The sequence below is a fragment of the Symplocastrum torsivum genome (assembly GCF_059505465.1).
On sequence record NZ_JCACKQ010000113.1, the window covers coordinates 32813 to 90483 of the forward strand.

47 protein-coding genes and 1 CRISPR repeat array (1 of these 48 cut by a window edge) are annotated in these 57671 nt (G+C 45.7%); of the genes, 26 read left to right on the forward strand and 21 right to left on the reverse strand.

From position 1 onward, the window contains the following. On the forward strand, positions 1 to 2208 hold a 2208-nt coding region (locus AC5JL3_RS26540; RefSeq protein ID WP_496077329.1), incomplete at its 5' end, for a tandem-95 repeat protein. 105 nt (positions 2209 to 2313) lie between these two features. Here AC5JL3_RS26540 and AC5JL3_RS26545 read toward each other — a convergent pair. Then, a complete protein-coding gene (locus AC5JL3_RS26545) occupies positions 2314 to 3033 on the reverse strand; it encodes a ThuA domain-containing protein (protein WP_496077330.1) in 720 nt (239 codons plus the stop codon). Between the two features lie 264 nt (positions 3034 to 3297). On the opposite strand from AC5JL3_RS26545, the gene AC5JL3_RS26550 reads away from it, so the two are divergent. The 3 genes from AC5JL3_RS26550 (at position 3298) to AC5JL3_RS26560 (ending at position 6270) form a co-directional block, all read left to right on the forward strand. Beyond that, positions 3298 to 3969 (forward strand): TVP38/TMEM64 family protein, encoded by a 672-nt coding sequence (locus tag AC5JL3_RS26550; protein WP_496077487.1) that lies wholly within the window; start codon positions 3298 to 3300, stop codon positions 3967 to 3969. Between the two features lie 41 nt (positions 3970 to 4010). Next, positions 4011 to 5561, forward strand: a complete 1551-nt coding sequence (locus tag AC5JL3_RS26555) for a mercuric reductase (RefSeq protein WP_496077331.1) — start codon at positions 4011 to 4013, stop codon at positions 5559 to 5561. A gap of 190 nt (positions 5562 to 5751) precedes the next feature. Continuing rightward, positions 5752 to 6270: a hypothetical protein gene (locus tag AC5JL3_RS26560; RefSeq protein ID WP_496077332.1), complete on the forward strand. Its 519-nt coding sequence runs from the start codon at positions 5752 to 5754 to the stop codon at positions 6268 to 6270. A gap of 37 nt (positions 6271 to 6307) precedes the next feature. On the opposite strand, the gene tsaB is transcribed toward AC5JL3_RS26560, so the two are convergent. Together tsaB and AC5JL3_RS26570 are read right to left on the reverse strand one after the other, a co-directional pair. Next, complete coding sequence (tsaB, locus tag AC5JL3_RS26565; RefSeq protein WP_496077333.1) at positions 6308 to 6973, reverse strand: tRNA (adenosine(37)-N6)-threonylcarbamoyltransferase complex dimerization subunit type 1 TsaB; 666 nt, start codon at positions 6971 to 6973, stop codon at positions 6308 to 6310. Continuing rightward, positions 6973 to 9003: a protein kinase domain-containing protein gene (locus AC5JL3_RS26570; protein WP_496077334.1), complete on the reverse strand. Its 2031-nt coding sequence runs from the start codon at positions 9001 to 9003 to the stop codon at positions 6973 to 6975. The genes tsaB and AC5JL3_RS26570 overlap by 1 nt, the downstream gene beginning before the upstream one ends. 44 nt (positions 9004 to 9047) lie before the next feature. Between AC5JL3_RS26570 and AC5JL3_RS26575 the strand changes: the two genes are divergently transcribed. Beyond that, a complete protein-coding gene (locus tag AC5JL3_RS26575; RefSeq protein WP_496077335.1) occupies positions 9048 to 10358 on the forward strand; it encodes a tetratricopeptide repeat protein in 1311 nt (436 codons plus the stop codon). A gap of 164 nt (positions 10359 to 10522) precedes the next feature. Here AC5JL3_RS26575 and AC5JL3_RS26580 read toward each other — a convergent pair whose 3' ends face one another. Continuing rightward, positions 10523 to 11323, reverse strand: a complete 801-nt coding sequence (locus tag AC5JL3_RS26580) for a DUF928 domain-containing protein (protein ID WP_496077336.1) — start codon at positions 11321 to 11323, stop codon at positions 10523 to 10525. Between the two features lie 271 nt (positions 11324 to 11594). Continuing rightward, entirely contained in the window at positions 11595 to 12392 is a 798-nt protein-coding gene (locus AC5JL3_RS26585; protein WP_496077337.1) for a DUF928 domain-containing protein, read from the reverse strand. Positions 12393 to 12829: 437 nt separating this feature from the next. On the opposite strand from AC5JL3_RS26585, the gene AC5JL3_RS26590 reads away from it, so the two are divergent. Next, positions 12830 to 14515: a transglutaminase domain-containing protein gene (locus AC5JL3_RS26590; RefSeq protein WP_496077338.1), complete on the forward strand. Its 1686-nt coding sequence runs from the start codon at positions 12830 to 12832 to the stop codon at positions 14513 to 14515. 122 nt (positions 14516 to 14637) lie between these two features. Here the strand turns inward: AC5JL3_RS26590 and AC5JL3_RS26595 are convergent, their stop codons facing one another. Next, entirely contained in the window at positions 14638 to 16668 is a 2031-nt protein-coding gene (locus AC5JL3_RS26595; RefSeq protein ID WP_496077339.1) for an alpha/beta hydrolase, read from the reverse strand. Between the two features lie 133 nt (positions 16669 to 16801). On the opposite strand from AC5JL3_RS26595, the gene hisA reads away from it, so the two are divergent. Together hisA and AC5JL3_RS26605 are read left to right on the forward strand one after the other, a co-directional pair. Continuing rightward, on the forward strand, positions 16802 to 17575 hold the full coding sequence (hisA, locus tag AC5JL3_RS26600; RefSeq protein WP_496077340.1) for a 1-(5-phosphoribosyl)-5-[(5-phosphoribosylamino)methylideneamino]imidazole-4-carboxamide isomerase: 774 nt from the start codon (positions 16802 to 16804) through the stop codon (positions 17573 to 17575). 364 nt (positions 17576 to 17939) lie between these two features. Next, positions 17940 to 18152 (forward strand): hypothetical protein, encoded by a 213-nt coding sequence (locus AC5JL3_RS26605; RefSeq protein ID WP_496077341.1) that lies wholly within the window; start codon positions 17940 to 17942, stop codon positions 18150 to 18152. Between the two features lie 240 nt (positions 18153 to 18392). After that, positions 18393 to 18718: direct repeats of the CRISPR family, unit length 37 nt; unit sequence CTTTCAGCGCTATGTAATCCCTATCAGGGATTGAAAC. 174 nt (positions 18719 to 18892) lie between these two features. Here the strand turns inward: AC5JL3_RS26605 and AC5JL3_RS26610 are convergent. Together AC5JL3_RS26610 and infC are read right to left on the reverse strand one after the other, a co-directional pair. Further along, a complete protein-coding gene (locus AC5JL3_RS26610; protein ID WP_496077342.1) occupies positions 18893 to 21904 on the reverse strand; it encodes a HEAT repeat domain-containing protein in 3012 nt (1003 codons plus the stop codon). Positions 21905 to 21998: 94 nt separating this feature from the next. After that, positions 21999 to 22541, reverse strand: coding sequence for a translation initiation factor IF-3 (gene infC / locus AC5JL3_RS26615; RefSeq protein ID WP_496077488.1), 543 nt, complete (start codon positions 22539 to 22541; stop codon positions 21999 to 22001). 219 nt (positions 22542 to 22760) lie between these two features. On the opposite strand from infC, the gene AC5JL3_RS26620 reads away from it, so the two are divergent. Then, positions 22761 to 23717 (forward strand): alpha/beta fold hydrolase, encoded by a 957-nt coding sequence (locus tag AC5JL3_RS26620; RefSeq protein ID WP_496077343.1) that lies wholly within the window; start codon positions 22761 to 22763, stop codon positions 23715 to 23717. A gap of 190 nt (positions 23718 to 23907) precedes the next feature. On the opposite strand, the gene AC5JL3_RS26625 is transcribed toward AC5JL3_RS26620, so the two are convergent. Continuing rightward, positions 23908 to 24279, reverse strand: a complete 372-nt coding sequence (locus tag AC5JL3_RS26625) for a BON domain-containing protein (protein WP_496077344.1) — start codon at positions 24277 to 24279, stop codon at positions 23908 to 23910. Positions 24280 to 24560: 281 nt separating this feature from the next. On the opposite strand from AC5JL3_RS26625, the gene ilvN reads away from it, so the two are divergent. Beyond that, entirely contained in the window at positions 24561 to 25079 is a 519-nt protein-coding gene (gene ilvN, locus AC5JL3_RS26630) for an acetolactate synthase small subunit (protein WP_496077345.1), read from the forward strand. Positions 25080 to 25435: 356 nt separating this feature from the next. Here the strand turns inward: ilvN and AC5JL3_RS26635 are convergent, their stop codons facing one another. Together AC5JL3_RS26635 and AC5JL3_RS26640 are read right to left on the reverse strand one after the other, a co-directional pair. Beyond that, positions 25436 to 27760 (reverse strand): PAS domain S-box protein, encoded by a 2325-nt coding sequence (locus tag AC5JL3_RS26635; protein WP_496077346.1) that lies wholly within the window; start codon positions 27758 to 27760, stop codon positions 25436 to 25438. Between the two features lie 565 nt (positions 27761 to 28325). Continuing rightward, positions 28326 to 30278, reverse strand: coding sequence for a pentapeptide repeat-containing protein (locus tag AC5JL3_RS26640; RefSeq protein WP_496077347.1), 1953 nt, complete (start codon positions 30276 to 30278; stop codon positions 28326 to 28328). 68 nt (positions 30279 to 30346) lie between these two features. On the opposite strand from AC5JL3_RS26640, the gene AC5JL3_RS26645 reads away from it, so the two are divergent. After that, positions 30347 to 31417 carry a hypothetical protein gene (locus AC5JL3_RS26645; RefSeq protein WP_496077348.1) on the forward strand — a complete coding sequence of 357 codons (1071 nt, stop codon included), beginning with the start codon at positions 30347 to 30349 and terminating at the stop codon, positions 31415 to 31417. 136 nt (positions 31418 to 31553) lie between these two features. On the opposite strand, the gene AC5JL3_RS26650 is transcribed toward AC5JL3_RS26645, so the two are convergent. The 6 genes from AC5JL3_RS26650 to AC5JL3_RS26675 all read right to left on the reverse strand — a co-directional run bounded on the left by AC5JL3_RS26650 (position 31554) and on the right by AC5JL3_RS26675 (position 36371). Then, the gene (locus AC5JL3_RS26650; RefSeq protein WP_496077349.1) at positions 31554 to 32558 is read right to left on the reverse strand and encodes a zinc-dependent alcohol dehydrogenase family protein; all 1005 of its coding nucleotides are present in this window, start codon (positions 32556 to 32558) and stop codon (positions 31554 to 31556) included. A 175-nt stretch (positions 32559 to 32733) separates the two neighbouring features. Beyond that, positions 32734 to 33219, reverse strand: a complete 486-nt coding sequence (locus tag AC5JL3_RS26655; RefSeq protein WP_192222591.1) for a rhodanese-like domain-containing protein — start codon at positions 33217 to 33219, stop codon at positions 32734 to 32736. A 280-nt stretch (positions 33220 to 33499) separates the two neighbouring features. Further along, positions 33500 to 34321, reverse strand: coding sequence for an NADPH-dependent oxidoreductase (locus AC5JL3_RS26660; RefSeq protein WP_496077350.1), 822 nt, complete (start codon positions 34319 to 34321; stop codon positions 33500 to 33502). Positions 34322 to 34501: 180 nt separating this feature from the next. Next, positions 34502 to 35263: a class II aldolase/adducin family protein gene (locus tag AC5JL3_RS26665; protein WP_496077351.1), complete on the reverse strand. Its 762-nt coding sequence runs from the start codon at positions 35261 to 35263 to the stop codon at positions 34502 to 34504. Further along, the gene (locus tag AC5JL3_RS26670; RefSeq protein ID WP_496077352.1) at positions 35250 to 35567 is read right to left on the reverse strand and encodes a hypothetical protein; all 318 of its coding nucleotides are present in this window, start codon (positions 35565 to 35567) and stop codon (positions 35250 to 35252) included. Before AC5JL3_RS26670 ends, AC5JL3_RS26665 begins: the two co-directional genes overlap by 14 nt. A gap of 228 nt (positions 35568 to 35795) precedes the next feature. After that, the gene (locus AC5JL3_RS26675; protein ID WP_496077353.1) at positions 35796 to 36371 is read right to left on the reverse strand and encodes a TetR/AcrR family transcriptional regulator; all 576 of its coding nucleotides are present in this window, start codon (positions 36369 to 36371) and stop codon (positions 35796 to 35798) included. Between AC5JL3_RS26675 and AC5JL3_RS26680 the strand changes: the two genes are divergently transcribed. Both AC5JL3_RS26680 and AC5JL3_RS26685 read left to right on the forward strand, forming a co-directional pair. Further along, entirely contained in the window at positions 36314 to 36502 is a 189-nt protein-coding gene (locus AC5JL3_RS26680; protein WP_496077354.1) for a glycosyltransferase, read from the forward strand. The genes AC5JL3_RS26675 and AC5JL3_RS26680 overlap by 58 nt on opposite strands. Further along, positions 36487 to 36702 carry a hypothetical protein gene (locus AC5JL3_RS26685; RefSeq protein WP_496077355.1) on the forward strand — a complete coding sequence of 72 codons (216 nt, stop codon included), beginning with the start codon at positions 36487 to 36489 and terminating at the stop codon, positions 36700 to 36702. The genes AC5JL3_RS26680 and AC5JL3_RS26685 overlap by 16 nt, the downstream gene beginning before the upstream one ends. On the opposite strand, the gene AC5JL3_RS26690 is transcribed toward AC5JL3_RS26685, so the two are convergent. Next, positions 36699 to 37409, reverse strand: a complete 711-nt coding sequence (locus tag AC5JL3_RS26690) for a glutamine amidotransferase-related protein (RefSeq protein WP_496077356.1) — start codon at positions 37407 to 37409, stop codon at positions 36699 to 36701. The genes AC5JL3_RS26685 and AC5JL3_RS26690 overlap by 4 nt on opposite strands. 249 nt (positions 37410 to 37658) lie before the next feature. Next, positions 37659 to 41699 carry a hypothetical protein gene (locus AC5JL3_RS26695; RefSeq protein WP_496077357.1) on the reverse strand — a complete coding sequence of 1347 codons (4041 nt, stop codon included), beginning with the start codon at positions 41697 to 41699 and terminating at the stop codon, positions 37659 to 37661. A 248-nt stretch (positions 41700 to 41947) separates the two neighbouring features. Here AC5JL3_RS26695 and AC5JL3_RS26700 point away from each other — a divergent pair, with 248 nt between their 5' ends. Together AC5JL3_RS26700 and AC5JL3_RS26705 are read left to right on the forward strand one after the other, a co-directional pair. Further along, on the forward strand, positions 41948 to 42130 hold the full coding sequence (locus AC5JL3_RS26700; protein ID WP_496077358.1) for a hypothetical protein: 183 nt from the start codon (positions 41948 to 41950) through the stop codon (positions 42128 to 42130). Positions 42131 to 42232: 102 nt separating this feature from the next. After that, positions 42233 to 42820, forward strand: a complete 588-nt coding sequence (locus AC5JL3_RS26705; protein WP_496077359.1) for a Uma2 family endonuclease — start codon at positions 42233 to 42235, stop codon at positions 42818 to 42820. A 61-nt stretch (positions 42821 to 42881) separates the two neighbouring features. Here AC5JL3_RS26705 and AC5JL3_RS26710 read toward each other — a convergent pair whose 3' ends face one another. Further along, on the reverse strand, positions 42882 to 46679 hold the full coding sequence (locus AC5JL3_RS26710) for a WD40 repeat domain-containing protein (protein ID WP_496077360.1): 3798 nt from the start codon (positions 46677 to 46679) through the stop codon (positions 42882 to 42884). Positions 46680 to 47121: 442 nt separating this feature from the next. Between AC5JL3_RS26710 and AC5JL3_RS26715 the strand changes: the two genes are divergently transcribed. The 9 genes from AC5JL3_RS26715 (at position 47122) to AC5JL3_RS26755 (ending at position 56005) form a co-directional block, all read left to right on the forward strand. Continuing rightward, a complete protein-coding gene (locus AC5JL3_RS26715) occupies positions 47122 to 48297 on the forward strand; it encodes a BMP family ABC transporter substrate-binding protein (protein WP_496077361.1) in 1176 nt (391 codons plus the stop codon). A 74-nt stretch (positions 48298 to 48371) separates the two neighbouring features. Then, a complete protein-coding gene (locus tag AC5JL3_RS26720; RefSeq protein WP_496077362.1) occupies positions 48372 to 49460 on the forward strand; it encodes an ABC transporter permease in 1089 nt (362 codons plus the stop codon). 87 nt (positions 49461 to 49547) lie between these two features. Beyond that, a complete protein-coding gene (locus AC5JL3_RS26725) occupies positions 49548 to 50474 on the forward strand; it encodes an ABC transporter permease (RefSeq protein ID WP_496077363.1) in 927 nt (308 codons plus the stop codon). A 171-nt stretch (positions 50475 to 50645) separates the two neighbouring features. After that, positions 50646 to 51062 carry an allophanate hydrolase-related protein gene (locus AC5JL3_RS26730; RefSeq protein ID WP_496077364.1) on the forward strand — a complete coding sequence of 139 codons (417 nt, stop codon included), beginning with the start codon at positions 50646 to 50648 and terminating at the stop codon, positions 51060 to 51062. 12 nt (positions 51063 to 51074) lie between these two features. Further along, positions 51075 to 52109, forward strand: coding sequence for a formamidase (locus AC5JL3_RS26735; protein ID WP_496077365.1), 1035 nt, complete (start codon positions 51075 to 51077; stop codon positions 52107 to 52109). Between the two features lie 311 nt (positions 52110 to 52420). Continuing rightward, a complete protein-coding gene (biuH, locus tag AC5JL3_RS26740) occupies positions 52421 to 53149 on the forward strand; it encodes a biuret amidohydrolase (RefSeq protein ID WP_496077366.1) in 729 nt (242 codons plus the stop codon). Between the two features lie 108 nt (positions 53150 to 53257). Then, complete coding sequence (locus AC5JL3_RS26745; protein ID WP_496077367.1) at positions 53258 to 54802, forward strand: ABC transporter ATP-binding protein; 1545 nt, start codon at positions 53258 to 53260, stop codon at positions 54800 to 54802. After that, complete coding sequence (locus AC5JL3_RS26750) at positions 54802 to 55191, forward strand: cupin domain-containing protein (protein ID WP_496077368.1); 390 nt, start codon at positions 54802 to 54804, stop codon at positions 55189 to 55191. The genes AC5JL3_RS26745 and AC5JL3_RS26750 overlap by 1 nt, the downstream gene beginning before the upstream one ends. Positions 55192 to 55318: 127 nt before the next feature. Continuing rightward, on the forward strand, positions 55319 to 56005 hold the full coding sequence (locus AC5JL3_RS26755) for a cysteine hydrolase family protein (protein ID WP_496077369.1): 687 nt from the start codon (positions 55319 to 55321) through the stop codon (positions 56003 to 56005). Positions 56006 to 56248: 243 nt separating this feature from the next. Here the strand turns inward: AC5JL3_RS26755 and AC5JL3_RS26760 are convergent, their stop codons facing one another. After that, positions 56249 to 56374: a hypothetical protein gene (locus tag AC5JL3_RS26760; protein ID WP_496077370.1), complete on the reverse strand. Its 126-nt coding sequence runs from the start codon at positions 56372 to 56374 to the stop codon at positions 56249 to 56251. On the opposite strand from AC5JL3_RS26760, the gene AC5JL3_RS26765 reads away from it, so the two are divergent. Together AC5JL3_RS26765 and AC5JL3_RS26770 are read left to right on the forward strand one after the other, a co-directional pair. Then, the gene (locus tag AC5JL3_RS26765; protein WP_496077371.1) at positions 56373 to 56606 is read left to right on the forward strand and encodes a hypothetical protein; all 234 of its coding nucleotides are present in this window, start codon (positions 56373 to 56375) and stop codon (positions 56604 to 56606) included. The two genes, AC5JL3_RS26760 and AC5JL3_RS26765, sit on opposite strands and share 2 nt — an antisense overlap. 445 nt (positions 56607 to 57051) lie before the next feature. Further along, positions 57052 to 57671, forward strand: the 5' portion of a protein-coding gene (locus AC5JL3_RS26770; RefSeq protein ID WP_496077372.1) for a sulfurtransferase. The gene runs 358 nt beyond the window's last position; 620 of the gene's 978 nt are visible here — the first part of the coding sequence; the start codon lies at positions 57052 to 57054; the stop codon falls past the right edge of the window.

Consider the following 57671-nt stretch of genomic DNA (forward strand, 5'->3'; position numbering starts at 1 on the left):
GGAGTCTACGCCCAGCGCTATAACGCGGCAGGACAGGCTCTAGGTAACGAATTCCGAGTTAATACTATTACTAGCAATTCTCAACAGTTTTCGACGGTAGCGATGGATGCCGATGGAGACTTTGTTGTTACCTGGAGTAGCAATGGTCAGGATGGCTCCGGTTGGGGAGTCTACGCCCAGCGCTATAACGCGGCAGGACAGGCTCTAGGTAACGAATTCCAAGTCAACAGCTATACCAGTGGTTCTCAAATCTACTCTAAGGTGGCGATGGATGCAGACGGAGACTTTGTCGTTATCTGGAATAGTGCTGGACAGGATGGCTCTAGCTATGGAGTCTATGCTCAACGCTACAGTGCGGCTGGAGAGGTTTTAGGTGGCGAGTTTAAGGTCAATACCTACACCAGCAGCACTCAACGATTTTCCAGCGTTGCGATGGATGCCGATGGGGATTTTGTGGTGACTTGGACTAGCAGTGGGCAGGATGGTTCCGGTTGGGGAGTCTACGCTCAACGCTACAGTGCAGCCGGAGAGGCTTTAGGTCAGGAGTTCCGAGTCCATACCTTTACCAGTGGTTCTCAACTCTACTCCACAGTGGCGATGGATGCCGATGGAGATTTTGTAATTACCTGGAGTAGTAATGCTCAAGATGGCTCTGGCTATGGTGTATATGCTCAGCGTTACAATGCAGCTGGAGAGGCTTTAGGTGATGAGTTTCAGGTTAATACCTATACCAACAATTCTCAACGGTTCTCCAATGTTGCGATGGACGCTGACGGGGATTTCATTGTTAATTGGACGAGTAATGGTCAGGATGGCTCAAGCTATGGAGTGTACGCTCAACTTTACCGAGAGTTAGAAGCTCCGAGTAGCACTGGCATTAGTAATGTCATTGTGCAGGAAGATGCTCCTAATACGGTGATTGACTTGTTTGCTGCCTTTACCGATGATGACGACACAGATACGAACCTGACCTACACGATCGCCAACAATAGTAATCCCAGTTTATTCGCAGCAACAACCGTTGATGCAGTTACAGGAGAGTTGATACTAGACTATGCAACCAACGCCAACGGTACGGGCAACTTGACTATTCGAGCCACAGACTCGGATGGTTTATTTGTCGAAACAACCTTTGGTGTTACGGTTACTGCCGTCAACGACACTCCCACTGTTGTTAACTCAATTCCAAATCAAAGCGCCGCAGAAGATATCCCTTTCTCTTTTCTACTGCCTGCCAACACCTTCAGTGATGTTGATGCCGGAAGTAGCCTTGCTTACACAGCTACCTTGAGTAACGGGAATGCCTTACCGAGTTGGTTGACTTTTAATGCTGCTACTCGCACTTTTAGTGGTACCCCTCTCAACGGGATGGTCGGTTCCTTAGACATCAGAGTCACAGCAACAGACGAGGTAGGGGCAAATGTTAGCAATACCTTTAATTTAGCGATCGCCAACACCAATTATGCTCCTATTACTAATGATGAAGTCGCAACTCTGACTGAAGGCAACTCAATCACGCTTGATTTGCTAGCAAATGCTACTGATGCCGATGGTGATGTACTCACAGTTGGAAGTTTCATCAATCCTACCTACGGCACCCTAGTACAGAATGAGGAGGGAACATTTACTTACACAGCCCCCCTCAACTTCAGTGGCGCAGACAGCTTCACCTACACGGTAAGTGATGGTCATGGTGGGACGAGCGAAATGGCTACAGTCAGTCTTACAGTTGACCCACTGAACCTTGAGGGAACCGCCGCCTCCGAGACGTTAATCGGTACAAGCAGTGATAACATCATCAATGCTTATGGCGGGAGAGATGTCATTGAGGGTAAAGCAGGCGATGACATGTTAAATGGTGGTAGAGGTAATGACGTATTAACGGGGGGCAGTGGTGCTGACCTCTTAGTCGGTGGTGCTGGTAGTGATACATTTGTCTACACTGATTTTAATGACAAGGGTGATACCATCACTGATTTTGGTGTTGGCAGAGATGTCCTTGACCTAAGAACTCTCTTCGATAACCTTGGCTATGCGGGTGCTAATCCAATTGCGGCTGGCTATATGCAGTTCGTGCAGAGTGGTAGTAATACTCAAGTCCAAATTGACCCAGATGGAGTGGCTGGCTCCCAAAATTTCAGTTCTCTGGTAACTTTAAACAATGTCACTACCACGGCTTTGATGATCGGCAGTAACGTCATTGTCTAATGATTAGACCTATCTTGAAAATAGAGGCTGAAAGCTCATATCGGAAAGAGTGCGATCGCTCTTGCAATTAAGCGACGATATACGCTGCTGCTTCCCGTACAACTGTTAACTGGATGGCTTAGGCTGTCTGCCAAATTTCACCTCAGGCACAGCAACTGGGGCTGCCCAATGGACGGCATTAGTAATGACGTGCAACACTTCGGGTTGATGGTAAGTTGGGTAATCTTGATCGCCAGGACGAAAGTAAAAGACTTTACCCTGACCTCGGTGATAACAACATCCACTGCGAAAGACTTCACCCCCCTCGAACCAGCTAACAAAAACCAGAGTATCAGGGGTAGGAATATCAAAGAACTCACCGTACATCTCTTCAGCAGCGATTTCAAAAGACTCATCCAACCCAGAAGCGATCGCGTGAGAGGGAGCAACAACCCAAAGGCGTTCTTTTTCGCCTGCGTTGCGCCATTTGAGATTACAGGACGTACCCATGAGCCGTTTGAAAATCTTGGAGAAGTGACTGGAGTGCAACGCGATTAGACCCATGCCAGACAAAACCCGCTTGTGAATTTTGTCTACAATGTCGTCTTGCACCCGATCATGGGCGATGTGTCCCCACCAGATTAAGACATCAGTCTGATTTAACACCGCATCAGTCAAGCCATGCTCCGGTTGCTCCAAAGTCGCCGTCTGTACGGTTAGTCCTGAAGAACGCAGATGTTGGGCAATGACTTCATGGATACCATTTGGGTAGATTTTGGCTACTTTCGGGTTAGTTTTTTCGTGTTGGTACTCGTTCCATACCGTGACGCGAGGCGCATGGGTCATTACGTTCTCCACAGGTTTTTACTCTTAATTTTGTCTTGAAAATAGGTGGTAGGCGAGAGGGATTTTCATCGCAATGTTTGTGTACTCCTGTTCATGGGTGTCTAACTAGGATTCCTGGTTTTAGGAGATTACTATTGAACTCGACTAGTCTCAACAGAAGAGGGCAAAGCCATGAGGGACAACTTAATTACACGCCACTATCGTGCTGAAAACTTAGGTGCTGCTATCGGGTTGATTGTGTTAACAATACAAGCGATCGCTATTATGTTCGTGATTGCTGCTCCTGCATTAGCACAGGGAACTACCGCTGATGCAGGATTTAATCCTCAAGAAACACTGCGGAACACCTTAGAGTGGATAGATAGTCTGGGTTCGCTAGGAGCGATCGCTTATATTACCCTCTATATCGTTGCTACCGTAGCATTCTTACCGGGGTCAATTGTCACTTTGGGTGCTGGTGTTGTCTTTGGGATTGTTTGGGGTTCAATCTATGTTTTCATCGGTGCATCACTAGGAGCAACGGCGGCTTTCTTAATTGGACGCTATTTAGCAAGAGATTGGGTTTTTAAGAAAATCGCAGGAAACGAAAAATTTCGAGCGATTGATGAAGCTGTCGGCAAAGAAGGATTTAAAATTGTTCTGTTAACCCGGCTGTCCCCTGTATTTCCCTTTACCCTCCTGAACTATGCCTTTGGCGTTACAGGAGTTTCCCTCAAAGACTACATTCTTGGCTTCGTCGGTATGATTCCAGGCACGATCATGTATGTTTACCTCGGTTCCCTGGCTGGTAATCTTGCCAAAGTTGGTACTGAGGGTCAACCTAGCAATCCCACCGTCGAGTGGACAATTCGGATTATTGGTTTTATTGCAACAGTTGCTGTGACTGTTTATGTAACTCGTATTGCCCGAAAGGCTTTGGAAGAAAAGGTTTCATAAATAGAGGAATACTTAATTTTTAATTCTCCAAGGTGTTACCCATGTCAAGTTCTGCATTCGAGCGAGTTACTGTCTCACCGATGGATGAATATAACCAAACGCTGGTTTCTTATGTCCATCCGCCAGATTGGGTTAATCCTCAACCTGCTGATTGTTACGACCTGGTTGTGATTGGTGCTGGCACGGCTGGATTAGTTGCAGCGGCTGGCACAGCGGGTCTAGAACTGGGTTTAAAAGTCGCCTTGATTGAAAAGCATCTCCTGGGTGGGGATTGCTTGAATGTTGGTTGTGTGCCTTCCAAGTGCATAATTCGGTCTTCTCGCGTTGCTGCCGAAATGCGGGATGCAAGTGCTTTTGGGATTCACCCCCCAGAACACATTGAAATAGACTTTCCAGCAGTGATGCAGCGGATGCGTAAGCTACGGGCGAGGATTAGTCCTCACGATTCTGTTGATCGCTTTCAAAAGATTGGGATTGATATCTTCTTGGGATCTGGTCGGTTTTCGAGTGCCAACACGATTGAAGTTGGCGATAAGATTCTCCGGTTTAAGAAAGCTGTGATTGCCACGGGGGCTAGAGCCGCAGAACTACCCATTGAGGGACTTGAAGAGGCAGGTTATCTCACCAATGAGACAGTCTTTTCCCTAACAGAACGACCGCGACGTTTAGGAGTAATTGGTGGGGGACCAATTGGGTGCGAGTTAGCTCAGGCTTTCCAACGCTTGGGTTGCGAGGTAATACTTTTACATCAAGGCTCTTACCTATTAAATAAAGAGGATACCGATGCGGCAGAAATTGTCCAGAGCGTCTTTATCCGGGAAGGTATCCGCTTAGTGCTTGATTGCAAAATTAAGCGTGTGGTTAAAAGCAGTGAAGGCAAGACGCTTTACTTTAGCTGTAATGGTCAGGACGAGTCGGTTACGGTCGATGAAATTTTGACAGGCGTGGGTCGTGCGCCTAATGTTGAAGGTTTGAATTTAGAAGCTGTTGGGGTGGAGTACGACCAGCGAAAAGGCGTGAAGGTGAATGACTACCTCCAGACGACGAACCCTAAAATTTTTGCAGCAGGCGACATCTGCATGAACTGGAAGTTTACCCATGCGGCTGATGCGGCGGCGCGAATTGTGATCAGAAATGCTCTATTCTCTCCCTTTGGCTTGGGACGCTCTAAACTCAGTAGTCTGATTATGCCTTGGGTGACTTTTACTGACCCGGAGATTGCTCATGTGGGAATGTATGAGAACGAAGCTAAGCAAAGGGGCTTGGATGTAAATACAGTCAAAATTGCTTTGAGTGATGTAGATCGTGCGATCGCAGATGGTGAAGAGGAAGGGTTTGTCAAAATCCTTCACAAAAAGGGTTCCGATCAGATTCTCGGTGCAACCATTGTTGCCCGTCATGCAGGTGAGATGATCAGTGAAGTGACAACCGCCATTGTCGGCAAGCTAGGTCTAGTCACTCTAAGCCGTGTGATTCATCCTTACCCAACCCAGGCTGAAGGCATTAAGGCAGCGGCAGATGCATATTATCGCCGGACGTTTCTCAAGCCGAATATTAAACGACTCTTGGCAGTGGTCACCAAACTGTCGTAGTTTTCAGTCGTTAGTTCAAAAGAGGCTGAAGCGATACAGACTCCGTTTGATGAAACTTAAACTCAATTGTTTACGTCAATGGATAACGGTCTACTCGAAGCGGCGAAACCATAGTGGCTAGTAGATTTCCTCCTTATCCTAAGTCGGGATAATGCTTCGCTTCTTTTATTTCTAAGCCAGAAACTTGTTAATGAAAATTCCGGTTCAATATTGGCTACTTGTACTCGCTTTAGGTGCCACATTCGTTGTTCCCTCTGATGTTACCAATTCCACTCCTGCCCAGGTAACATTGGCTCAAGCTCAAACAGACCCCTTTGCATCCATACTAATGGAGCCAAACTTGCAATTAAATGTTCAACGTCAGGCAGGGAATTGTCCTCAAACGGTTGGGCTTTGGATGTTCATGCTTGGATTTGAAGGGGGTGCTGATCATACAGTGGTCGCTGATACTCAAGCGATCGCTTCTGCACCAGCAAAGTTGGTCGTCTCACAGCCGAAACGGCTGGAATACGAAGCACCCTTACGGAGTGAATATGCGTCTTGTGTTGGTCAGGCAAGTTCTGAAGTGTTTCGTGTCTACAGTCTCCAGTTCCGCAATGGTAAAGTCTCTTTCCGTATGGATATGACTTGGGTGGATGGGTACCACGAAATCCTATACAAAGGTGTGTCGGCTTCTCGTCCCTACATCCATTGGCGGGCGACGGAATAGGCTAATTGAAAACTAGCTTCTGTTTAGTGACCTGTAATTACTTCACAGCCTTGTCATCTACTGGGTGTTGACCATAAAACGGCAGTGCTTCCGACCAATGGGGGCGCTTTCCTTGCTGCCAATCTAGATAGGCAAGTGACAATACACTCGTTACACTTGTCCCCAACTCACTTGGAACATCAATCAGTTGGTAAGGTATCTCCGAGGACTCCAAAACTTGCTTCCAGTTCTCCTGTGTCATCACCGTATCTAATAGCAACGGTGTTAGTCCTACACCTGTTGGGTTGGCTTGATAGATTGCGACAAACAGTTCACCACGATGGGCATTCATCTGGAGAGCGATCGCATTTTGGTCTAAGCTTTCTGTCCTTTCTAACCGCTGCAACCAAGCCACAGCCGCTAGTGTTGAAATAGCAAACAGAGGAATATCCAACTGCTGGGCTAATGTCCGGGCAGTAACAATGCCAATTCGAGTGCTAGTAAAGCTGCCTGGTCCTTTTGCCACTGCAATAAACGCTAAATCTGCCCACCTCTTAGGTGTTAGAAATTCAGCAAGATGTTGATGTAAATGACTAGACAAATCACGCCCTAAATCCCAGGTAGAAGAGCGAGTATCATCAGCAAAGTTACTAACTGCTAGCCCCAATTGGGAGCTAGTTGTATGGAGGGCGAGAGCATATTTGTTGGGATCAAAGTGTTGCATTAGTTAAACTGCCAAATCTTGATTGTTTTATCCTGAGAACCACTGGCAATTATTCGACTATCAGGACTAATAGCAACCGCTGTTACACCAGCTAAATGTCCAGAAAGAGTGTGTAGCAGTTTTCCGCTACTAGGATGCCAGATTTTCAGCGTCTTGTCAGTACTAGCACTGATGAGAGTATTCCCTTGAGTGTTGAGGGCGAGGGAGTTAACAGCTTCTAAATGCCCAGTAAGTGTATTTAGCAATGCGCCGTCACCTAAATTCCAGATTTTAATCGTCTTGTCGGCACTGCCACTAATTAAGATACGACCACTAGGGCTAAACGTTAGGGAATTAACTGTATCTAAATGACCCTCAATCGTTAGCTGAATACCATGACTTATATCCCAAATTTTAATCGTATTATCAACACTGCCACTGGCAAAAATCTGCCCAGTTGGGCTAAAGACAAGCGCTTGAACCGCACCAGAATGTTCACAAAAACTTGCTTGTACTTCTTTAGTCTTCAAGTTCCAAAGCTTGATACTTTTATCAGCACTGCCACTCGCAAGTGTTTTCCCATCTGAACTAATCGCGACCGCATGAATCCAACCCGAATGTTCACGAAGGGTGTCAATTAGTTCTCTAGTTTCGACATCCCAAAGCTTAATCGTATAGTCCCAACTACCACTTGCTAGATGTCGCCCATCTGGACTAAAAGCCACAGCATTAATTAAGCTTAAATGCCCTGAGAAAGTGCAGCAGGGTCGGTGGCTATCTGCTTTCCAAATTTTGATAGTTTTATCAGCACTGCTACTAGCAAAGGTGTGTCCATCCGGGCTAAATGCAATTGAATTGATTGAACTTGCATGACCTGTGAGTGTGCGTACACATGTCCAAATAGGGATGATGGACTTTGGCGTTAGACTTTGTGAGTAACTTGGCTGGATAAATGTTGCGGGTATCGTTGTCGTGTGTCCTTGAGGATTAATGTCTTGAAGGATTTCCGCAGCAGATTGGTAACGCTTTCTAACTACACTGTCGAGCATCTTGTTGAGGATTTGACAAAGTTCTTTACTGACTGGATTCGTTAAATAATCTTGCCAAACCCAGATACCTTCCAAGCTATTAAACAGGTCAAATGGATGAATATCGGTGAGCAAATGAATGCAGGTAACACCTAAGCTATACAAATCGCTACTGATAACGGCTTTGCCCATCAGTTGTTCTTGTGCTGTGTAGGTAGCAGAACCAATTACAGTTCCAGTTCTTGCTAGGGCAGTTTTTGTAGTGAATTTTGCAGCACTAAAGTCAACAAGAACGAGTTGCTCCTCACCATTTTTTATCTCCTCATTAGTAAGCGGAGTGGAGGAGCAACGGATGATATTGTTGGGATTAATATCTCGATGAATCACACCTTGCTCGTGAACAAACTGCAAGACGGGCAATAGCTCATTGAGGATTTGTCGAATCTGAGCTTCGCTAAAAGCGCCCTCGCTTGCAAGTTTCTGAGCTAAGCTTTGACCTGTGATTAAGCTTTGGACAATGGCAGGTGCCGCCCCTATTTCAGTGAGATTATCTGGCTCAAAATAGGCTAGGAGTTGCGGAATTTGAGGATGCTGTCCGAGTTCTTGTAGTCGTGTCGCTTCTTGATGGAATAACTCAGCCGCTTTTTCTGCATTATTGGTGCCTTGATTTTTTGGAGAAAATTGCTTGATGATGCAGTGAGGTTTTGAGGTAGCTTGTTCGTCTACAGCAAGAAAGGTTCGACCAACGCCCCCCTGACTAATCGGTTCTAAAGCGCGATAGCGATCGCCTAAAAGCAACCTCGATCCACAAGTTGAGCAAAACCTCGCATTATTAGGATTTTGAGGCTTCGGACAACGAAGGTTGAGGCAGTAACTCATTCCAGCAGATTCAGATCTAGATGAGTCTATACTAATCCTTCGGTTTGAAAAAAGCGATCGCTTTAGTCGGTGTACGGCTTGGTTAGAATTTGGGCAGAAAGCTTTGTCATGATAACGACTGTCAGCTACGGCGGTTATGATCATTGGCTATAGGGCTGCTGACTGGTTGAACAATCTAGGGATGGAGAATGGAGCGAGAACTTTACGACCGAGGGTTAGAAAAGGCGCTTCAAGGAGACCTAAAAGGAGCGATTCAGGATTTTGATCAAGCGTTGCAGATCAATCCGCAATTTGCTGAAGCCTACTATAAACGTGGTGTTACGCGCTTTGACCTAGGAGATAACCTTGGCGCAATTGAGGACTATACTCAGGCGTTGCAAATCAATAGTGAAAGTATTGAAAATTACTTTGGGCGAAGTTTGGCGCGGTTAGCACAGGGAGATACTCAAGGCGCACTTGAGGATGCGAATCAAGTACTACAGCTAAAACCTAATCATGCTCCTGCTTATAACCTTCAAGGCACGATTTATCGTCGCTTAGGAGATACCCAAAACGCGATCGCTAGTTTTAAAAAAGCTGCTGAACTCTATTTAGAACAGAAAGATACTGTCAATTGCCGCCGTTGCTTGGACAGCATCAGCCAAATTCAGGCTCCCCAAAAACAAGCAATGACGTTAATTCAGACAGAGGATTTCTTCAAGCAAGCCGTGAAGAAAGTTAACCGAGGCAACTACCGTTCCGCCTTGGAAGATTTTAACTGGCTACTTCAAGTTGAGCCACGAGATGCCAAAGCCTATTGCTATCGTGGTGTTGTTCGCTGCAAGCTAGGTGACCATCAGGGAGCAATTCAAGACTTAGGTCGGGCAATGCAACTGAGTCCCCAAGATACCCAAGTTCGTTGCCATCGGGGACAAGTCCGTATTGAACTGGGTGATTATCGAGGTGCGATTGATGACTTTACTCAGTTATTAGATAGTAATCCCAAAAATATTGAAGCCTACACTAATCGGGGTCATGCTTACAGAAAGCTTCGTAGCTATCGACAAGCAATCGAAGATTACTCACGAGCGCTGAGTATTAAACCCGATGATGGTCTACTGTATTGCTATCGGGCAGTTGCTCGCTTCGATTTTGATGACAAACAGGGAGCGGCTGACGATTATCAAAAAGCGGCAAATATCTACTTTGATAAGCAAGATTGGGCGAGTTATCGACAAGTATTGGAAAAGCTGAAAAAGCTCCCCTTATCACAAGCTGGTTCTTCAGCACAAAGACGAACGTCTCAATCAAATTTGAATAATAGCGCCACTAATCCAAACAACCCAACCTGGTCAAGCTCTTATCCAAGTAGTGATGTACAAAACCGACTCCTGCGGTTGGTAGGAGGGTACTGGGATGTCGCAACACGACTAATTGATATAGCCAAGCGAAAAAATCCTGGGATGCCAGAACATTGGTATTGGGAGAAGGTGATTGAGGATATAGAAAGCGATCGCTAAAAGCCTATTGATTAAAGTGAAGGGGATTAGGGATTGGGGATTGCCCGAATCCTGAGGTGAAGTTATAGCAGTAGCCACTGAGGTTAGGAAATCATCGGAAGCCGAGTTCCTTAACCGGAGCCTATTTGACTGGAAGCTGACCGCCCAAAGCTGACTGCTGATTGCTATAACTGGCGTCCCGCAGTTGTTGATCTTGGTACTAATCCCTCTTGAGCTAGAGTTCCCAAACTAGCTGAACTCAGCAGTTTTACCCAATCAGCGGCAATCATTGCATCATTGGGTCTCTCACGGCGTAACTGCACCAAAGTTGCTAAAGCATCATGCCAAATCTCTGCTTGTGCGTACAGCTCAACTTGCTTTTGTGGTGGGGCTTGTGCTAACTGAGTGCTAAGTGAAGAGTTGAGTTCTACCCGTCTAGTCCACCCTTCTACAGTAATATCTTGCGATCGCTCATCTTCGAGGCAAAGCAGTGAGAATGACCACTGATAATCCTGACCCACCTTTAAAGGCGACAACCCTGCATGGGCAGGAAGGCTGAGTGCGACAATACCCGACATTCCACCTGTCCTAAACGTGGTTTTGTAGAGTTCATTCTCGTTGCTATCTTTCAACAAAAACTCTACTGGCAGTGAGGAGTTTTCAGGCGATAAGGTAGGCATATACACAAAAAATGTAGGGTAATCTGCTACCGTTACCCCAAAGCGATTGTTAGGAACTAGTGCGGTAAGGGGTTTGCCACTAATTGAACAGCCACTGCTTGAACCGCGAGTTCCTCCTCCTTCCACACGACGCGGTTTACCAATATTCACGGGTGGTTGATATTGGTTTGCTTCCCAACTCCGAGGTATTCCTTGGGCAAAAAGGCTCTGTGGAGTTTGTACTACCGTGAATATCGCAATGACTAGTGCCAGTGTCAGGGAGAGTATCTGAGCAAACTTGAAAAAGCGGAACTGTATCTGTGCCATGACAGTTATTGGATATTGAGTAGGTGGGTGTCAAATAGACGCAGGAAGAGAATTACTAGTAGTCATATCAAAGTTGTTTAATCACCCCTCATAAAAACCTCTCCCTATCCCCCTATTTCTCCATCAACCGCAACGATGGAAAATTATATGAAGATAAACTCACTGTTTAGTGATACAAGCAATCTGTTGGTTAGTGAGCAATTGGAACCGTCCTACTCGTTGCTAATGATGAAAAGCCGCCACTGAGTTCGTTTATTTGTGCCCAACTCCTCTAGTTCCTGATGTTTCTCGCACTCTGAATTACAGGTTCTTGGGCAATCACCTCCAGTCCTACAGAACTGAGTAGGGTTCTCCAAGCAGCGGTGATGTTACTATCGTAGGGGCGATCGCGTCGTAGCTCGACTAACGCTGCTACTGTTTCATACCAAAGCTTCTTGTCTGCATATAGACCTACACGCTCTTGGGGGCTAGCTTGCTGGACACGAAGCGCAAGATCTGGGTCAGGTGCGACTCGCTTCAACATTCCAAATACTGTAAGGTCTTCAGACCGATCAGAGTCTTTGGAATTACACATCAATGTCAACTCCCAGTGATATTCCCGACCCATTTCTAGAGGATAGAGGTTAGAAACATTCAAGCTCATAATACCAGGTGCTCCCACAACACCTTGAGCAGAGGTTGTTAAAGTATACTCAGCTGTGTAAATTTCTTGATCGTTTGCATCCTTGAGTACAAACTCTACGGCTGGTGCTGGTGCATCCGCAGAGATTTCAGGCATGTACCAAAAGACAGTCGGATTTTCTGCCATCGTCTCTCCCGCCCCGTCAACTGGAACTAGGGCAATGAGTGGCTTGCTTGCCTTCGTCATGCAAGGGCCTCTTGTCGCCCCCTGTTGCCTGTTGACAGGTTTGCCTATACCACTTGGCGGTCTAAAGGCATTTTCCAGCCTGTTACTGAGAGAGACAGGAGTTGAGCGGGGTTGAGGTTGCGCCACGACATTGAGGCTAAGCCCCAACATCAAAGCCGCCGTTATGATTGTGAAGCGTGATGAGCGTTTGAACCAAGCCATGATAGGAGTATTTTCGGGTAGATCGGGGACTTTTATTTATTAAAGATGACAGAACAGAAGCATAGGTTCCAACACATTGGTAGCTAATCTATGATAATCAGGTTCTAATACGAGCATCTGGCTTGGTTTTGATTGTTATCACTTGAGACATTGAAAGCCTTGCTACCCTTTGAGGTTGAACAAAAACAACTAAGCTGTCACTGGCGCTCGTTCTAAACAACCCTGAACCCAACGGTTGGGCTACGCTAATGTGTTTGGCTTTTGCGATCGCTTGAGCTGATGCACGCTTGAAGGGTTTGTGGTCAGTCGTTCAGTGGTCAAAAACAATTGCCAAGGAACTCTGAACAGCAAACAACGGCTCAAAAACGACATGGAGGAGTAATTCCTTAGACAATCCCCTAAGTTCCACTGTTACATAAACTTCATCTATCGTCAGTATGATTACTAATTTAGCCTCCTCTGTTCTACAAAAGCAAAATCCTTGGTTCCGCACAATTAGACCAATTGCTGTCTCTGCTTTGCAAGGTATCGCATTTCAGGGAGACACACTGATTGCTATTGATTCAACCAATGGTTATCTATTGCAAATCGATCCCCTGAGCAATAACACCAAAATTTTGAACCCATCCCGTGAGTTAGATTTTGCTGATGCTACAGGTTTAGCTCTCTTAGGAGACACTGTATGGTTGACGATAAACGATAATGTTTACTTCTGTCCGCTAAACGGGGCTTCAGAGCTTCAGCACTTTGTTACCTTACCGTACACAGCGAATGGAATCGCTATTAAAGACTCAACGATCTATGTCACCTGCGAAAAAGCTGGCTATATTCTTGTTTACAGCCGCAACACAGGCCGTGAGATTACTCGGCTACGTGCCCCAGGCGTTGGAGTAGAGAATATTACAGTACGTGATGAAGAACTTTGGGTCTCAGACGCACAGGAACAGAGCGTTTTTTGCCTTGACCGCGCTACGGGTGAAATTCAATTTAGCGTTTTAACCCCTTTTGAAAACCCTACGGGCTTAGCGTTTCACACTGACCCTCAAACAGGGCAAGATATCCTTTATGTTGCCTATGCTAGCGAAGAACCCTACATCCGGGATAACCCAAACGCCGACCCTAACTACGAACTACAGTATCGCGATCGCACATTTATTCATCCTCTGCACTTTCGTTACGACCCTGAACGTCGTTGTGCCCTCTCTAGTGGCTATTTGATTGAAATGTCGTATGTCGAGGAACTTGCTCCCCTCGAAGATGTAGAGTTAAAAGACGTAGAATGGCGCATTGCTTTGCCGGCAGAAACTGATCGGCAAAAGGTCAGGAAAGTAGAGCCAGTAGGCATCCCTTTCACAGAAGAACTTCACAACGATCAGCGAGTTGCCGTCTTTAAATTTGACACCCTCAAACCTGGTGAACGGCATCTATTTGGCTGGAAAGCCCTTTTAGAAGTTTGGAGCATTAAATACCGCCTGACACCAAGAGATGTCGAAAACATACCAGAGTTGCCGCCAGACTTTGAAGAGCGGTATTTAGTGGATAATGATGACCTTGCTATGGATACGGAGATTATTCGTCAGGCTGCCCGTGAAGCAATTGGTCGTGAAACAAATCTTCTGCGGAAGATTTACAATATCCGCAATTATGTTTACGACAAACTTTCCTACGGTATTAAACCTCACATCGATAGTCCAGACGTAGCATTAGCGCGAGGGGTAGGTTCCTGCGGGGAATACTTAGGTGTTCTACTCGCTTTAGGACGCCTCAATGGTATCGCCTGTCGTACCGTTGGTCGCTATAAATGTCCTGCCCATGCTGATAAAATGGGTGTCCCTTTAGAGCCAGACTTTAATCATGTTTGGATGGAATTTTACGTTCCTGGCATAGGCTGGCTACCAATGGAATCCAATCCTGATGACATTACTGAAGGTGGACCCTATCCTACTCGCTTTTTCATGGGTCTTGCTTGGTATCACATGGAATTAGGGAAAGGGATTACTTTTGAAAGCCTCCGCAGTGAAGGTGCTCCCGTTAATAAAGAAAATGCTTCGATTGGAGAGTTAGCAATTAATCATGTAAGGTTTACAATTCTGGAGGAATTGGTGCCATCAGAGTCAGAATAAGTCTAAGCGACTGGGGAGCATTCAGTTTTGCAAACAATCTCCTGCCCTCACCCCCAACCCCCTCTCTCAATACTGGGCTTCCCCTTGGTGACTCTAGGCTGCCAGGTAAACACACCTTAGGCTTATGACTTGAGCATTTCCCGCCTGATTCGTTGGCGATCGCATCCTAGAATATCGATTTCATAACGTGCTGGGGAGAGAAGAACCTGAATTTTTCTGCGATCGCACTCTTCACAGAGATAATCTAGAGCAGACTGGCGGTTATTCTGGCTTAACGAATCTAGGAAACCGCCAAAGCCCAGAAAAGCCAGCCTATACATCAATTGTTGGGTAAATTGCCCATCAAAGTAACCGCCGTGAGTATTGATTTTCCTTAAAGCTGAAGCCAGCGTTAAGCGGATGTAATAAATTAAACCAGGCTCCCATCTTCCTCTTTTCAGGCTAAGCACTCTTTGAAGGGCAGAATTTGGTTTAATTATCTGATCTGTATAATCTGTACAATCAAAGTAAGTAAATAAGCTGGCAATTTCTTCTTCAGTTCCTTGGAAGCCGTGATATCTTTTCTGAATATCTTTGAGAGATTGTTGTAGATCGAACGAGTCCACGAAAAGGCTCTCTAGTACTTCATTTTGAGATAACTTTTGATATTGCTTCAGTTGTTCTAGATTGACGATTCCACTGCCTTGATTATTTTTGATGGCAACATTACCTAGACGATAGCCACTTTCTCGTGTACTCGCAGGAAAAAAGATATAGTTAGCAACTGTTGAGGCTAACCTTAGCGCTAAATCTCCTTCATTACTAAACAAGTAGGCTTCTTCAAAGCGGCGCAAAGACGAACGTAAGAAGTTTGCTCGTCCTGAGAGGATGGTATTAATTGGAATATCTGGGGATATAAGAAGTAAACGCCCAAAGCAGAAGGCACGCCCAATTGTTAAAGCAGGGACTTTCTTCGTTGAGCCTAAAGTTCCTACTGAACTTAAGTCAAATACATTGGAAAGGAGTCTAACAGCATTAGTAACAACATAAGCTCCCATACTATGACCTATGAATGTCAGCTTGATTCGATTCCGCTCTTTCCAATACCTTTTAGCTTGATTTTCGAGTAATTCTATTGCAGCTTCTCTTAACTCATGAAATTCATCTTCTACATCTCTAGCAATCAATCTTGTTGCTAGTTTTACAATCTCTTCAAAGTCTTGTTTTGTGATAGAAGAAGTAGTCTTTTTGAAAATCCAAGATTCATCGAATTCTTCTAAACTAACTGTCTTATCTTTACAATAGCTTTCGACGACTTGATTACATATCAGTTCTAAGTCTTGCTCATTAACAATAGCTTGCAATTCTGGATTCAGCGCATTCTTGACTTTGTAATTAAATTGTTCTTTTAGCTTGTTAATCAAGCTAATGTTGTGGATATATTTCTCTTTAACTTGGTTAACTAAAGCTTTATCAAGTTGTCGAATAAATTCAACTAAATCAGGAACTCCAAAATTACTAGCTCTATAATTATCTCGAAAATAAACCAGTGCCCTTAATAGAATTAAACTGATAACAAAGAAAAACAAAACCATTAAAACCAATAAAATAATGGCATTGATATAGAAAAAAGGATTGGTATACATAAATTGACGTACCTGTGGTAGCATTGAAAGCCCAATGCCAATAATCCCACCAATTAACATAGCTCTAGCTAGAAGTGGCAAAGCAGTAAAAGCAGCACACAGCTTTTGCCAAACCCCTCCTGGTTCATCACCAACTAATGTTTCTGACGGCCATCGATAGCCAATGAACATTAATTTGTTGGCTCGGTCTTGAACTTGTTGACTACTATCTGTTTTGATATAGTTATAAATTTCTTGATACCGAGCTTTGGTAGCTGCGCGGCTATTATTGAAGCCATGGATAGCAAAAACTATCTCAACAAAGTCTTTTCTATTTTCTGGATTATTAATTCGTGTATCTAATTTATTAAATAGTAACTCTGCAATCTTGTTGAGATTTTGCTCCGCTTCTTTCGCCGTTGAATGCTTATGAGCTTGTGGAGTATCTCCTTCTACGTTAATTGGGGCAGTACTCTCTACAAAATATCCAGGGATTTTAGGATTTTCTTCTTCCGATAAAGAGAATATTGAAATTAAAGATTTACTCATATTTGAATGATATTTATTTTTAGTTGTTTAAATCAATGGTGATAAAAGAGGCTTATTGTATTCTCATGTTAATCCTTAATGGTCTAAATTGAGGATTAGTTGATTTTTCATGAAGCGAGTTTAGAAATTACCGATGGAAGTTATTCCAGCCATTGATTTACTCGAAGGTCGTTGTGTGCGATTGTATCAGGGAGATTATGCGCGATCGCAAGTATTTAACGATAACCCTGCTGATGTTGCCAAACAATGGGTTGATCAAGGAGCCACACGACTGCATATTGTTGACTTAGATGGTGCTAAAGTGGGTCATCCAGTGAATACTCAAGCGATCGCAGCGATTGTGCAAGCCGTCTCTGTACCCGTGCAAGTTGGAGGGGGTTTACGCGATCGCGTTGGTGTTGCTCAACTTTTGTCTACTGGTGTCCAGCGAGTTATTTTAGGCACAGCCGCTGTGGAAGATCACCCACTGGTAGAACAACTGTGCAAAGAATTTCCAGGACAAATCGTGATTGGTATCGATGCACGCAATGGCTTGGTTGCAACTCGTGGTTGGTTGGAAACGTCAGAGGTGAAGGCAACAGATCTTGCTGGGCAGATGGCTCAACTGGGAGTTGCGGCGATCATTTATACTGACATCCACCGTGATGGTACACTTGCTGGACCAAATTTAGATGCTTTGAGAGAACTGGCTACAGGTATTTCTATTCCTGTTATTGCCTCTGGTGGTGTTAGTTCAATTACCGACCTTTTAAGTTTACTTGCCCTCGAACCGCTAGGAGTTAGTGGTGTTATTGTTGGTCGTGCGCTCTACACGGGTGATATTCTTTTGAAAGAAGCCATTCAAGCCGTTGGCTCAGGACGTTTACAGGATATTCCTCCAGATCTAGGCTTTTCGTCATTTGCTTAAGGTATGCAAAGTGTGATTACACTTTTGTTGATTTGAATTATTGCACTCTGTAGGGGCGAGGCATTTGGACGATAAGTTAGAGGAAAAAACGATGATTTTGCTATCCAAATGCTCGCCCTTCCCCGCTGTATACGTTAGCTTAACCACACAGCAACTTGATAGCCATTGAGCCTCTCAAAAGTAATACATCTCAAGGAATATATAAAAGGAATGAACTATTAATTCCGTGAGCTGCGATTCTGCGAATGTGGCAAAATTTGTTTAACTTAACAATAGCAATGCCCCCTAGGCAAATGATTGCAGTCATCTGTCTAGCAGGACTTCCTCCCAAATTGACAGTACCAATCCAGGAGACAACCTTAAAATGCCAAAAGCTAACGATGAACATCTTCCTGATCTAGATAGATATCACTTCCAGGAACAAGCAATTGTGCGTTACAAATGCCTCAAAAGTCTTAAACAAGCTGAATTAAGTTTAGAAGATCAGCTATTCTTACAAAACTTTCAGTGTGCAATGTCCTATCTTTGGAATTTTCCTGAACACAGCAGAAAAAATTTCTCTGGCTATCGTTTTTAGGCGTAGTGGCAAATGCGCGAATGGGTAGGTGTTTTTTTGAATAAGCTACGTTTGAGGCGGTATGGCTAATTAGATCAAGGGTTACAAGCCATTATAGCTAATCAACGATTCGCGCATTAGTCACAGCAAGGGTTTGAGCGATTTTGCCTGTTGACAGATAGTGATTTTTTTGAAATGATTAAGTCATTCGCGCAACTGCACATTGAAAACTACATACAGCAAGCTTTTCAGCATCCCGCTCTTTCAGCGCTATGTAATCCCTATCAGGGATTGAAACTTAATCGGCAAGTTTTATAAAAAGCAGTCTGATCTGCTTTCAGCGCTATGTAATCCCTATCAGGGATTGAAACGAGTCTAAGCGTCGTCGGGGTTTGATACTTAAGCGGCTTTCAGCGCTATGTAATCCCTATCAGGGATTGAAACAAGGCGATCGCCCAGTCTGGTCTTAAGCCCTTTCCTTTCAGCGCTATGTAATCCCTATCAGGGATTGAAACTTTAATATCTGCTTTGAATTCTTTGTAGTTCTCCTCTTTCAGCGCTATGTAATCCCTTTCAGGGATTGATACCAAATCCGGTTCTATAGTTCTAGTCGTAGAGACGTTCCGGCGGAACGTCTCTACAAAGTTTTATGGGTTGCCGAAAAAGGGGTAGTTGACCCGGATTCGGTATGATTGCTCTCTCTACGACTACATCACCTAATGTGCAAAATCTTCTGCCTACTTCCCGCTTACATCTGACGACTAGCTAACTTGACCTAACTCTTCAATCATCTGCTGAACTTGAGCAGCAACTAAACGATCTGAATCCGCTTTCAATGCTGGTAACAACTCCATACAAGCACGAGGAGAAGCCGCTTTTAGATACGTCAAAACAGCTTCCCGAACAAAACCTATAGGATGACGTAGACATACTAGCGTTCCTTCTGGAGTTAGACTCCAGTGAGCAGCCCTCGCCAAATGAAAACAACAAGCTAAAGGCCAATCTGCCAAGAAATGGCGTAAATCAATCAACCGCCGTAAGCGATCGCTTGGACTCATCGGTTGATAAGGAACCAACTCCTCCAAGGAAGCAAGCTTCTCAGTCGTAGAACGGCGGTCTAAAATTGCCAAAAAGGCTCGTTTCTGTGGAATATCTATCGTATTATCCAGAATTTCTATCGCCAAGGCAATATTCGTCCGTGATTCCGACTCTAGATTGAAGGCAGCCGCTTGAATCGCGCTTACCGGATAAAGGAACTTCATTAACAAGAAGCACCGCTCAAACAAGTCAGTTTGTGTATCTTGTAGCGCCCGTCGTAGCAACTCTGCCTCTCGTCCAGAAATTTTATCTGCCCCTAGGTCGAGAAGCGCTGCATAAATCTGACCTAAAAACAATAACTCTTGCTCGATTAAGGTTTCTACTCCGCTACGACCCAAGCGGTCAAGTACTCCCTCAATCCCCGCTTCATTCGGGATTTTCAGGAGGATACGAAGAATATTACGGCGTGTCTTATCCCAACTCGTCATCAACTGTCGCACTAATTGGTTTAAGGCTTCTGGTGTCCCTACCTCACCCAATGCCGTCCAAGCTTGTAACCTCACCAAATCAGGTTTATGGGTATCTTCCGCCAACTCCAACAACAACGGAATAGCTTCATCCCCAAGACGAACTAAAGCCCCTCTAGCTGCCTCGCGAGTAGATTTGTAGTACAGTCCTCGAACCAGCGACGGATAATACTCTTCCAACCGTGTTGCCGCAATAACCTCAAGTAAGGCACAGCGCACTCGCAATGACTCATCCTGCAAAAGACTGGGAATATAAAGCCTAAGCGCTTGCAAATAATCAGCCTCTCCCAGCGCTCTAGTCGCCATCACCCGCTCACGTTCCCGTTTTGAGGTGAGCATCCGGCGCAGAGTATTCGTTGCTTCTGCCTTCTCTGTCGGTGTTCCTCGACGCAGAATTAAAGCCGCTGCTGTCCCTCGCACTGTTGGATCAACAGCCGAGTGCAGATAATGTTTAATTGCGCGAACCTCCAGTTCAGGTTGAGTTAGCCAAACATAGCGCAGTGCCAACGCAAGCACTTCTGCTGGTGGTTTTTGATCAATTAGGACTTGAACATCATTTAAGTAAGCTGGGTTGGGATTTTCTAGCATCGCCTCCAAACTCTGGCGCTGCAGTGCTACTGATAGCCGAGGCAATAGTGGTGCTAGCACTTCACCAACATTCGTTGGGTCAATTTGGTATAGCAGTTGAATACAAGAGCGTTTATCAGCTTCCGTACCCGGTTGCTCTAAGGCTTCTACCACTGCCCGCTTAAATGCCCGCAAGTCTACATCCGAAAAACCCAGCCGTCCTTGCTCAGCACTCTGAACCAGCAAACTGACATAACTTGAACGCAATAACCAGGCACTCAATAGCCAGATTAGCGAAAACATCACAATCGCAAAGATAAATACCCAACTTTGCCATTGCTGCAATATCACTTCCGACTGTCCTGGAAATACCCAGTGAAACAGCCAAATCGTTGCTAAAATCCCAATACCAGTAATGCCTGTGGTTGTCGGTTCAGCAATGCCCTGTACTGAAGTCTGGATGGAATTGCGGATGGCTTCTTGCAGAGGTTGGAAGAGTACGGGTTCAATGCCAGCGATTAAGGTATATCGCAATAGCTCATCAACGAACCTAAGCAAGATGAGTCCAATAAACAGCCCCGTAATCAATTCCGGTAAGGCAAAAACATTACGGATAAGCTCAATCACGAAATCTAGCAATCCCGTTAACGTCATCAAGCCTATGATTGACAACGAGGCGGGCAACATCATCGCAGCAACAAAGACGCCTAATCGGTCAATTGCCCGACTGGAGATAAACACTTGGCTAACGAGTTCAAATAGCCCAACACATCCGCTGAATAAACCCAGGAAACCTGCAATATCAGAGGCATCCAAGTTTTCCTCTAATTGACCGAGGTACTGAAATTCAATCAGGAGATAAAGCGCTTCACCCAGGATAAAAAAGGCAAATAAGGGAATAATGTACCGTCGCAGAGGTCCACTGGTACGACGGACGGTGAATTCGTCCTCCTCATCTTCCCACTGGCGCATTGGAGAGTTGGGAAAGGCTTGCTGATAGCGCTGAGCCAAGTAGAACAATGTTCCCGCCGCTAACAGCATCATGACAGCCGCGACAATAATTACATTTTCTAGCCCAACAAGGAATAGCAGAAGCGGCAAGGAGAAGCCTGAAATTACGTCTGCGACTAAAAGGCCACTAGAAATTAATGGGTAGGCGCGTTTAATCTCCCGAATATTGAACAGTTGATTGGCAGCGACTTGGGAATTGAGGTCGTTGAGGACTTCTACTGCATCCATCCACAAGCGCAAGAGAAAGACGGTACCCAAAGCAATGAGACCGTCTAAGTAATCAATATTTAGTGCCAGACGACAGATTACTAATGGGAAAGCCGTGAAAAATGCGATCGCCACCAAGACAATCCGCATTGGTAAGATGCTTTGTAGCCAGGAATACAAAACACCCAACCCAGAACACATCAAGGCACTGGCGATGTAAATGACTGGCAACCACTTGGCACTGTACTTGTCTAAGAACAGTGCCACTGTGCTGTGTTCAAACCAAAGCAGACCAATTGAGGTGACGGTGTAGAACACGAACATAAAGAATGTTCGTTCACCTTCTTCTGGGCGAAGATTCACCCATTGGAGGATTTTCCGTACCCAGACACCCTGAACATGAGCACGAGGTTGCAGTTTCATTTGTCAAATTTGTCAGTTGTCATTCGTCAGTTGCCAGTTGTTCCCCTGATGGTCACTGACCACTGACGACTGACCACTGACCATTAACCATTAATCATTTTTTTGGAGAAAGCAGCATCATCATGTTGCGACCTTCACGTTTTGGCGCTTGCTGGACTTCTGCTACTTGTTCCAAATCCGTTGCCATGCGCTTGAGCAAATCCTCGGCTAAGTCGCTATGTTGAATTTCTCGCCCTCGGAAGGTAATCGTGGCTTTGACCTTATCACCATCTTTGAGAAAACGCACCGCTTGATTGACACGAACCTGATAGTCGTGATCCTCAATCTTGTAGCGCATCTTCACTTCTTTGACATCAGCCGTATGCTGCTTCTTCCGGGCTTCGCGAGCTTTCTTTTCTTGCTCAAATTTGTACTTGCCGTAGTCCATGATGCGACACACTGGCGGATCTGCCTTGTCGCTAACTAAGACGAGATCCAACTCTTGTTCCTCAGCGATGCGTAAGGCTTCTTGAGGCGTGAGTATCCCCAACTGTCCTCCATCTTTGTCGATGGCTCGAATCTTGGGAAAGCGAATTCTTTCGTTAATTTGGGGTAGATCGCGTTGGCGTCTTTTATCAATCACAGGCGTTTGTTTGATTTGTAGGTGTTGGAGGGTTGATAAAGAGTAGGCTTAATGTACACTTGCCATTTTACTGAGTCTTATCAAATTTCTGTTGAGCTTGTTAATGTATCTTCCCAATCGCTGAGTGTAGGGAAACTCTATACGCTGTAAAGCCGTCATTCTAGGACACGCCGCTCAGGGGAAGTCATTAAAATGGAAGAGGGTTTGTAAACGTTCTTGAAGTTGAGGCTTTTTGTGATAACGTCCGTGCATTGGCAGCAACGAGTTGGTAGTCAACGGGACTGGGTTTGGCGAGGCTGGCAAACCCGCTATACCTATTTTCGCGCACCACAAGCCACTCAAGAAGAGCTAGCAACACCAGTTTTGCTACTGCATGGGTTTGGAGCCTCAATTGGACACTGGCGCCACAATTTAGAAGTGATTGGTCAACATCACACTGTTTATGCCTTGGATATGCTTGGGTTTGGTGCATCCCGAAAGGCATCTGCTAACTACAAGGTTGACCTCTGGGTAGACCAGGTTTATGAATTTTGGCAAACCTTTATCCGACAGCCAGTCGTTCTTGTCGGCAACTCCATTGGTTCGCTGGTTTGTCTTGCTGCTGCTGCCGCTCATCCAGAAATGGTGAAAGGCATTGCCATGATCAACTTACCTGATTTTTCGCTGCGAGAAGAGGCACTTCCTAGCTGGTTACGACCAATAGTTACAACGGTGGAAGGTCTAGTTGCATCACCTATCGTGTTAAAAAGCCTTTTTTATGTAGTACGACGCCCTCCAATTGTTCGTAAGTGGGTAGGGCTTGCTTATGCGACTCCCGCAGCGGTTACGGCTGAATTAGTGGAAATTTTAACAGGGCCAGCTCAAGATCGAGGAGCCGCAGCAACGTTTAGCGCCCTTTTTAAAGCAATGACCTCGGCTGAGTTTGGTCCTCGTGTCAAAACGGTCTTACCAACCTTAAATATGCCCCTACTTTTAATGTGGGGGCGTCAAGACCGGATGATTCCCCCGCAGTTAGCACGACAGTTTGTCACCCTTAACTCAAATTTAGAGTTAGTTGAGATAGATAATGCGGGTCACTGTCCCCAGGATGAATGCCCTGAGCAAGTGAATCAAGTTTTGTTAGATTGGCTTGCTGCTAAGTGTACAAATACAAAAGACACCAGAGCCTCGTCACTATCTGCGACGACTTAAATGCTGAAATTGTCTTCATTAGCTGTATTGTCTTAGCGCATTGCAACAACAATTGCAAATGTCAGCTAGCTATGACATAGATGCTTATATTGGCATTTGATTACGTTAAAAAGCTCTCTACCAACGAGGCGTAGTAGAGAGCATAGAGACTAAATCTGATTAATGCCGTTTCGCCTGTGAAGAGAAAAATTTAGCCAATACTTACCTGGTTTGTTTCAACGCCAGTTGCACCACTAACACCTCTTGCAACACTAACCATTTTGTCAAGAATGGCTTGGCTGGGAACTTTACCTTTGAAAACAACAGTGCCGCCAGTTTGGGCAACATAAAGGGTATCAACATCATCCAGATCTGGGTCTTCATCAAACGCTAAAGCAACCCGCTTAGCAAGACCACTTTGGTCGTATTCTCCATTCAAACCAACTCGCTCTGGAGGAACCTGTTCTGTTTGGGCACCACCAGTAGCTGCGGGCGCTTGAGTTGCTGTAGGCTGAGCAGCCGGAGGATTAACCTGGGCATTCTTGGGTTTGCCCATACCAAATAGTCTTTGTAACCAACCCATAGTTTTTACACTCCAATAACACTAGATCGTCTTACATCTTATGGGATTATGGATAAATCTTGAAATCAAGCGCATCTGCCCAAAAACATATTAAGGTTTCGTTAATACTCTGACTTTTGGTGTAGGAGTTCCTCTAGCTACAAATTACTTGTTCATGAGCAGTAGTAGTTTGGGTGGTTTTGCCGTTGTGATAGACCGCGATAAGATAGAAAGTTCTACGCTAAAATGACTTCAAAATTTTGGCGATCGCTCACATCAGCGCGGTGTCCTTGTTCTAACCAATGAAACATACTCTTTCAGTTTTGGTCGAAGATGAAGCCGGAGTCCTAACCCGAATTGCCGGATTATTTGCCCGTCGTGGCTTTAACATTGAAAGTCTCGCTGTCGGTCCAGCCGAGCAGGTGGGTATCTCCCGGATTACGATGGTGGTACCCGGAGATGACAACAGTATTGAGCAGTTGACCAAGCAACTCTACAAGCTAATCAACGTACTGAAAGTACAAGACATCACCACTACCCCCTGTGTTGAACGGGAATTGATGCTGATTAAGGTGAATGCGACGAGTTCAACGCGCTCAGAAATTATTGAACTGGCTCAGGTATTCCGTGCCCGTGTAGTAGATATTGCTGAGGATTCCCTGACTATAGAAGTTGTGGGAGACCCTGGTAAGATCGTTGCGATCGTCCAGGTTTTAGGTAAGTTTGGTATCCGTGAAATCGCCCGTACTGGCAAAATCGCTCTAACTCGTGAGTCAGGGGTGAATACCGAATATCTCAAATCTCTGGAAGCAAAGATTTAGTTGAACGCTAGAGGTTCCGAGATAAAAGTTTCTCACCCGTTGCGAACGCAGGAAAAGGAAGGGGAGAGTTTATTACTGTGAGTTCTCTCAATAGACCCATCTTGAAAGTCTACTTTCATCCTTTTGTTGTGACCGTAGCTCATGGTGCCTCTTGCAAAAATCCTTGAAGGGCGAAGCATTCGTGTAAAAATTCCCTCATAAGTGCCGTAAATCAAGGCACGAATGCTTTGCCCCTACTGATATAGCAGTCGCCAAGGCGACTGTTGACTCTCGCCAAATACTGAAACCAAGACCCATCAATATGCATCCCTTCTGCCCTCTGCCTTTTGCTATACATTTCGACTTTTGCAAGAGACTCAATGAGCGAACGCTCGTTTCACGACTTCTTCGTGAAGACTTTCTTGGCAGCTTTCGGACTCCTTTATCTGCACTGGCAGCACAATAGAGAATTCTGTTCCCTCTCCTGGTGTTGAAAAACATTTCAAGTGTCCACCGTGTTTGTCAACAACAATCTGAAAGCTGATTGACAAACCTAACCCTGTCCCTTTACCCACCGACTTGGTTGTAAAAAAGGGGTCAAATATCTGTTGTTGCATCTGAGGCGGTATTCCAGGCCCATTATCTATGATGCGAATAAGTACTGTGTTGTCATCTTGGGCTTCTGTAAGAATCCGGATTGCCGGTTTTTGCGGAGCGACTTGAGGTACAGATGTTGAGGTATTCACACAGCCGCTTCTCGTTTCCTGTTCAAGGATAGAATCTGTTTCTCGTGCTTCTTCTAAAGCATCGATTGCATTGCTGAGAATATTCATGAACACTTGGTTGAGTTGCCCTGCATAGCACTCGACTGGCGGCAACATTCCATACTCTTTGATAACCTGAATTCCTGGATTTCCGGCTCTTGCTTTTAAGCGGTGCTGTAACAGAAGTAAGGTGTTATCAATACCTTGGTGCAAATCCACAGGTGCCCTAGCTGCCTTGTCCAAGCGAGAAAAGTTTCGCAACGACAGCACCAACTGACGAATCCGTTCTGCACCAAGCTGCATTGAATCCATAACTTTCGGTAAGTCCCTGCTGAGGAAATCTAAGTCAATTGCCTCGACTTCGGCTTGAATTGCGGGTGCTGGGTTGGGATACTGCTGTCTGTAGAGGTCAATGAGGTGTAGCAGGTCTTGAGTGTAATGAGTTGCGTGGGGGATATTACCGTAGATAAAAGAGACAGGATTGTTGATTTCATGGGCAATCCCAGCCACCAATAACCCCAAACTCGACATTTTCTCGGTTTGGATTAATTGAGTTTGAGTCTCTTGCAGTTCGTGTAAGGCTTGTTCTAGCTGAGCGGCTTTTTCTCGCAATTGTGCTTCTGATTGTATAAGGGCAGCTTCTGCTTCTTTTCGTTCTGTAATGTCGCGGGAGTTAACAACTAAGCGGGTGGGTGCATCCATCAATAGATTGCTGTAGGTTGACTCCAAATAGCGCCATGAGCCTTCCTTGTGCCGGAAGCGTAGTTCTATTGAAAACTCAGTGGTTGGGTCTTGAACGACTCGTTGAAGGTCATCTTTGACTAAAGAAACATCGTCTGGATGCAGAAATTCAAAGGTATTTTTGCCAATCAACTCCTTTGGCTTGTAGCCCAAAATATTTTGCAGCGCAGGGCTTGCATAGCGAATTGTGCCATCTGCTTCCAAAATGGTGATCAAGTTAGAGCTGTTTTGCAAAAGCGATCGCCATTTGGCTTCATTCTGTGCCCAAACGGCTGCCTCTCGCTTACGTTCCTCTTCAACACCAATGGCAGCAGCGATAATCCCCATCAGCTTTTTGTCGGCTTCACTCGGCACAAAATTGTTTTGATAAAGCACACACAGTGAACCAACATATTCACCACTGCATCTGACGGCTTTTCCTACATACGTTTGCAACTGACAAGAAAGAATCAAAGGATTGTTTTGAGCATAATTTGAGTTTTGCAGGTCGTTAAACACGAATACTTGTTCGCCGCCCTGCTGAATAACCTCCTTGCAGATTTGGTTTTTCGGTTCGCTAACAATACTAAAATCCGGTGGTGTACGCCATTGACCGAATGACCAAAGTAAGCCTTGATGCAGTCGATTGTAGAGTGCCCAAGTCCCAGCCAGTAATTCTCCTGCTAGTGCGGTTAGGCAATTAATATTCTCATCGGGGTCTGCACCCAGCCGAGAAAAGCATTCATAAATTCTTGAGAGTTGTTCTCCAACCTTGAGGTTGGTAATGTCGCTTAAGTTGCAAATGATTTCCTCCAGACAACCATCTGAGTTGATCATTGGTACAGTATTGACCGACAACCAGATGCGATCGCGATTTGTCGGTCGATAAACACCTAAAACTAAGTTGCGTATCGCCTTACGGGTTGAAAGCAGCAGCAATGCTTGTCTTGCCCGTACTGGTGCCGACTGAAGCTTGAGTTGGAACGGTGTTCCATCTTCTTGGATCACATGCCAATCGGGGTCAAGTGGCGTTTGACCAACTAACTGAGTGTATGTTAGTCCCAGCAGATTCAGTGCTGCCTGATTCACTGAGCGGATTTCACCCTGCCCTCCCATAACCAACACACCAAGGGGTAACTCTTGGAAGGAAGTTTCCAAAGGGGTGTCACCCTTAGCTGCGAGGGCAGCATTTTGCTGATCAAGTTTTAGAGGTAACATAGCTTCCTATCAGGGGGGCTGGGTGAATATCTGGAGTCTTTTTCCTATTGACTCTTGTGTAGCTTTTTCAGATGTTGAATTGGATACACCCTGAGTAAGAACTTTCTACTTTATGTCTTCTTATTTTGATTTTACGAGCTAAAATCTTTTCTGCTGAAAGGTAGATGCCAAATTATCAAAATTCCCACTCTAATTAAAATAGATTAACATCTCTGACGAGAATAACTGAAGGAATTTTAGAATTTTTTTATCAATAGTAGAAGTAAATGCAAATCTCCAAACTAGCTCCTAGCCTACACCACACTGACCTAGCTTTAAGAATTTGCTTGGCTTTACGTCCTCAACATTTCTTAACAAAAAAAGCTTTCTTATACGCCCAGAGCCAGTTTGCCTGTTAACAACTTGGTTGTCAATTCTGTAAAATTCCTAGACGAAAATAATGTCGCTTCTATATACGAAAAAGCAGTAACAAGGAACAAGAAGTAATAATCTTATACCTCATTACAACGTTGGTAAACCACACCCGATAGGATGATGCCGTTAGGGATTATAAAGCCTAACAGGGCTACTTAAGATAAATCAATAAATTCAGTCCTGGAATAGTCCGAGAAAGAGTCCATAGGAGAAGCGCAAGATAAAGAATTCCTAAACCCCATTGATACCAAACCAGAGTAGTGATGATGCCAGGAAGGTGTTCATCTCGCAAACGGATATCATTGAAGCCAAATTTCAGCAAGTTATTGAGGCTGAAGTCATAGTAATTGAGCCAGTTCCAGCGACGATCCCAAAGGATAGGCATATAGCGATCGCGAAAAAAGGGGAACCGAGGCACCACAGGTAAGCGTCCGATTAACAAACGCAACTGGCGCAAACTTCCGTCTTCAACAAAGTAAGTCACATCGATCAAATCGTGATAGCGACCTTGTTGATAGAGTCGCCACAATAGCATTAAGGGAATTGGCACAAGAATTCCTCCTAAACACAAAAGTGTTAACCAAGGTTGTTCACCACTGCGAAAGATCGCAATCACTCCAGTGAACGTTAGTAAAGCGTAACTCCCTAACATACAAACCGTTTCTAAGTACGTCGGGAGAATTGGTTGAGGAAATCGCCGCCGCCAGCGATCGAGTAGCCAGAACAGGAAACCAAAATAAGCGATCGCACAGCAGCCAACCCCAAACACTAGCCAAAAACTCGTACCATACTCACTCAACAGCAGCAGGAAACCTAAGGCTACCCAGTGCAATGCATCGTTTACCCAATAGGAATGACTTCTATCGTCGCCTCTACCCCCCAAAATACGACTAGCGAGTTGCTCTCGCCGCAAGCGTTGGGTAGTGTACTCCAATCGATTGGCATCAGCAATTTGCTCTTGTTCTCGAAAGTTCCGCACTAGATTACGAAGAACGTCCTCATTACCTTGCAGCATTGGGATATAGAGAACGCGACCAATTTGACCCGCATCGCCAAAAATTTTCGCTTGGTCAGAGTCAAACGTTAAACCTGCAACATCTAGGTAAGCATCTGGAGCAAACCGCGCATTGCTAAAATCCACTTGGTCAAGGAGACTGACACCCCGCAAGAGTACAGGTTCCTGGAACTGGCTTTCGCGAAAAGTGGTGGACTTTTCCAACGTAACGTCAGTGAGAATTAACGAGTGAGCAAACAGACTTTTGCTCATCAATAAGCGATCGCGCCAGTTCGCTTGAGAAAAATTCACATCTTGAAGCCACTCTATCCGTGTGAAGTTCGCTAGGCGTTTAAACTCTGCCCCACTAAAACTTGCTTTAGCCTCAAAAGTAGCGCCTGTAAAGTTAGCAACACCTTGAAAATGTGTCTGATTAAATCCAGCTTTGGCAAAGAAGGTGGTGTTACAAAAATTCACATCTTGTTTAAACGTTGCCTCTGTCAAATCGGCTAATCTGCCGAAGCGAGTGTGCGACCAGTTTCCTTCCTGAACAAAAGTAGCGAATGGTGCTTCTAGCCGATGGAGAAAGAACGTATTGGCAAAATTAACGGTACCTGTGAAGCGGGTATGTACAAGTTTAATGGGTCCTCGAAAAATTGTGATTGGGCTGTCCTGTTCAGTGAGTTCAGTCAAAAAGCGATCGTCACGTTGTAATTGTTCTTGTTCAGTGGGTGTCAACAACGGGGATAGTGCAGGTGCATAAAGAGGCGATCGCAACCCCACGCGACTAGCAGTAAACTCACCTTGAATCAAGGATTCACTCAAATCTATACCAAGAGGAATTTTTGAGCGATTAATTTGGGTTTGCAACTGCTGGTAGAACTGGTCACGAAAATCAGCATTGTCATTAGTCAAGTCAATAACTAGCTGCCGAAGGTCAATCATATAAACCCCGTCACTAGGAAGGGGCGACTTAATTCGTTCTTGCAGCAGTTCAAACGTAAGAATCGTTCGTTCTGGTGGGGTTGCTGCCCATGTTGGTGTAGAAAGCAAAAGCAGGAGCAAAATCAGGAATAATCCAACTCGATGAATTTTTCTAACTAAAAGCATCAGTTTTTCAAGGGAAAGGGGAAAACTCTTAGAGAGTGCAAGCACCTTTATCAAACAGAACCAACCTAATGCTGAAGCATTTATTAACAAAATTTTTACCCTTATTAGTGGGAGCAATGCTTATTGCTATAGGAATCACGCAATTTACCACAACTCAAGCCACCACGACTTTCTCTTACGCTGTAACTGACCTAGGTACCCTTGGCGGTGACAAAAGTGTTGCCTATGACCTAAATGACTCAGCACAAGCTGTAGGTTATTCAACCGTTAATATTGGATCTAGAACGAACGCCGTATTGTGGAGCAACGGCACGCTAACTGACTTAAAGCAGTTTAGCGGTATCCCTTATAACGATGGTGTAGGGATTAACAATGTAGGACAGGTAGTTTGTAATATCCAGTTCGGTTCACATACCGGTGGACGAATTCCCTATATATGGCAAAACGGTAACGTAACTAACATCTTTCAAAGTAACCAGAGCGGCTATGCCACTGCAATTAATAACGTAGGACAGGTAGTTGGCTGGGATGTTAGTCTATCAGCCTTTATTTGGCAGAATGGCTCGACGACTTACCTCAATTCTCTCGGTGATAACACCAGCAACAATAATGATAGAGCTTCAGACATCAACAACAAAGGACAGATAGTCGGCTATGCATCTACCAATAATGGCAATCAGTTGCACGCCGTTTTGTGGGAAAACAATACGGTAACTGACTTGGGTACCCTTCCTGGTGGTAGTAATAGCGAAGCCTTAGGCATTAATAAAGCGAGTGCGGTAGTCGGTTGGTCAGAAACCAGCAGTGGGATTAAACACGCTGTCTCCTGGCAAAATAATCAGATAACTGATTTAGGAACTTTTGATGGTAACGCGACTAAGGCAACTGACATCAATAATCGTGCAACAATAGTCGGTTATTCATTCACCGTCAATAACTACTCTAATGAGGTTCCTCTGCACGCTTTCGTATCGAGAAATGGCAGAATGGTAGACCTCAATAACCTATTGGCTGCAAATTCTGGATGGGAACTTAATGTGGCTCATGCGATTAATAATCGAGGGCAGATTGTGGGCAGTGGACAAAAAGACGGTCAAACCAGAGCTTTTCTCCTAACGCCTGTTAGAGTTACTCGTTAGGGAACAAAAGCATAGAACAGTAGGACTTACGCAAAATTATCCATCAAAGGCTAGATGTAGTAGGGTGCGTTAAATAACGCACCCGACAAGTAGATTTGCTGCGTTTGAAACTAACTTTCCTGTCTGAGCAACAGAACTATTCGATGAGCAGAGCGATTTTGCCAGTGATTGAGCCAGATTCTAAGACTTTATGAGCCGCTGCTGCATCTTTTAGCGGGAAAGTTTGGCTGAGGTGAATTTTGAGCTTACCTTCATCAATCCAACTTGCACACTGCTTGAGAATCTCGGCTTGGTGTTGTTGGGCGGCAACAAGTCCTTGAAACATTGGAGTCAGCATTAATTCCAGGCTGATTCGGAGATTACGCGATCGCGCTATTTTCCAATTAGCATGAGCAGGGTCAGGCTCAAGAATGGTCACCACATCCCCATATACCCGCACGGCTGGGAATGTATCGTAGAAAGTTTTCCCCCCGACCATATCAAAGGCAAGGTCTACTCCCTCTCCTCCAGTCCAGTCTAAGCTAGCTTTTACAAAGTCAGTTTGCGTGTAAAGAATTGGATGGTCAGCACCTAACTGACGAACAAATCGTACTTTCTCCTGAGAACTGACCGTTGTGCAAACTTCAGCACCTTTGAGTTTTGCCAGTTGAATCGCGACGTGACCAACACCTCCAGCCCCGGCATGAATCAGGACTCGTTGCCCAGATTCCAGCCTTCCTCTGTCGTAGAGAGCTTCCCAAGCGGTAATGAGTACTAAGGGCGCTGCCGCCGCTTCAGTAAAGGAAAGCGAAGTTGGTTTGTGGGCAACCATTCGCTCCTCAACCACGGCAAACTCTGCATAATTGCCAGTACCAGATACGCCAATCCCACCAGCACAGAAATACACTTCATCGCCAACTTGAAAGTGCTGGACACCGGAACCAATGGCTTCTACAACACCCGCACCATCGCAACCTAAGATAGCTGGCATTTGGTCAGGATAAAAAGTACCTCTACCACGTAGTTTCGTATCAATAGGGTTAATCCCAGCAGCGTGAAGACGTACTAGGAGTTCAGTATCATTTTGAATTTTAGGGTCTGGGACTTCCTGAAGTTGTAGAACTTCTGGTTCGCCAGCTTCTGTCATCAGAACAGCTTTCATCGGGTCTTTGTGTTGGTAAGACGAGAATTTTCTAATAGAAACTCTACCGCAACTGTAGGAATGCATAGCCATAACTAAAGAGGGGCAACCCTAGGAGGATTGCCCTAATCGTGTTGGTGTTTCAATAGAGAACACCTATTCAAAAACTACAAGTCTTCAAGTTTATTCTGAACTCTTACACGTTCTTGGAGGAGACTTCGGCGTGCTTGTCCAGTCGAGCTTTCACATTGTATTCAGCACTACTGCTATCGTATCCTGTTTCAGCCGTGCCTTCTGTTGGGCCACCAACTGCTTTCCAACCAGCCAATCCGCCTCTTAGTTCGGAAATTGCTGTAAATCCAGCCTCACGAAGCTTACTAGCAGCTTGTGCTGTTTGTTCGTCAGTGTCACCGTAAACATATATTTCGCGCTGAGGCTCTAAGCTGGAAGTCACTCTATTGGGTAAATCGTCAAGTGGCATTGTGATTGCACCCAAGATCCGGGATGCGTTAAAAGCAGTGCGCTCGCGTACATCCACTACTGTAAAAGCAGGTTCACCCCATTCGAGACGAGATTTGAGAGCCTGAGCACTTGAAATAGGGGTTTCCTGAGCTGAGGGAGTAGGAGTCACCTCAGGAAGTTTGTCTTTGGCGTTGAGAATAGTTTTTTCGACTTCTGACATAAAGATTTATCAACCTTAAATTACATTAACTGCAATTTATCAAGGTCTCCTTACTTAACCTTCCTTCTTGAGACGGAGGGTTTGAATTATCTATCTTGAGGAAGAATTAATCATTAGTTGCTGTTAGTAAAAATGCTAAGCGATTGGACACAAACGTCAGCATGTCCTGGTTTAATCTGAAGCGAAGCTATGTCTAAAGGAAGAGAATAGCGATATAAATGAAGGTTGTCTTATGGATCCAGCAAATAAATATAAAAATAGCAGATAAGTCTAGAAAGACTTAACGTAATTCAAAGCCAAGATTATTCAGTGCCTCACGTAAGCGATCGCGTCCTGTCAACGAGCTAGGAGTGGCAACCCGTTTGGATGAGTGTTCTGCCCAGTCACCTGTAACATTCATCTGTTGCTCAGTATAGAAGGCTGTCATCACTTCGTTGTAATAAGCGATCGCCTCATCCTGCTCACTTAGCTTATAGTTTTCGTGATGTAATACTGCTGACTGTGGTAAACGAGGCTTCACTGCTGCCGCCACAGTTGGATCAGGATAGCCCACGCACATCCCAAATACAGCAAAGACATGAGGCGGTAAACCAATTGTTGCTGCAACTTCCTCAGGGTGGTTACGCATCCCACCAATGTAGACAATTCCTAAGCCAAGCGACTCTGCGGCAACGGCAGCATTTTGCGCTGCCAACGCCGCATCAACTGTCGCCATTACAAATATCTCTAAGTAGTCCAAGCCCTCATGCGATAGTCCCCGACTTTCGGCAACAAAAGCAAGGCGAGCCAAATCAGCTAACCAAACTAGAAATAAAGGACACTGCCGAATATGCGCTTGGTTTCCCGCTAACTCGGATAACCGATTTTTGCGCTCTTGGTTCTCGACTGCAACTACACTCCACGTTTGAAGATTAGACGAAGTAGCAGCAGATTGAGCTGCCGCAACGATGAGTTCTAGCGTTTCTTCCGGTAGAGGGTTAGGTAAATAAGCACGAATCGAGCGATGGGACAGCAGTGTTGTCAGAGAGTCATTCCACTCAATCTCTGGAGCAAAAAAGTTATCACCGTAGCGCGATCGCAACAGTTCAGTTGGGTGAGGCATAATTCCCTTTTAGAGATAAGTACGTCAGTATTAATATTTGTCGTTGAGGCAAGGCAGAGGGCAGAGGGCAGAGGGCAGAAGGAATAAAAGTTTTTCTCTCATCATCGAGGTATGCAATTTAGATGCGTCTCAGCTTATCTTTTTTCCAACAACAAACAACAAACAACAAACAACTAACTACTACTCAAGCAAGTCCGGTTCTTCACGCACAATCCTGTCGTAAAGCGGCTGAAAGCTAAACCATCCACTTGAATGTGTCCCAATTTGAGTTTGTGCAAGACGCGCATTTTCAGGGTCAATGGAAATGGGTTTGCCTGCTGCCTCCGCAAGAAGTTGAGCTTGGCAGGAACGCTCAAAGGTAATGAACCACCAAGCGGCTTCATCAACCGAGTGACCAACTGTAAGCAAGCCGTGATTTCGTAAGATTACCGCTTTGCGATCGCCTAAAACCTCAGCAATCCGCTTACCTTCTGAGGTATCCAGCACAACGCCTTTGTAGTCATCAAATAAGCTATGGTCTTCGTAGAATGTACAAGCATCTTGAGTCAAGGGGTCAAGCAGACGACCCAAGCTTGACCAAGCTTTACCGTAAAGTGAATGAGCGTGTGCAGCAGCGATAATATCAGGTCTAGCATTGTGAACTTGGGAGTGGATAGCAAAGGCAGCTTGATTGACAGGACGATTCCCCTTCACCACCTCGCCTGTATCATCCACCAAAATCAAGTCAGAAACACGAATATGACCGAAGTACATCCCGAACGGATTGACCCAAAAATGATCGGTAAATTCCGGGTCACGCGCTGTGATATGTCCTGCTATGCCTTCACTAAATCCAAATCGGGCAAAAAGGCGGAATGCAGCAGCAAGACGCTGTTTGCGGTGGAGGCGTTCTTCCTCAACTCGCTCAAATACGGGTGGCATTGGTCGATCAAACTGAGGCATAGTTCTCTTCGTCCTTACAGGGGGCGTTTGAGTATCCAGAGCGAAATGACCGGACACTGTGGGATTCTGGGGTAAATTGGTGTCGCCAGATGCAGCCAGTGTCGTTGCCAAGGAGAGGGATAGATACTGATGCACTCTGGGATATTGTCTTAACCGCATGTATATCACCATCTGGGGGTAGGAGATGGTAGATATCACCAGGTTGAAGCGATCGCTTTTCAACAACCTCTAATTCCGCGTGTCCTTCTGACTTACCATTATCCAAGCGGCGATAAACGGCAAATACTTGTCGTTCACAATGCACAATAACTTTACTCTACTAAAGAACAGTGAATGGGTCGGAATACTGTTCTTTGTCATTAAGCTCGTAAAAGCCTCGCACGATTAGTCAAAAAAAGCAAGTTTTTTAAGTGGATTTTTAACCATTCGCTTGCTCAAAAATCAGTTGCTTATCTTAGTCCCTTCTCGCTAGAAGATTATGTATTTTATGTATTCTGTGGGGAACTACAGAGCTATGGCTAATACCTAAGTTTCACGAAGTACGATCCTCTGACAGAGGCTCTAGGACTTTGGATGCGATCGCATGAGCTTCGGCATCGGGAACCCCCAGCGTTTTAAGAATCATCTTCGCGATCTGTTCAGGGTAATTGGGTTCTGTATGCCCTTCCAAAATGCTACGCATTGCCATCAGTCCCGTTCCTAAAATCAGATCAATCGTTGCGTGTACATTGTCAACCTGAAAACGCTTCAGCCGTATTCCCGCCTCTAGGTCTGTCATCACCCCCCTTTCAACCGTTTCACTTAAGGGGGCTGCCACTAATCCAATGCGAACAATTACCCATCCCCAGGTGGCATCTCGCATCGCTTGATGCAGAAATTGGCGCAGGGCGATCGCCATTCGTTCAGCCGGGTCAGCAATATCAACAGACTGCGCCCAAATCTTTTGATTCATTTCATCACTCAAGGATGCTGCAACCGCTTTCAGCACATCCTCCCTCGTCTGGAAATAGTTGTAGAACGTTCCCCTAGCAACACCAGCTTCAGCGTGGAATGCGTAAAGAAAACCTGCCAGATAGCGCTTACCTGATAGATTCCATTCCTCATTCATGGCTCTTCCCTCGTGTCGCGGCTGTTGTCCATCATGGTGGTGCGGGCACTACAGCAGCGGGACTCAGGGCAGGAGTTCCTACGGTTATTATTCCGTTCTTTGGAGATCAGGGCTTTTGGGGCAACGGGTAGCAAAATTAGGGGTTGGGACAGAGCCAATTCCACGTAAACAACTAACGGCACAACGTCTTGCACAAGCGATTCAAACGGCTGTAACCGATCAAATGATGCGTCAGCGTGCAGCAGCCTTGGGGGCAAAAATCCGTGAGGAAGATGGGATCGCTAGTGCAGTTGCCGTCATCCAGGAAATCGCAAATCTTAGGGTTGCCTAATGCAGTTCTTTAACTTTTGCCGTATTAAGCCAGTGGCAGAGAAAGCCTTCAAGCCAAGATTCAGATTCACCCCCATACAGAGAGTATTTCTGCATCTGTTCTTCACGAGACTGTACCCCTGGCAATGTCAACATATGAGCGCCGAGTGTCGTCCATTTGTCGATCATTTCCTTAGTTATTTCAGGATGAAACTGTACGCCATATGCCGTTTCTCCATAGCGATAGGCTTGGGATTCAAAAACTTCACCCTTAGCTAATAGTTGTGCGCTTCTAGGCAATTCAAACCCCTCACCATGCCAATGATAAACATAGCGAGGAACGTCAAAATAATTAACACTTGTGTCAGCTGGCAGGATTGGAAAATAGCCAATTTCTGTCATTTCTTTAGGATGCGGTGATACAGATGCTCCAAGTACCCGTGCTAGTAATTGTGCCCCTAGGCAAATTCCAAAAAACGGCTTACTAGAATCAAGAGCGATTGGTATCCAATCCAGTTCAGTGCGGATAAACGGCAGCGTTTCGCTATCATTAGCACTCATTGGCCCTCCGAAGATTACCACAGCTTCGTGATTATGCATTGTGGCTGGAAGTTCTTGTTCTATAGCCGGACAACGGATATCAAGCTCATAACCGTTCTTGATGAGAATTTGCCCAACAAGTCCAGGGTCAGAGGTTTGTTGATGGACAATGAGAAGAATTTTTTTCACAGTTGTACGATATAGCTTGCAAGCTCAGCATTTTGGGAGCATCCCAATCGTGCAAAGACATTTTCTTGTGGGACAAGCCGGAAAGCCTGTCAAAGCTAAAGGGCGGGCAGGATGCCCACCCCACAATAAATTATTTCTGCAAAAATAGGATCAGGACTTACGCAACTGGCACAATGCGAAGGCTTAAGTCCCTAATTTTTTGATTGGCAACCCAATTCCCAATTCCCAATTCCCAATTCCCAATTCCCTTCACTCCCAAGCGCCTAACTCACTGCGGCTGGTGTGTAACACAGAAGCGATTTGGTTGCGACGGGTTTCAAAGTTAGCTGCCATACCAATGAAAATGATGCCAACAATTAAACCCACTACCCACTTGATGAATGGATAGCGGGAGATGAGAACAATTAGCTGATAAGACGCTGTTAGTAGAAACGTTGCAGTCCCAACAAAGAGAAACGCTCGTACTCGTAAGGTTAATCCCGCAAAAATCGTAATTATGCTGATGATTCCCGGAATAATTCCTGTTTCTTGATGAAAGAGTAAGGCGACTAGGCAAATTGCACCACTTCCTAGGATGCGAAGATAGTGACGCAGTTGCCTTTGCTCTTTTCGCTTCAAGTCTGAATCAAATTGAGCAATATAGAGTAAGGATAAACCTAAAACTGTTGCATACCACAAAGGGTCAGTTAATTGTAGCCGCTCAAACCAACGTGCGATCGCCCAATCAATCAGCAGTACACTAATATAGGTCAAACGAATATTGGAGCTGCGTTTGGCAATCCAGGCATAGTATCCCGCTACTAGGAGTAAACTTGCATCAGAAATCGCCTCAGTTGTCAAGCAGGCAGTAAGCAGTGGGAGGAGTATCGCAGAGTGTTTCCAAGGAGTCGGATGCCATCCCCATTTATGCCAAGGTAACTCGAACATTGCATACGCTGAACCACAAGCCATCAGGGCAAACCAGGCATCTAGCACACTGAGTTCCGTCCAAAGTAAGCGGGCAGAGACACCTGTAGCGGCGACTTCAATCACACCAACATACACCCATTCTTGAGCTGCCTTAACATCAGGATTTCGGCGTCCCTGTACTAGGGCATACCCACCAAGAACCAGGCTGAGAACAATTGTTGTTCCTGCTAAACGTGGTACAGTTGCTACAGATACAGCAGTGATTACGGCAAACACTAGTAGTAAGCTTGCAATTGCCCAATGGATGTGCGCTGTGCTTTTGAGTTCTGCCATACTCAAGCGCCAAAGACGCTCAATGCGCGAGTGCCAAAACCAAGCCAATAAGCGATAAGCTAATGCGATCGCAGTTGCGACTCCGGCTAAAATTGTCAACGCATCGACTAAACTGCCCCCTTGTGTCTGTAGCATCTGGTAAATCACCAGTTCATACCAAGCCAACGAGATACCCGCCAGGGAGAAATACGTCAGTGGCTTCCACTCCTCCCGCCGCCTCCCAACACCAACTCCCGTTAGGGCAGCACCGAGAATTAGCAAGCCTGTCCAACTGGTAAAATGACCCCAACGCAACCCAATCCCTAGAAGCGCATACAGCAACGGCAATATCTCAATACTCCGTAAAGGCACAGGTTGACGTTCCTGGGCAAGCCACCAATCACTTGCAATCAGTGTGACGAGTCCTAGGATAATATTGGCAGTTGCCAGTTCTAACGTCGCACCCCCACTCAGCAGAATTGCTTGGGCAAGAACAATTTCAGCTGCCCAACTGAGGCTATAGACAACAGTATTGCTAGGTTGTTGCCAGTAACGGCAGAAAATGGCGACTCCAGTTAGGGTAGATGCAGCGAGGTACTCCCAGCTAGAGGGAAACAACGCTAAATAACTGCCAATGCTATGAACTGTTAGCATCAACAACTCATAGCAGCACAAGCCAACTGCCCAATTATCAGATGCCTCAGCATACAGGGCGGCTATCGTGCCGGAACGTTGCTGGAGTACGTTGCGTATCAGCCACAATACCAGAGTTGCGATCGCACCTACCAAAAACCAACCCGCAACCGTTAGCCGTGGCAAGCCTGGAACGCCCTCCCAAAGCAAGACTCCGATAAAACTCAGTGCAAAGCCAATCGTGATTCTTGTCGCTAGCGTTTGGCGCAGATAGCGCGTATTGACTAACATTAGCCCTGTGGCAAAACTCAAACCAATTAGCCTTACTCCGGGTATCCATAGCGTTAGGGCTTGCGTTACAACCAATGCGGCAACACTTAGCCACGAAGCTTGTCTTCTTCTCGGTTCAGCCGTGCGAGTGGCAACCCCAGTTAGACACAGTGGTGTCAACAGCCACAATAACCCCGCTTCCTGATTGACAGGTGTAGCAAAAACTCCAGAAGGATAAGTATCATTCAGCAGCAATGTATAGCTCAACCCAGACAGCACAAAACCCAGATGCCATGCACTGCGTCGCCAAATTGGGGAATCGGAAAAAACGCTGTAGCTCCACTCAATTACCATAGCGATGAGTAAGAGGCTTGCCCATACTGTTTGGCTCAAATTGGGGAATAGCCAGTCAATCGTAGAAGCGATGCTGAGCAATCCCGTTACATGAGTTAGGTAGACTAATTCTGTGCGAGTAGGAGACCAACGAACGGTAACTGTCGCTAAGGTGATAGTGGATAGCAAAAGATTAAGCGATCGCACTGTAGGATTGAGCAGACTCACTAACGTCAGCAATAACCCAAAAACGAAGGTTAGCTGTTCTCCAAAACTCGCTACTTCCCGTTTTTCGGCGCGATAAATCCAATCCGTTAGCGCCACCATTGCAACCAAATAGGGAAATAGCGCCAAACCTAGCAAAGCATCGGGGACAGTTTGAGAATTCGTCAGTTGGGTGAAAAACGTAACTATTCCTTGTTGCAACTCTGGCGGTACCAAGCGCCAAACTAACCAATGTGCCTGTAAGCCAACCGCGAAAATCGCAATGAGTTCACGATTTCCCCAAAACCGCTGCAAGCGATTCGCGAAAAACCACAAAGCTAATCCACTCACAGCCGTTGCTTGCCAGGGAAAAGATTCTCTTACCGAAACTAACCAACCAATGAGTAATAAACTTCCACCAATACCTTCCCAGATTTTGGACTGAAAGGAAGCTGACTCTGGCGTTGTCTCCAATTGCCCCAATCGTGCTAATAGCCAACCACAAATACCAATCGCCAAGCCCAATTGGGCAACTGGTAACTGAATTACAAAAATTGCACGTCCTAGCAGTACAGCGAGAGCATAGATAACAATCAAACTGCCGATAGGAGTACTAGGGAGCGTTTTCTCGCTCCGAGATGCCCCTAAATCAGAGTTAACACGGAGGGCTTTAACTAAATTCTCCCCCCTTTTTAAGGCCGGAGCTTTAGTGAGGAGCTGGGGGGGATCTGAATTTAACGGGGAAGAGTGTGAAAGTTTGCTTGAAACTGAGCTTCGCGTTGCTGTGCGAGTGTCGGAGTCGGCTATTATACTGCGCCCCTGACTATCTGCTGTTATCAATTTTTCAGATTGAGGGAGTGTATGACGTTTGGGTAGAAGAATTGCAGTTCCCACCATCCCCAAATAGACGGCTATCAGGGGAAATCCCGACCACTGCCAGCCCCAATGCAGGTAACTCAGCCATAAAATCAGAAAGGCGTTAGGAGCGAAACGCGAAGCATTTTCCTTAATGTCTTGGTTGAGTAGTGTAATTGTCGTAAGGGTAAGAGATGCGATCGCAATGACAATCCATTCCAAAGGATTACGCCACAAGCCAAAGCTATCCATCGCCCAGAAGTTCACGGGTATCAGTAGCAGTGTAACCAGTCGCAAGGTTTGAGCCGTCAACTGTAAATCTTGCCTACCTGCCCAAAAGCTTCCAAACCAGAAGATTACGGTGTATGCCCACAACACGCCATACTGTCCAGCTGCCGGGAAATTCTGCCATTGAGTAGCCGCCAGTACCCCAGAAGACACCACCACCAGAAAAACGCCCAAAAACAGTAGCCACCGGACACTCAATTCGTCCTTCAGGGAGTGCCACATCCGGGAAAGAGGCGACTCCGTGCGTGTTTTAACAGTGGGTGTATCTACTTCATCCGTGTCTGATGTGGCGACTTGAGGCACTGGCGCAGGAGTCGTAACGGGTTCCGGCAGAGGAGAACTTAAATACCTGCGGCATAACTCCCTTACTTGAGCATCACTAAGCAAACCTAAACGCAACCAAACATCCAACCCCTCAAGCAACTGTGGTTGCGAGGCTTTCACGGTGAGTTCAATTCTGAGCGATCCGTCGAGTTGAGATGTCATAACTTCACGAGAACTCAGTTGAGAAGAGGGGGCTGCACTAGGTTGCTGTAGTACCTATCTCCGGAAGCTTTGCAACATATGCAAGCAGTCTACTGCTTTATTTCCGAAATAATGTTGATATTTTGTATCGTGTGTGAACCTTGACTAAGCCCTGGGTTACACAAACAAAACTTGCCTACACTAGTCCTCTCTTTATGGATTTTCTGCTAACTACGCTCAGTACCTTCCGTTGATAAGGCGATCGCTTCGTGATTCACTTACCATTTTGCGTAGCTAAAAGAACTAATAAGGGCTATCGTGTTGGGCAAGTGCGGAACCGTAGTCAGCTTGAAAACCATAAAACTGGGCAGCCTATCAAGCCGGATACCAGAACTGGACGGTTCATGGATGCCAGCGATAAGCCGTTTAAGGGTGTTCGTAAGGAAGAATAGGCTCTTATTTTTCCTAAAAAGGGGTAGCGATCGCACAAAAGCATTACCCTTTTATTTATCTATATTTAATAGTAAGAAGAAAAATAGTTGGGGATTTAAGTAATGGTAACACAGACACAACAACGTTATTACACGCCAGAAGAGTATTTGGAATTAGAGGAAACGGCTGAAAACAAAAGCGAATACCTTGATGGAAGGATAGTACCAATGGCAGGAGCATCCCTCAATCACAACCGCCTTATCCTAAATTTTTGTCTCTACTTGAAACCCGCTTTGAGGGGGCAAGGTTATGAAGTATTCATGAGTGACGTTCGCCTGTGGATACCACGTTATCGTGTTTATACTTATCCAAATGTTATGGTCATTCAAGGAGAACCAGTTCTTCATGAAAACCGCAACGATACGGTTACTAACCCTTTGATGATAGTTGAGGTTTGGTCAAAAAGCACGAAGAATTACGATCAAGGGGATAAGTTTGATTATTATCGCTCTATTCTTGAGTTTAGAGAATATGTTTTAATTGACCAGTACAAGGTTAACGTTAAACATTTTGCTAAAACCTCTGAGGGTAAGTGGCTGTTAACAGAGTATGAATCGGCAGAGACGGTGTTATCTCTTTCTGCATTAGAGTTCCAAATTCAGTTGAGCGAAATTTATGAGGGGATTAAGTTTGAGAACCGTGAGGAATAATTAGTATCAGACAGATAGCGCCTCAGCTAATTTTGTTGTTGGATAAAAAATACCCAAAAACTTAATAATGAAGCTGAGAAAAGAGGTTATTCTCAACAGCACCCAACATCTTTAGTGTGGATTGTTGAGCTTCTGTTAAGCCAACAACGCCTGTAATATTAATCCCTTCATAAGGTCGAGGGACTTGCAGTGTTTTGATACACTTGTTTGCACTAGTTGTAGAATCTTGAGGAAATTTTTGCCATAACTTAATAGTTTCATCTTGGCTACAACTAGCGAGGATGTTACCATCTGGACTAAAGGCAAGGAATCTCACCCATTTATCATGTCCTTGCAGAACTTGATAGCGCTGTGCGATCGCATAATCTCTCAGTGCTTCACCTCCACAAGAGCAAGCTGAGTGTGAAATATCCCAACATTTCACCACCGCATCTGCACCACTACTGGCAAAAGTTTGCCCATCCGGATTAAAGACAACTGACAACACAGGGCCAGTGTGTGCCTCCAAGGTTTGGTAACATTCTCCTGTATTGAGATGCCAAAGCTTCACCATTCCATCAGCACTGCCACTAATGAGGAAATGCTTGTCTGGACTAATCGCACAAGTGCGAATCCAACTTCTATGTCCTGATAACGTTCTTACACATCGACCCGTGTGGACATCCCAAAGCTTGATGGTTTGGTCTTGGCTACTACTAGCAAGCAGTTGCCCATCTAGACTAAGAGCAATTGACCAAACTCCACCATTGTGTCCAGTGCAGGTGTAGTGACATTGACCTGTGCGAGTATTCCAAAATTTGATGGTTCCATCGAGGCTACCCGTATAGAGGGTTTGTCCATCTGGGCTGAAGATGACAGAAAACACCGCATCTTTATGTCCTCTCAGCGTTTGCAGACATTGTCCCGTGTAAGCATTCCATAATTTGAGCGTGTGGTCTTCGCTACCACTAGCAAGGACTTTACCATCTGGACTAAATGCCACTGACCAAACCCAACTCCTATGTCCTTGTAAGCCGCCAAGATACTGTCCTGTATTAATATCCCACAATCGAATTATCCTGTCTTGACTACCACTGGCTAGAGTCGTGCCTTGAGGGTTGAAAGCAAGCGACCAAACTCCATTACTGTGTCCCTGCAAGGTTTTAATACAGAGGTTGCTGCGCGTCTCCCATAACCGCACAGATTGGTCTTCGCTACTACTGGCTAAAAGGTAGTTATCAGGACTAAAAGCAACTGAGGAAATCCAACTTGTATGCCCTCTCAGGACTCTCAATACTTCACCCGTGTGGTAATTCCAAAGGCATACCGATTGGTCATCACTGCCACTAGCAAGGGTTTGTCCATTGGGACTAAAGGCAACCGTTCGGATTTGTCCAGAGTGTCCTTTTAGAGATTTGACGCACTTCCCTTGGCTAACATCCCAAAGTTTAACCGTGCGATCGCGACTACCACTTGCCAGCGTGCGACCATCAGGACTAAAGCCAATCGACCATATCCAGTCCGTATGTTCTGCAAGAGTTTCTAAGCATTCACCTGTATTAACGTCCCAAAGTTTAACTGTGTGGTCGTAACTGCCGCTAGCAAGAAGATAACCTGTGTGATGTTGAATCTTAACTCCCCCCTTACTAAGAGGCATCTGATTTTTGCCAGAGAGATTCTTGTATGTTCCTCTTGCAGAGTATTCGGGAGCAAATGCTATAGAACGGACTTCATCAGTGTGTCCGGATAAAACACTCTTGAGTTCACCTGTTTTAATATCCCAAATCCTGACCAAGTGGTCTTCACTACCACTAGCGAGAAGAAAACCATCAGGACTAAAGGCAAGGGAAAAAACGCGATCGCAAAATCCTTGTAGCGTTAGTACACATTGCCCAGTTTGGACATCCCATAAATTCACCGTGCGGTTGGCACTGCTTGCCAAAAAGCGACCATTTGGACTAAAGGCAACAGACCAAATCCATCCCTCATCAACCTTACAAGTCAGTAGTTGTTTCCCATCAGCCACTTGCCAAACGTGAATTTCATGATTGACATCACCCGTTGCTAACAACCTGCCATCGGGACTAAAGGCAATAGATAAGATTTGACTAAACGTTTGTGTAAAAACCGACTTAGCTAGATTGGCATGAGCAAAATTAACCTGATGGAGTTCACTTCGACCTAGGTAGGCTTGCCAAACTGTAAGATGGGAAAAATCCCAACCACTCAGGTTTGATGAGAGCTTGCAAAGCAGGTTGAGAATATTCCCGCCAACATAACCTGTTTCCTGAGGAGACTTCCGGCGTAACTGAGAGAGGATTTGCCGAAATAGCTCCTCCAGGTTCTCTTGGCTATAGGTATCAAGCAATCTATCCAAAACAGGCTTGAGAATTAGGCGAGTTTGAGTGTCCCGAATATAATCTTTTGCCTGAGCCTTAATTAAAGCATGGGTCTTGAACAAGCGAGGATGAAGCTTTCCCTGTCGCCATTCCCGACTCCCTATCTCTCTACAAACGTGCCAAATCAAGTGCTCAGTCATGTATTCCATGACAACAGGTTGCAGAGTGAAAAGGGTCTGACTCTTTTCAATAAGCGTAGGCATCGCTTTGTCAATGAGACATCGTCTTTCTAGGGAGGTTAACGCCTCTAGTAAGTCAGCAAGAGACACCTGTGGAACAAAATCTGCCCGCAATTCTGATAATGAAACTGGCTCTCGATCAATCGCCAGCCAATACATCACCTGCTGCTCTAAATCTGATAAACGGTCAATCTGACGCGCCAGCAAATCCCGAATATCCCCAAAAACCGAGGTACCCTGCCCAAGCACCTCAAGAAACTTGCTAATGCTGCCATCAAAGAAATCCTTAATTGCCCCCGCTACCATTTTTAAAGCAAGCGGGTTACCTGCATAGTGTTTAGTTAAAATTCTCCAGTCGTCCGCAGAACCAGAAAAATTCCCTTTGAGGCTAAAAATTTCCTGTCCCACACTTGCTGGTAAACCAGTAAGACGAAGCGATCGCACTGGCAGTGTCTCCCCTTCTTCAGCGGCAAGACATCTGGGTTTCTCGCGACTAGTGAGTACGAGCGTACTTTGATGATTCGTTTCCCCAATACACTTTAAGAGCTGACCATAACCTTCATACCCAGGTTGATAGCCACCATTGCAGTCACCTGGTTGCATGATTGTCTCTCCGTTATCAAATACAAGTAAGCAACGGTAGGAGCGTAAGTAATTTAGGAGACGCAAGATGCGACCATCAAGGGTGTTTGGTAAATCAGTTTCCTGTTGATTGGAAAGAAACTGGATGAGATCAGCGAGGAGTTCTAAAACAGGTGGCGCATTACGGAGACTTCGCCAAATCACATACTCAAATTCCCCCTGAATCTGTTTGGCTAGCTTTACCGATAAAGACGTTTTGCCGATTCCACCCATACCGAATAAACCAACAACTCGGCAGCGATCGCAACATACCCATTGTTCAAGTTTGGCTAGTTCTTCTGTGCGTCCGTAAAAAACCGAGACATCAGTGGCATCTCCCCAGTCTGTACGGGTGGTGATTGGTGATTGGTAATTGGTGACTAGGGATTGGGAAGAGAAAGCTGTCTCAGGAGAGGGTGCAATTGAAAATCCTTTGGCTTTTCGCTTGAGGACTAACTGAACATTACTCTTGGTTACCTTTTCCCCAAAAGCTTGAGAAAGCAATTGCCAAAGTTGGGAGCCTGTTTGCTTGACATAACCCACTTCATAGCCAGAGTTTTTTGCGATCGCCTGATAAGACTGTTCTTCCCAAGCATGACGAAACACTGTCACTTGCAGCTTGCTCAAACGTTCTTCGCTTAAGGTTTTCTCAACTATTAGGAGTGCATCTTCAGTATTCATCAGTAAACACTAGCCCTATCCAAGCATTCAACTAGCTACACAAGACACAACAGAATTTTGTTTACCCTTACACTCCCTACCCTCAGCAAGTCTCAATCTTAGTTCTCTAGACACTTGCAAAACTTGATTAGACGTGTATCGTACAGGTTTCGGAAAACCGCCTACTGTTACTTAGATGACATTCTGAGGACTTTGCCCTGAGTATTGTCGAACTTTTATCGAACCTTTATCGCACCTTTGAGAACCCTGGAAATTGAAGGACACTGCTAATCTTTCTTTAAACCAAAGCTGATACCAAGTAGCACTCAGCTATCAGCCGTCAGCTTTGATCTGGTAGTCCGTACCTAGGTGCGCTGTTTGAGCAACTTGATAAGGCAAAAGCAACTAATGGTCGGTGGTTAGTCAATAACAGATAACGGTCAGTCGCAAGGAGAGTCTACTAGTGAGTACGAGAAGGTATTTGCACTTATCCCGCCGTCAAGTCATCCGTGGCATTTTAGCTACCACAGCCTTTGGAGTGACCTCAAAATTTGGCACAGGATGCAGTTCATCAACCGGAAGTCAAGCGGGTGCTGGGGCAGGTGGAGATGGTGAACTGATCATGGGATTCATTTATGTGGGGGCAAAAGATGACTATGGCTATAACCAAGCCCATGCTGAAGGGGCAGCAGGTGTTGCGAAGATTCCTGGAGTAAAAATTGTCGAGCAAGCCAGTGTTCCGGAAACCACTGAAGTTCAGGAAGCAATGCGGAACATGATCGAGGAAGATGGCGTAACTGTATTGTTTCCCACCTCCTTCGGCTATTTTGACCCCCACATCCTGGAACTGGCTAAAGAGTATCCCGAAGTGCAGTTTTTCCACTGTGGTGGACTCTACCAGGAAGGAATGCCAAAAAATGTCGGGAGTTACTTCGGCTACATTGATGAAGCTCAGTACGTGGCAGGTATCGTCGCCGGACATACCACCAAGACTGGCAAGTTAGGCTTTATTGCGGCTAAGCCCATTCCCCAAGTTTTACGGAATATCAACAGCTTCACCCTAGGTGCCCGTACCATAAAGCCAGAAATCACCACACAAGTTATCTTCACCGGAGACTGGGCATTACCCGTTAAAGAGGCAGAAGCAGCGAATAGTATGGCTGACCAAGGAATTGATGTTCTCACCTGCCACGTAGACAGCCCGAAAGTTGTGATTGAAACAGCGGAGAAACGGGGGATTTTCAGTAGTGGCTATCATGCCAATCAAGCGACGCTAGCCCCCAAAGGGTATCTGACAGGTGCCGAGTGGGACTGGACAAAAGTTTACTCTGAGTACGCCGAAATGATCAAAGCTGGCAAAACCTTGATGAATGGTGGCATCCCGAACATAGTTCGAGGCGGGTTGAAGGAAGGCTTTTTAAAGATGTCGCCGTATGGTTCAGCCGTCGCCCAAGCAGCACAAAAGGGTGCTGATGGGGTGAAAGCCAAGTTTATGGATGACACCATGGTGATTTACCAAGGTGCGCTGAAAGATAACGCGGGCAAAGTTGTTATTCCTGCTGGTAAGAGTTTCAAACAGCAAGATACTGAACTCGAAAAAATGAATTGGCTGGCAGAAGGAGTCGTCGGAAAGGTTTAGTTGTTGGTTGTTGGTTGTTGGTTGTTTGTTGTTGGTTGTTTGTTGTTTGTTGTTTGTTATTGGGTGTTCGCTTTATGATTAACCGTCACAACTGGCGTAGAACGTTAGAGGCTATTTGTATTCCACTGGCGGCACTCTTCTTTTCCCTAGTTCTATTTGGTGTGTTTTGTGCAGCGGTGGGTGCGAACCCGTTTGGGGTTTATGCCTCGATTTACAAAGCAGCATTTGGTAGTTGGCGTGCCTTTCAAAATACTCTGATTCGGGCAGCACCGTTGATGCTGACTTCCCTGTGTACAGCACTTCCTGCTCGTTTGGGCTTGATTATTATTGGGAATGAAGGCGCACTGGTGATTGGGGGAATTGGTGCAGTTGCCATGGGACTTGCCTTTGGTAACGCTCCTCCCTTAGTTGTCCAGCTTGCAATGGCGCTGGGTGGTATCATCTGCGGGGGATTGTGGATTGGTGCTGTAGGTGCATTGCGTCACTACAGGGGAGTCAATGAAACCATTAGTAGTTTGCTGTTGAACTATATTGCGATCGCTCTTTTGAACCATCTAGTTGGTGGCCCAATGCGCGATCCCAGTTCCCTCAACAAACCCTCTAGCTACCCGCTTGCCGAGGTCAATATGCTGGGAACCCTTCCAGGCACCCGCGTTCACTACGGACTGATCTATGGCTTAATTGCCTGTATCATCGCCTACTTCCTCATCCAACGTACCACCTTTGGCTTTGCCGCCCGCACCGCCGGAGGCAACATCCGTGCCGCCCGAATCGCCGGACTCCCTGTTGGCAAACTTACAATGGCAATCTGCTTCCTCGCAGGTTCCTGTGCTGGTTTAGCAGGCATGGTGGAAGTAGCCGCCGTACATGGACGCGCTAATGAATCCCTCAATTCCAACTACGGCTACAGCGGAATTTTAGTTGCCTTCATCGCCCGACATAACCCCCTCGCCGCCACATTAGTTTCGATTTTGGTGGGTGGTATTCTCACCAGTGGTGGAATCTTGCAACGGGCGCATCAACTCCCGGATGCCACTGTCCTAGTATTCCAAGGACTAGTTTTCTTAGTCGTCATGTATAGCGAATCACTTTACGGACGTTTCGCAATCTTTAAAGAACCAGCAATAACCGTCAGCAGCCAGCCATCAGCCGTAACAGTCTAAAGACGTTGTTAGTTTTTTGTCTTTTGTTTTTAGCACGACGAAATTGCATTCTTTCTAACAACCAATAACCAACAAAGGAGGAACCAAGTGGCAACAGAAGCACTAGGCTGGTGGGGCGTACCCCTAGCGATCGCAGCCGGAACAATGCGGGGTGGCACTCCCTTTCTCTTTGTCTCCCTAGGAGAATGCCTAACTGAGAAAAGCGGCAAAATCAACCTTGGATTAGAAGGAACACTACTAACTGGAGCAATGAGTGCCTACGCCATTTCTTATCTAACAGGTTCCCCTTGGCTAGGAGTCATTGTCGCTGGACTTGCAGGTATGGTTTTAGGCTTCATCCACGCTTGGCTTACCCAACAACCCAAAGTTAATGATGTTGCTGTCGGTATCGCCATGATTATCTTTGGTAGTGGGATTGCCTTCTTCTTCGGCAAACCCTTTATCCAACCCAAAGCCCCACAACTTCCTACGATTGATTTGGGGGGATGGAGTAGTATGCCAGCTTTGGAATCAGCTTTAAAAATTAGCCCACTTTTCTTACTCGGTGTTGCGATCGCGCCTTTGCTAGCGTGGTTCTTTAAATCAACTCGTTGGGGCTTATTTATCCGGGCTGTTGGGGATAGTCCTGAAGCGGCTATGGCAATGGGAGTCTCGATCAGACGAGTACGGATGCTCTGCATTATCGCTGGAAGCTGTTTAGCCGGAATTGGTGGAGCTTCACTGTCCCTCTACTACCCCGGCATCTGGAGTGAGCGCATCTCCAGTGGTCAAGGACTGATGGCAGTAGCATTGGTAATCTTTGCCCATTGGAATCCGATGCAATGTTTATATGCCTCATTACTATTTGGTGGCGCTCAAGCACTTGGTCCTGCGCTCCAATCTGTCGGCGTAGACTCCTACTACTACTTATTTAATGCCGCACCCTACATCCTGACGCTAGCAATCATGATTATCACCTGCTCACCAAAGCGAACGCTAACAGGTGTACCAGGAGCATTAGGTACTACTCAGTAGTCAGCTTTCAGCTAATAGCTTGCATCTAAACGTGATGTTTGGACTCAACTTTGTATGAATCGTCATTTGTTCTTGATTGTTCTTTGTAACTCATCACAGTTCTTGCAGAAATTAATCGTTCATTATTAATAGTCAACAGTGAACAGTCAACAAACAACAAATAACTGAACAATGTCAGATACGTTAAAGCTTGCAGTGAATGGCACGTTGATGCATGGATTGGAACTCAACGGTAATCTTCTCGCCATAGGTGCAATTTTTGGACGAGAAGCAACCACAGAACCCGCTTATCGACTTTGGTCAATTGATGACCAGTATCCAGCAATGGTGCGAGTTTCGGATGGAGGGGCAGCGATCGCGGTTGAAGTCTGGTTAGTTCCTGCTGCCGGACTTGCAACGATTTTATTGCAAGAACCACCAGGATTATGCATTGGCAAGGTTCGCTTAACCGATGGCGAAATCGTATTGGGGGTTTTAGGAGAACCAATCGCTTGTGAAAACAAGCAAGAGATTACTCAATGGGGTGGTTGGCGTACCTACATCGAATCACTGGAAATCAAGCAATCATCACCCTTAGCTCAAACATAGAAGAGGCAAAACATGAGTGGACTAGGCGGTTTAAATAAGTCACCCGATGGTGTCGTTATCGGTTTAGTGCAATTGCAACTACCGAACGTGGTTACGCCTGACGACTTAGCCGCACAATGCGATCGCATTTGCACCTTAGTTGCCAAAGCAAGACGCAATCTCCCAACAATGGATTTAGTCGTCTTCCCAGAATATGCCTTACACGGTCTGTCGATGGACACCAATCCAGAAATCATGTGTCGCATAGATGGAGTAGAAGTCCAGGCATTCCAAAAAGCTTGCCGAGATAACCAAATCTGGGGCTGTTTCTCAATCATGGAGTACAATCCTCACGGCAACCCCTACAACAGCGGCATCATCATTGATGACAAAGGCGAACTAAAACTCTACTACCGCAAACTCCATCCTTGGGTACCCGTAGAACCGTGGGAACCCGGTAATCTCGGCATCCCTGTCTGCGAAGGACCGAACGGCAGCACCCTAGCCCTAATCATCTGCCACGACGGAATGTTTCCAGAAATGGCACGAGAATGTGCCTACAAAGGCGCAGACATCATGCTCCGCACAGCAGGCTACACCGCACCCATCCGTCATAGCTGGAAAATCACCAACCAAACCAACGCCTTCTGCAACTTAATGTACACCGCTTCCGTATGTATGTGCGGCACTGACGGCACCTTCGACTCAATGGGTGAAGGTATGATTGTCAACTTCGACGGCACCCCAATCGTCACAGGTAGCAGTCGCCCCAATGAAATCATCACAGCAGAAATCCGACCCAAACTAGTCCAAGAAGCACGGCATCTCTGGAGCGTAGAAAACAACATATACCAATTTGGTCACCGAGGTTACGTCGCCGTCAAAGGAGGCGCTCAAGACTGCCCCTATACATACATGAAAGATTTAGTCAATGGCTGCTACCGACTACCTTGGGAAGACCAAGTAGCTCACACCGACGGCACCTCCTGCGGCTTCCCAGCACCCACAAGAGACTACCAAGGAGAAGAACTCCCGACGAGCGATCGCGTATCAAATGCGATCGGCTGACATCTAACCTGAAAATAGGTGGTAGGTGTTAGGGGAGAGGGATTTTCATTGCAATGTTTATGTACTCCTCTTCCCCAACCTCACCCACATTCCCCAACCCTTGCAATAACCCAAAAAATCTTCTATTCACCCGCGAAAACACCTTGTGCAGGGGGTCTGGAGGAGGCACTCCGTCCCCCAGTGGGGGGGTTTGGGGGGGGACCTCCCCCCAATCCGGGTTTTTCCCAGAAACCACAAATACCAACAAACCATTGGAAAGCAAGGTAGTTAAACCTTACCTAAAACTTATTCACTACCTACAGAGGTCAACTATGGGATGTTTCATTGAAGCCGAACCTTATCCTTACCCCTACAACGGAGACTTACGTCCAGAAAACACAGTCCTGCTAATCATCGACATGCAAGTCGATTTCTGCGGACACGGTGGCTATGTTGACAAAATGGGTTACGACCTCTCCCTAACTCGCGCCCCCATCGAACCAATCCAGCGAGTACTAGAAATAGCAAGAGCAAAAGGCTTCCCCATAATCCACACCCGCGAAGGACACCGCCCCGATCTCTCCGACTTGCCAGAAAACAAACAATGGCGATCGCGTCAAATCGGAGCAGGCATTGGCGACCCCGGCTCCTGCGGCAAAATCCTAGTACGCGGTGAAATGGGCTGGGAAATCATCCCCGAACTCGCCCCCCTCCCCGGAGAAATCATCATCGACAAACCTGGAAAAGGCTCATTCTACGCCACAGACTTAGACCTAATCCTAAAGAGGAAAAGCATCCAAAACATCATCCTGACTGGTGTTACAACCGATGTCTGCGTCCACACCACCATGCGCGATGCCAACGATAGAGGCTACGAATGCCTACTGCTATCCGACTGCACCGCCGCAACCGACTACGGCAACTACCTCGCCGCCCTCAAAATGATCAAAATGCAAGGAGGTGTTTTTGGAGCTGTTGCCGACTCAAACGCCTTTATTGAAGCAGTTCATAGCTCTCAGCCATCAGCAGTCGGCACTCAGCTAGCTTCGAGTCGCCCATGAGCAGAAGTCAGACGTTCTCCACCTTACAACAATAGTTTTGAACTGTTAGTTATTAGTGACCAAAAAGCAGAACCAACAAACAACAAACAACAAACTACTGACAACCAGATGAACACCATAACAGCCAGCACTCCTATACAGATAGATAAGCCATTAGAACTAGAAGTGGTGAACATGACCAAGCAATTTGGTACCTTTACCGCCTTAGATAATGTGTCAATGACACTGAAGCCAGGAACCTTTCACGCCTTACTTGGAGAAAATGGAGCCGGTAAAAGTACCTTAGTGAAGTGCATCATGGGTTTCTACACCCCTACCTCAGGTCAGGTGCTGATTGATAAACAAGTACGCACCATCAATAGTCCTCGTGATGCTCACCAGTACGGCATCGGCATGGTTTACCAACACTTTACCTCAGTTCCAGCGATGACCGTGGCAGAAAATCTTGTGCTGTCTCGCTTCGATAGCCCCAATCTAATCAACTGGAAACAAGAATACGAGCAGTTAAATGCCTTCATGCAAACCGCTCCTTTTCAAGTTCCTCTAGATGTCCCGATCGCACAATTAGCCGCAGGGCAAAAGCAAAAGCTAGAAATCCTTAAACAAATTTATCTCAAAGTCCGCATTTTAATTCTGGATGAACCAACTTCTGTCCTTACCCCACAAGAAGCAGATGAAGTCTTAGGCTTACTTCGTCAAGAAGTAACGGCTGGAAAGTTGAGTGTATTAATCATCAGCCACAAATTTCGGGAAGTGATGGCATTTTGTGATGAAATTACCGTACTACGAAAGGGCAAGTTTGCAGGTCGTGATTTGGTGAAAGATCTCACCGTCTCAGACATGTCTGAGATGATGATGGGAGAGAAACGAGAGCCAAAACAGGTTGAAAAAACTAAACTCAAAGCCACAACTCCTGTCCTAGAAATTCAAAGTATTCATGCCGACAAAGACAATGGTTTAGAGGCTGTTTCCGGCGTAAACCTGACCGTCCACAGTGGTGAAATTGTTGGTATTGCAGGTATTTCTGGTAATGGTCAACGGGAACTGGTTGAAGTACTAGCCGGCCAACGTCCGGCAACAGCAGGACAGATGTTGGTTAATGGTGAAGTATATACTGCAACGCGATCGCAAATGTATCGCCATCGCATTTTCGCATTACCAGAGGAACCCCTACGCAACGCCTGTGTCGCGCACATGAGTGTTGCTGAAAACATGGCACTGCGGACATTTGACCGTCCCCCCCAAGCCAAAGGATTGCTACTGATGTTCCAGGCAATGCGACAGATGGCTCAAGGTTTGATTGCTCGATTTTCAGTGAAAACGCCTTCAACAGAAACACCAATTGGCAACCTTTCGGGAGGCAATGTGCAACGTGCTGTCCTAGCACGAGAACTCTCTGCCGAGTACATTCAGCTATTGATTGCAGCTAACCCTTGCTTTGGTCTAGATTTTGCGGCGGTAGAGTTCATTCACACTCAGATTGTTGAAGCACGAAACCGAGGCGTTGCCGTATTACTTGTAAGCGAAGATTTGGATGAATTGCTGAAACTCGCTGACCGGATTTTAGTCATTAGCGATGGCAAGTTTGTTTATGAAAGTGCGACAAGTAATGCTGATTTTGCCACGATTGGACGCAGTATGGCAGGACACTAATGCAACAAGTTTTAATTCTCAAAGACTTACTCAATATCGCAGTACGGCAAGATGAATTATCCTGGGAACCTTTCCGTATAGGGGTTGATATCTACCGACTCTATAAAGATGGAGAAAAAGGTGCAGCCGCTGCATTATTACGCTATAAACCCGGAGCAAGTGTTCCCCAACATGACCATATCGGTTTTGAACACATCTTTATTTTGTCTGGTTCACAAACTGATCAAAACGGTGAACACCAAGTAGGAACCCTTGTAATTAACCCACCAAGTAGTAATCACAAGGTTATTAGCAAAGACGGTTGTATTGTCCTAGCAATTTGGGAAAAACCGATTTCCATCACCAGTTGTGAAACCACCAACAACCAAGAACCAACAACCAACAACTAAAATGACGATCCCCCCTAGCCCCCCTTAAAAAGGAGGGAACCGAGCTGTTCAAAGTCCCCCTTTTTAAGGGGGATTTAGGGGGATCGAACACTCTTTGATACTTCTTAGATATCCTTTAACCACAACAATGGCTTCAATCTCTGCTCAACCCTATAGTTATGAACTCCCTCTTAATGGGGGTTTAGCGTTAATCATCATTGATATGCAGCGAGATTTTCTCGAAGCAGGAGGCTTTGGCGATGCTTTGGGCAATGATGTAACGCGACTCCAGGCAATTGTTCCAACTCTCAAGCAGTTGTTAAAAGCCTTTCGGGCTAAACAACTCCCAATTTTTCACACGATTGAATGCCATCAACCTGATTTATCCGATTGTCCACCGTCAAAGCGGAATCGAGGGCAAAGCGCCCTGAAAATTGGGGATACAGGGCCAATGGGAAGGATTTTAGTTTTTGGCGAACCGGGGAATGGAATCATTCCAGAATTAGAACCCCTACCTGGTGAAACAGTAATTACTAAACCAGGGAAAGGTGCCTTTTACCAGACAAATTTAGAAGCCTTGCTACACAAACAGGGAATCACTCACCTGTTGGTAACGGGAGTAACAACAGAAGTTTGTGTTCAGACTACTATGCGGGAGGCAAATGATCGCGGTTTTGAGTGCCTTATGGTTGAAGATGCAACTGAAAGCTATTTTCCAGAATTTAAACAATCGACACTGGCAATGATGACTGCTCAAGGCGGGATTATCGGTTGGACGGCACCTGCGGCAAATGTTCTACAAGCACTAGAAGTCTTAAGAGTTGTTGGTTGTTAGTTTACCTGAGTCAGGAGAAATGGCTGAACTAAAGCCACCCTACGCATGAGGGTGGCGAGGCGCAAATTGCAAAAATTGTATTTACTTTGAACGACTTGAATTCCTACTGGTTTCGCTTGCACGGGCAGAGTTGGGGCTAAGTTCTAAAAGTGAGCTAGTGGATCAGATTGGGCGTAGGGTTCTTATTGTTTCTCCTAATCCAGCAGCTAAGGACAATATAGAGGAGCCAGCACAGAGAGTAGATTAGCGATCGCCCGAACAACAGTTAGACTTCTCCAAAAGGGCAGCTTTTATGTAATCAGGCAAATAATTAAGAAGCTGAGCGATCGCTTCTGGGGAAAGATGTTGAGTGCTGAGGGTGTGAGTCATGATTCTCTGGAAATCTTTGCTGCTCGATTTTACATTGAGCGATCGAACTCCCATCCATATCCGCGATCGCCCTTCGACTCAGAGGATAGACGATCGCATTCAACAGCCATTGTGCACAGGATTTGCGACAAAAACGAGACGACAGCCAGTTGAATTCTATGTACTATATTTAGCCTTGATAAAAGTCTTTAACCCGTTAGGGGACAAACCTCAGTCGGGACTAGACTTTTGATTGTCATTCCTCTAAACTACGTTAAATCGGTAGGAATAGGTGATTAACTGAGGAAAATGCTAAAAGCGTGAGCAATCAACCGAGCGGTACTGGGTAAGTTACTCCCACTCGATTACAACAGGCGGCGCAAGAAGGATTTAAGTCAAATGTCACTGAAGTTAGGCGAAAAATAGAAACCGTAGTAGCGTGGCAAGCTAAAAATGTTGGGTCAACCAAAGACTAAAAACCCAAATTTATGACCCTTCTCAGATTTTTTCTACCCAGTAAATTAAGCTTGCCACGCTAGTAGGTTGGGTTAAGCGATAGCGCAATCCAACCTACAAAGGTGTCAATGTGACTTAAGGGGAGTGCCATTCGATTGAAGTCAGTGCTGAATCTTCGCTATTTAACCGATTTAAGTCTTTGGCATTTAAACCCATCACTCAGTTTTTTTAGGAGGAAAAGCATGAGAAAGAAATCCATCAAAGGAAAATTTATTAGGACAAAGGCAAAGTTTTTGGTACTTCTTGCCTCATTGTTAGCGATCGCAATACCACTGCTACCGTTTTCACCAACAGCCGCTCAGACTTCACCTAAAATTCAATTTGTCTCGCCAGACTGGGTTACCGCTAATGCCAATGACCCCAATCTTCGTATCCTTGATGTCCGAATTAATCCATTTGACTACTTCATTGGACACATTCCCAACGCAGTTCACCTCGCTGAAAATACCCTGCGGGGACCGAATGGTGTTCTTCCCGTGCAGTATTGGCAACCAGAGAAAATAGTGCAGACATTATTCCAAGCTGGAGTGACAGACAATAGTCGCGTATTAATCTACTCCGATGGGCGAGATGTCTTAGGTGCAACAATGGTCGCCTACGCTCTAGAACGATTGGGACATACAAAGGAGGTAGCAGTACTCGATGGTGGCTTTGCAGGGTATGAAGCCAGTCAACCTGTAACCAAAGAATTTCCTAACTACAAGCAAGGGAAACTAACGCTACGAGATAACAGTTCGATTCGGGTAACTCTAAATGAAGTGAAAAGCTTGATTGGCAAACCTGGAGTCACCTTCATCGACCC

Excerpts from the sequence above, each read along its gene's own strand:
- AC5JL3_RS26750 (WP_496077368.1), top strand. The coding sequence starts at position 54,802 with ATGCAACAAGTTTTAATTCTCAAAGACTTACTCAATATCGCAGTACGG.
- AC5JL3_RS26655 (WP_192222591.1), bottom strand. The coding sequence starts at position 33,219 with ATGTCAGAAGTCGAAAAAACTATTCTCAACGCCAAAGACAAACTTCCT.
- biuH (WP_496077366.1), top strand. The coding sequence starts at position 52,421 with ATGGGATGTTTCATTGAAGCCGAACCTTATCCTTACCCCTACAACGGA.
- AC5JL3_RS26745 (WP_496077367.1), top strand. The coding sequence starts at position 53,258 with ATGAACACCATAACAGCCAGCACTCCTATACAGATAGATAAGCCATTA.
- AC5JL3_RS26585 (WP_496077337.1), bottom strand. The coding sequence starts at position 12,392 with ATGGCTTGGTTCAAACGCTCATCACGCTTCACAATCATAACGGCGGCT.
- AC5JL3_RS26595 (WP_496077339.1), bottom strand. The coding sequence starts at position 16,668 with ATGAGTAAATCTTTAATTTCAATATTCTCTTTATCGGAAGAAGAAAAT.
- AC5JL3_RS26560 (WP_496077332.1), top strand. The coding sequence starts at position 5,752 with ATGAAAATTCCGGTTCAATATTGGCTACTTGTACTCGCTTTAGGTGCC.
- AC5JL3_RS26545 (WP_496077330.1), bottom strand. The coding sequence starts at position 3,033 with ATGACCCATGCGCCTCGCGTCACGGTATGGAACGAGTACCAACACGAA.
- AC5JL3_RS26555 (WP_496077331.1), top strand. The coding sequence starts at position 4,011 with ATGTCAAGTTCTGCATTCGAGCGAGTTACTGTCTCACCGATGGATGAA.
- AC5JL3_RS26575 (WP_496077335.1), top strand. The coding sequence starts at position 9,048 with ATGGAGCGAGAACTTTACGACCGAGGGTTAGAAAAGGCGCTTCAAGGA.
- AC5JL3_RS26635 (WP_496077346.1), bottom strand. The coding sequence starts at position 27,760 with ATGTTACCTCTAAAACTTGATCAGCAAAATGCTGCCCTCGCAGCTAAG.
- AC5JL3_RS26590 (WP_496077338.1), top strand. The coding sequence starts at position 12,830 with ATGATTACTAATTTAGCCTCCTCTGTTCTACAAAAGCAAAATCCTTGG.
- AC5JL3_RS26645 (WP_496077348.1), top strand. The coding sequence starts at position 30,347 with ATGCTGAAGCATTTATTAACAAAATTTTTACCCTTATTAGTGGGAGCA.
- AC5JL3_RS26550 (WP_496077487.1), top strand. The coding sequence starts at position 3,298 with ATGTTCGTGATTGCTGCTCCTGCATTAGCACAGGGAACTACCGCTGAT.
- AC5JL3_RS26730 (WP_496077364.1), top strand. The coding sequence starts at position 50,646 with ATGTCAGATACGTTAAAGCTTGCAGTGAATGGCACGTTGATGCATGGA.
- AC5JL3_RS26755 (WP_496077369.1), top strand. The coding sequence starts at position 55,319 with ATGGCTTCAATCTCTGCTCAACCCTATAGTTATGAACTCCCTCTTAAT.
- AC5JL3_RS26720 (WP_496077362.1), top strand. The coding sequence starts at position 48,372 with ATGATTAACCGTCACAACTGGCGTAGAACGTTAGAGGCTATTTGTATT.
- AC5JL3_RS26625 (WP_496077344.1), bottom strand. The coding sequence starts at position 24,279 with ATGGGTTGGTTACAAAGACTATTTGGTATGGGCAAACCCAAGAATGCC.
- AC5JL3_RS26650 (WP_496077349.1), bottom strand. The coding sequence starts at position 32,558 with ATGAAAGCTGTTCTGATGACAGAAGCTGGCGAACCAGAAGTTCTACAA.
- AC5JL3_RS26760 (WP_496077370.1), bottom strand. The coding sequence starts at position 56,374 with ATGACTCACACCCTCAGCACTCAACATCTTTCCCCAGAAGCGATCGCT.
- AC5JL3_RS26605 (WP_496077341.1), top strand. The coding sequence starts at position 17,940 with ATGCCAAAAGCTAACGATGAACATCTTCCTGATCTAGATAGATATCAC.
- AC5JL3_RS26735 (WP_496077365.1), top strand. The coding sequence starts at position 51,075 with ATGAGTGGACTAGGCGGTTTAAATAAGTCACCCGATGGTGTCGTTATC.
- AC5JL3_RS26660 (WP_496077350.1), bottom strand. The coding sequence starts at position 34,321 with ATGCCTCACCCAACTGAACTGTTGCGATCGCGCTACGGTGATAACTTT.
- AC5JL3_RS26710 (WP_496077360.1), bottom strand. The coding sequence starts at position 46,679 with ATGAATACTGAAGATGCACTCCTAATAGTTGAGAAAACCTTAAGCGAA.
- AC5JL3_RS26580 (WP_496077336.1), bottom strand. The coding sequence starts at position 11,323 with ATGGCACAGATACAGTTCCGCTTTTTCAAGTTTGCTCAGATACTCTCC.
- AC5JL3_RS26665 (WP_496077351.1), bottom strand. The coding sequence starts at position 35,263 with ATGCCTCAGTTTGATCGACCAATGCCACCCGTATTTGAGCGAGTTGAG.
- AC5JL3_RS26680 (WP_496077354.1), top strand. The coding sequence starts at position 36,314 with ATGCGTAAAGAAAACCTGCCAGATAGCGCTTACCTGATAGATTCCATT.
- AC5JL3_RS26765 (WP_496077371.1), top strand. The coding sequence starts at position 56,373 with ATGATTCTCTGGAAATCTTTGCTGCTCGATTTTACATTGAGCGATCGA.
- AC5JL3_RS26610 (WP_496077342.1), bottom strand. The coding sequence starts at position 21,904 with ATGAAACTGCAACCTCGTGCTCATGTTCAGGGTGTCTGGGTACGGAAA.
- hisA (WP_496077340.1), top strand. The coding sequence starts at position 16,802 with ATGGAAGTTATTCCAGCCATTGATTTACTCGAAGGTCGTTGTGTGCGA.
- AC5JL3_RS26705 (WP_496077359.1), top strand. The coding sequence starts at position 42,233 with ATGGTAACACAGACACAACAACGTTATTACACGCCAGAAGAGTATTTG.
- AC5JL3_RS26640 (WP_496077347.1), bottom strand. The coding sequence starts at position 30,278 with ATGCTTTTAGTTAGAAAAATTCATCGAGTTGGATTATTCCTGATTTTG.
- AC5JL3_RS26675 (WP_496077353.1), bottom strand. The coding sequence starts at position 36,371 with ATGAATGAGGAATGGAATCTATCAGGTAAGCGCTATCTGGCAGGTTTT.
- tsaB (WP_496077333.1), bottom strand. The coding sequence starts at position 6,973 with ATGCAACACTTTGATCCCAACAAATATGCTCTCGCCCTCCATACAACT.
- ilvN (WP_496077345.1), top strand. The coding sequence starts at position 24,561 with ATGAAACATACTCTTTCAGTTTTGGTCGAAGATGAAGCCGGAGTCCTA.
- AC5JL3_RS26570 (WP_496077334.1), bottom strand. The coding sequence starts at position 9,003 with ATGATCATAACCGCCGTAGCTGACAGTCGTTATCATGACAAAGCTTTC.
- AC5JL3_RS26695 (WP_496077357.1), bottom strand. The coding sequence starts at position 41,699 with ATGACATCTCAACTCGACGGATCGCTCAGAATTGAACTCACCGTGAAA.